At 63.6% G+C, this 54346-nt stretch carries 58 protein-coding genes, 6 tRNA genes and 3 pseudogenes (1 of these 67 only partly in view); 48 read left to right on the plus strand and 19 right to left on the minus strand.

Features of this window, described 5'->3' with window-relative positions:
• Positions 1–661: 661 nt before the first annotated feature.
• The 28 genes and pseudogenes from uvrC to AC3A4T_RS14415 all read left to right on the plus strand — a co-directional run.
• A pseudogene (gene uvrC / locus AC3A4T_RS14280) lies at positions 662–2491 on the plus strand (excinuclease ABC subunit UvrC); the annotation flags it as partial.
• A gap of 119 nt (positions 2492–2610) precedes the next feature.
• Positions 2611–3186 (plus strand): CDP-diacylglycerol--glycerol-3-phosphate 3-phosphatidyltransferase, encoded by a 576-nt coding sequence (pgsA, locus tag AC3A4T_RS14285; RefSeq protein ID WP_487675990.1) that lies wholly within the window; start codon positions 2611–2613, stop codon positions 3184–3186.
• Between the two features lie 170 nt (positions 3187–3356).
• Positions 3357–3432 (plus strand) — tRNA-Gly (locus AC3A4T_RS14290).
• A 144-nt stretch (positions 3433–3576) separates the two neighbouring features.
• Positions 3577–3650: transfer RNA gene (locus AC3A4T_RS14295), tRNA-Cys, on the plus strand.
• A gap of 79 nt (positions 3651–3729) precedes the next feature.
• A tRNA-Gly gene (locus AC3A4T_RS14300) sits at positions 3730–3805 on the plus strand.
• Positions 3806–3950: 145 nt separating this feature from the next.
• A tRNA-Cys gene (locus tag AC3A4T_RS14305) sits at positions 3951–4024 on the plus strand.
• Positions 4025–4158: 134 nt separating this feature from the next.
• Entirely contained in the window at positions 4159–4497 is a 339-nt protein-coding gene (locus AC3A4T_RS14310) for a DUF5713 family protein (protein WP_487675991.1), read from the plus strand.
• Between the two features lie 114 nt (positions 4498–4611).
• A tRNA-Leu gene (locus AC3A4T_RS14315) sits at positions 4612–4698 on the plus strand.
• A gap of 183 nt (positions 4699–4881) precedes the next feature.
• Complete coding sequence (locus AC3A4T_RS14320) at positions 4882–6117, plus strand: tyrosine-type recombinase/integrase (RefSeq protein ID WP_487675992.1); 1236 nt, start codon at positions 4882–4884, stop codon at positions 6115–6117.
• Between the two features lies 1 nt (position 6118).
• Positions 6119–6433 carry a hypothetical protein gene (locus AC3A4T_RS14325; protein ID WP_487675993.1) on the plus strand — a complete coding sequence of 105 codons (315 nt, stop codon included), beginning with the start codon at positions 6119–6121 and terminating at the stop codon, positions 6431–6433.
• A gap of 84 nt (positions 6434–6517) precedes the next feature.
• Positions 6518–6961 carry a hypothetical protein gene (locus AC3A4T_RS14330; RefSeq protein WP_487675994.1) on the plus strand — a complete coding sequence of 148 codons (444 nt, stop codon included), beginning with the start codon at positions 6518–6520 and terminating at the stop codon, positions 6959–6961.
• A 2-nt stretch (positions 6962–6963) separates the two neighbouring features.
• The gene (locus tag AC3A4T_RS14335) at positions 6964–7425 is read left to right on the plus strand and encodes a hypothetical protein (RefSeq protein ID WP_487675995.1); all 462 of its coding nucleotides are present in this window, start codon (positions 6964–6966) and stop codon (positions 7423–7425) included.
• A 2-nt stretch (positions 7426–7427) separates the two neighbouring features.
• The gene (locus AC3A4T_RS14340) at positions 7428–8129 is read left to right on the plus strand and encodes a hypothetical protein (protein WP_487675996.1); all 702 of its coding nucleotides are present in this window, start codon (positions 7428–7430) and stop codon (positions 8127–8129) included.
• A 231-nt stretch (positions 8130–8360) separates the two neighbouring features.
• Positions 8361–9080 (plus strand): hypothetical protein, encoded by a 720-nt coding sequence (locus AC3A4T_RS14345; protein WP_487675997.1) that lies wholly within the window; start codon positions 8361–8363, stop codon positions 9078–9080.
• An 893-nt stretch (positions 9081–9973) separates the two neighbouring features.
• On the plus strand, positions 9974–10393 hold the full coding sequence (locus tag AC3A4T_RS14350; RefSeq protein ID WP_487676268.1) for an HNH endonuclease signature motif containing protein: 420 nt from the start codon (positions 9974–9976) through the stop codon (positions 10391–10393).
• Positions 10394–10534: 141 nt separating this feature from the next.
• Positions 10535–10999 carry a hypothetical protein gene (locus AC3A4T_RS14355; protein ID WP_487675998.1) on the plus strand — a complete coding sequence of 155 codons (465 nt, stop codon included), beginning with the start codon at positions 10535–10537 and terminating at the stop codon, positions 10997–10999.
• Positions 11000–11491: 492 nt separating this feature from the next.
• A complete protein-coding gene (locus AC3A4T_RS14360) occupies positions 11492–12034 on the plus strand; it encodes a hypothetical protein (protein WP_487675999.1) in 543 nt (180 codons plus the stop codon).
• Positions 12035–12683: 649 nt separating this feature from the next.
• Positions 12684–13220 (plus strand): hypothetical protein, encoded by a 537-nt coding sequence (locus AC3A4T_RS14365; RefSeq protein WP_487676000.1) that lies wholly within the window; start codon positions 12684–12686, stop codon positions 13218–13220.
• A gap of 468 nt (positions 13221–13688) precedes the next feature.
• On the plus strand, positions 13689–14117 hold the full coding sequence (locus AC3A4T_RS14370; protein WP_487676001.1) for a hypothetical protein: 429 nt from the start codon (positions 13689–13691) through the stop codon (positions 14115–14117).
• 215 nt (positions 14118–14332) lie between these two features.
• Entirely contained in the window at positions 14333–14932 is a 600-nt protein-coding gene (locus AC3A4T_RS14375; RefSeq protein ID WP_487676002.1) for a hypothetical protein, read from the plus strand.
• A 261-nt stretch (positions 14933–15193) separates the two neighbouring features.
• Positions 15194–16264 (plus strand): hypothetical protein, encoded by a 1071-nt coding sequence (locus AC3A4T_RS14380; RefSeq protein WP_487676003.1) that lies wholly within the window; start codon positions 15194–15196, stop codon positions 16262–16264.
• Positions 16265–16539: 275 nt separating this feature from the next.
• The gene (locus tag AC3A4T_RS14385; protein ID WP_487676004.1) at positions 16540–17019 is read left to right on the plus strand and encodes a hypothetical protein; all 480 of its coding nucleotides are present in this window, start codon (positions 16540–16542) and stop codon (positions 17017–17019) included.
• A gap of 30 nt (positions 17020–17049) precedes the next feature.
• Complete coding sequence (locus AC3A4T_RS14390) at positions 17050–17550, plus strand: hypothetical protein (protein ID WP_487676005.1); 501 nt, start codon at positions 17050–17052, stop codon at positions 17548–17550.
• A complete protein-coding gene (locus AC3A4T_RS14395; RefSeq protein WP_487676006.1) occupies positions 17550–17858 on the plus strand; it encodes a hypothetical protein in 309 nt (102 codons plus the stop codon). The genes AC3A4T_RS14390 and AC3A4T_RS14395 overlap by 1 nt, the downstream gene beginning before the upstream one ends.
• A 358-nt stretch (positions 17859–18216) precedes the next feature.
• A complete protein-coding gene (locus tag AC3A4T_RS14400; protein ID WP_487676007.1) occupies positions 18217–18495 on the plus strand; it encodes a hypothetical protein in 279 nt (92 codons plus the stop codon).
• A gap of 571 nt (positions 18496–19066) precedes the next feature.
• Positions 19067–19408 (plus strand): type II toxin-antitoxin system MqsR family toxin, encoded by a 342-nt coding sequence (locus tag AC3A4T_RS14405; RefSeq protein WP_487676008.1) that lies wholly within the window; start codon positions 19067–19069, stop codon positions 19406–19408.
• On the plus strand, positions 19405–20076 hold the full coding sequence (locus tag AC3A4T_RS14410) for a type II toxin-antitoxin system MqsA family antitoxin (RefSeq protein ID WP_487676009.1): 672 nt from the start codon (positions 19405–19407) through the stop codon (positions 20074–20076). Before AC3A4T_RS14405 ends, AC3A4T_RS14410 begins: the two co-directional genes overlap by 4 nt.
• A complete protein-coding gene (locus AC3A4T_RS14415) occupies positions 20063–20587 on the plus strand; it encodes a hypothetical protein (RefSeq protein ID WP_487676010.1) in 525 nt (174 codons plus the stop codon). Before AC3A4T_RS14410 ends, AC3A4T_RS14415 begins: the two co-directional genes overlap by 14 nt.
• Before the next feature lie 63 nt (positions 20588–20650).
• On the opposite strand, the gene AC3A4T_RS14420 is transcribed toward AC3A4T_RS14415, so the two are convergent.
• Together AC3A4T_RS14420 and AC3A4T_RS14425 are read right to left on the minus strand one after the other, a co-directional pair.
• Positions 20651–20956, minus strand: coding sequence for a hypothetical protein (locus AC3A4T_RS14420; protein ID WP_487676011.1), 306 nt, complete (start codon positions 20954–20956; stop codon positions 20651–20653).
• Positions 20953–21597, minus strand: a complete 645-nt coding sequence (locus AC3A4T_RS14425) for an HNH endonuclease signature motif containing protein (RefSeq protein ID WP_487676012.1) — start codon at positions 21595–21597, stop codon at positions 20953–20955. The genes AC3A4T_RS14420 and AC3A4T_RS14425 overlap by 4 nt, the downstream gene beginning before the upstream one ends.
• 301 nt (positions 21598–21898) lie before the next feature.
• On the opposite strand from AC3A4T_RS14425, the gene AC3A4T_RS14430 reads away from it, so the two are divergent.
• The 3 genes from AC3A4T_RS14430 to AC3A4T_RS14440 all read left to right on the plus strand — a co-directional run bounded on the left by AC3A4T_RS14430 (position 21899) and on the right by AC3A4T_RS14440 (position 24754).
• Positions 21899–22243 carry a hypothetical protein gene (locus AC3A4T_RS14430; protein WP_487676013.1) on the plus strand — a complete coding sequence of 115 codons (345 nt, stop codon included), beginning with the start codon at positions 21899–21901 and terminating at the stop codon, positions 22241–22243.
• A gap of 1286 nt (positions 22244–23529) precedes the next feature.
• On the plus strand, positions 23530–24333 hold the full coding sequence (locus tag AC3A4T_RS14435; protein WP_487676014.1) for a hypothetical protein: 804 nt from the start codon (positions 23530–23532) through the stop codon (positions 24331–24333).
• Positions 24323–24754, plus strand: coding sequence for a hypothetical protein (locus AC3A4T_RS14440; RefSeq protein ID WP_487676015.1), 432 nt, complete (start codon positions 24323–24325; stop codon positions 24752–24754). The genes AC3A4T_RS14435 and AC3A4T_RS14440 overlap by 11 nt, the downstream gene beginning before the upstream one ends.
• Positions 24755–25671: 917 nt before the next feature.
• Here AC3A4T_RS14440 and AC3A4T_RS14445 read toward each other — a convergent pair.
• A complete protein-coding gene (locus tag AC3A4T_RS14445; protein WP_487676016.1) occupies positions 25672–26820 on the minus strand; it encodes a sensor histidine kinase in 1149 nt (382 codons plus the stop codon).
• A gap of 415 nt (positions 26821–27235) precedes the next feature.
• Here AC3A4T_RS14445 and AC3A4T_RS14450 point away from each other — a divergent pair, with 415 nt between their 5' ends.
• The 3 genes from AC3A4T_RS14450 (at position 27236) to AC3A4T_RS14460 (ending at position 30162) form a co-directional block, all read left to right on the plus strand.
• On the plus strand, positions 27236–28786 hold the full coding sequence (locus AC3A4T_RS14450; RefSeq protein ID WP_487676017.1) for a Tle-like phospholipase domain-containing protein: 1551 nt from the start codon (positions 27236–27238) through the stop codon (positions 28784–28786).
• Between the two features lie 140 nt (positions 28787–28926).
• Positions 28927–29589 (plus strand): ankyrin repeat domain-containing protein, encoded by a 663-nt coding sequence (locus AC3A4T_RS14455; protein ID WP_487676018.1) that lies wholly within the window; start codon positions 28927–28929, stop codon positions 29587–29589.
• Between the two features lie 369 nt (positions 29590–29958).
• Positions 29959–30162: a hypothetical protein gene (locus tag AC3A4T_RS14460; protein WP_487676019.1), complete on the plus strand. Its 204-nt coding sequence runs from the start codon at positions 29959–29961 to the stop codon at positions 30160–30162.
• Positions 30163–30257: 95 nt separating this feature from the next.
• Here the strand turns inward: AC3A4T_RS14460 and AC3A4T_RS14465 are convergent, their stop codons facing one another.
• Positions 30258–31295 carry a hypothetical protein gene (locus AC3A4T_RS14465; RefSeq protein WP_487676020.1) on the minus strand — a complete coding sequence of 346 codons (1038 nt, stop codon included), beginning with the start codon at positions 31293–31295 and terminating at the stop codon, positions 30258–30260.
• Between the two features lie 314 nt (positions 31296–31609).
• The gene (locus AC3A4T_RS14470) at positions 31610–31831 is read right to left on the minus strand and encodes a hypothetical protein (protein ID WP_487676021.1); all 222 of its coding nucleotides are present in this window, start codon (positions 31829–31831) and stop codon (positions 31610–31612) included.
• A gap of 328 nt (positions 31832–32159) precedes the next feature.
• Here AC3A4T_RS14470 and AC3A4T_RS14475 point away from each other — a divergent pair.
• Positions 32160–32246, plus strand: a pseudogene (locus AC3A4T_RS14475) (ATP-binding cassette domain-containing protein); the annotation flags it as partial.
• Positions 32247–32498: 252 nt separating this feature from the next.
• Here the strand turns inward: AC3A4T_RS14475 and AC3A4T_RS14480 are convergent.
• Positions 32499–32909: a VOC family protein gene (locus tag AC3A4T_RS14480; RefSeq protein ID WP_487676022.1), complete on the minus strand. Its 411-nt coding sequence runs from the start codon at positions 32907–32909 to the stop codon at positions 32499–32501.
• A gap of 37 nt (positions 32910–32946) precedes the next feature.
• Positions 32947–33390 carry a helix-turn-helix transcriptional regulator gene (locus AC3A4T_RS14485; protein WP_487676023.1) on the minus strand — a complete coding sequence of 148 codons (444 nt, stop codon included), beginning with the start codon at positions 33388–33390 and terminating at the stop codon, positions 32947–32949.
• Between the two features lie 240 nt (positions 33391–33630).
• Between AC3A4T_RS14485 and AC3A4T_RS14490 the strand changes: the two genes are divergently transcribed.
• Entirely contained in the window at positions 33631–34443 is an 813-nt protein-coding gene (locus AC3A4T_RS14490) for a hypothetical protein (protein WP_487676024.1), read from the plus strand.
• Positions 34444–34655: 212 nt separating this feature from the next.
• Here the strand turns inward: AC3A4T_RS14490 and AC3A4T_RS14495 are convergent, their stop codons facing one another.
• The 3 genes from AC3A4T_RS14495 to AC3A4T_RS14505 form a co-directional block, all read right to left on the minus strand.
• Positions 34656–35090, minus strand: coding sequence for a hypothetical protein (locus AC3A4T_RS14495; RefSeq protein ID WP_487676025.1), 435 nt, complete (start codon positions 35088–35090; stop codon positions 34656–34658).
• Positions 35091–35263: 173 nt separating this feature from the next.
• Positions 35264–35506, minus strand: a complete 243-nt coding sequence (locus AC3A4T_RS14500) for a hypothetical protein (protein WP_056108135.1) — start codon at positions 35504–35506, stop codon at positions 35264–35266.
• A gap of 36 nt (positions 35507–35542) precedes the next feature.
• A complete protein-coding gene (locus AC3A4T_RS14505; protein ID WP_487676026.1) occupies positions 35543–35821 on the minus strand; it encodes a hypothetical protein in 279 nt (92 codons plus the stop codon).
• A 381-nt stretch (positions 35822–36202) separates the two neighbouring features.
• Here AC3A4T_RS14505 and AC3A4T_RS14510 point away from each other — a divergent pair, with 381 nt between their 5' ends.
• Together AC3A4T_RS14510 and AC3A4T_RS14515 are read left to right on the plus strand one after the other, a co-directional pair.
• Complete coding sequence (locus AC3A4T_RS14510; RefSeq protein WP_487676027.1) at positions 36203–37495, plus strand: cation:proton antiporter; 1293 nt, start codon at positions 36203–36205, stop codon at positions 37493–37495.
• 118 nt (positions 37496–37613) lie between these two features.
• The gene (locus AC3A4T_RS14515; RefSeq protein ID WP_487676028.1) at positions 37614–38069 is read left to right on the plus strand and encodes a hemerythrin domain-containing protein; all 456 of its coding nucleotides are present in this window, start codon (positions 37614–37616) and stop codon (positions 38067–38069) included.
• A gap of 75 nt (positions 38070–38144) precedes the next feature.
• Here the strand turns inward: AC3A4T_RS14515 and AC3A4T_RS14520 are convergent, their stop codons facing one another.
• The 4 genes from AC3A4T_RS14520 to AC3A4T_RS14535 form a co-directional block, all read right to left on the minus strand.
• Complete coding sequence (locus tag AC3A4T_RS14520) at positions 38145–38630, minus strand: pyridoxamine 5'-phosphate oxidase family protein (RefSeq protein ID WP_057921408.1); 486 nt, start codon at positions 38628–38630, stop codon at positions 38145–38147.
• A gap of 56 nt (positions 38631–38686) precedes the next feature.
• Positions 38687–38959: a GlsB/YeaQ/YmgE family stress response membrane protein gene (locus AC3A4T_RS14525; RefSeq protein WP_036109670.1), complete on the minus strand. Its 273-nt coding sequence runs from the start codon at positions 38957–38959 to the stop codon at positions 38687–38689.
• Between the two features lie 286 nt (positions 38960–39245).
• Positions 39246–39785, minus strand: coding sequence for a GNAT family N-acetyltransferase (locus AC3A4T_RS14530; RefSeq protein WP_487676029.1), 540 nt, complete (start codon positions 39783–39785; stop codon positions 39246–39248).
• 3 nt (positions 39786–39788) lie between these two features.
• On the minus strand, positions 39789–40358 hold the full coding sequence (locus AC3A4T_RS14535; RefSeq protein ID WP_487676030.1) for a helix-turn-helix domain-containing protein: 570 nt from the start codon (positions 40356–40358) through the stop codon (positions 39789–39791).
• A 447-nt stretch (positions 40359–40805) separates the two neighbouring features.
• On the opposite strand from AC3A4T_RS14535, the gene AC3A4T_RS14540 reads away from it, so the two are divergent.
• The 5 genes from AC3A4T_RS14540 to AC3A4T_RS14560 all read left to right on the plus strand — a co-directional run bounded on the left by AC3A4T_RS14540 (position 40806) and on the right by AC3A4T_RS14560 (position 44271).
• Positions 40806–41789: an NAD-dependent epimerase/dehydratase family protein gene (locus AC3A4T_RS14540; RefSeq protein WP_487676031.1), complete on the plus strand. Its 984-nt coding sequence runs from the start codon at positions 40806–40808 to the stop codon at positions 41787–41789.
• Positions 41790–41849: 60 nt separating this feature from the next.
• Positions 41850–42317 (plus strand): DUF6194 family protein, encoded by a 468-nt coding sequence (locus AC3A4T_RS14545; RefSeq protein WP_487676032.1) that lies wholly within the window; start codon positions 41850–41852, stop codon positions 42315–42317.
• Between the two features lie 187 nt (positions 42318–42504).
• The gene (locus AC3A4T_RS14550) at positions 42505–43062 is read left to right on the plus strand and encodes a 2-amino-4-hydroxy-6-hydroxymethyldihydropteridine diphosphokinase (protein ID WP_487676033.1); all 558 of its coding nucleotides are present in this window, start codon (positions 42505–42507) and stop codon (positions 43060–43062) included.
• Positions 43059–43760 (plus strand): SDR family oxidoreductase, encoded by a 702-nt coding sequence (locus AC3A4T_RS14555; protein WP_487676034.1) that lies wholly within the window; start codon positions 43059–43061, stop codon positions 43758–43760. Before AC3A4T_RS14550 ends, AC3A4T_RS14555 begins: the two co-directional genes overlap by 4 nt.
• Before the next feature lie 55 nt (positions 43761–43815).
• Positions 43816–44271, plus strand: a complete 456-nt coding sequence (locus AC3A4T_RS14560; RefSeq protein ID WP_487676035.1) for a macro domain-containing protein — start codon at positions 43816–43818, stop codon at positions 44269–44271.
• A gap of 111 nt (positions 44272–44382) precedes the next feature.
• Here AC3A4T_RS14560 and AC3A4T_RS14565 read toward each other — a convergent pair whose 3' ends face one another.
• On the minus strand, positions 44383–44730 hold the full coding sequence (locus tag AC3A4T_RS14565) for a hypothetical protein (protein WP_487676036.1): 348 nt from the start codon (positions 44728–44730) through the stop codon (positions 44383–44385).
• Between the two features lie 269 nt (positions 44731–44999).
• On the opposite strand from AC3A4T_RS14565, the gene AC3A4T_RS14570 reads away from it, so the two are divergent.
• The 5 genes and pseudogenes from AC3A4T_RS14570 to AC3A4T_RS14590 all read left to right on the plus strand — a co-directional run.
• Positions 45000–46067, plus strand: coding sequence for a diguanylate cyclase (locus AC3A4T_RS14570; RefSeq protein ID WP_487676037.1), 1068 nt, complete (start codon positions 45000–45002; stop codon positions 46065–46067).
• Positions 46067–46414 (plus strand): hypothetical protein, encoded by a 348-nt coding sequence (locus AC3A4T_RS14575; protein ID WP_487676038.1) that lies wholly within the window; start codon positions 46067–46069, stop codon positions 46412–46414. The genes AC3A4T_RS14570 and AC3A4T_RS14575 overlap by 1 nt, the downstream gene beginning before the upstream one ends.
• Positions 46415–46551: 137 nt before the next feature.
• Entirely contained in the window at positions 46552–47856 is a 1305-nt protein-coding gene (locus AC3A4T_RS14580) for a nucleotide sugar dehydrogenase (protein ID WP_487676039.1), read from the plus strand.
• Positions 47857–48222: 366 nt separating this feature from the next.
• Positions 48223–49845 carry an FMN-binding glutamate synthase family protein gene (locus tag AC3A4T_RS14585; protein WP_487676040.1) on the plus strand — a complete coding sequence of 541 codons (1623 nt, stop codon included), beginning with the start codon at positions 48223–48225 and terminating at the stop codon, positions 49843–49845.
• Positions 49846–49939: 94 nt separating this feature from the next.
• Positions 49940–50056 (plus strand): annotated as a pseudogene (locus AC3A4T_RS14590) (DUF6053 domain-containing protein); the annotation flags it as partial.
• Between the two features lie 77 nt (positions 50057–50133).
• On the opposite strand, the gene arsC reads toward AC3A4T_RS14590, so the two are convergent.
• The 4 genes from arsC to AC3A4T_RS14610 all read right to left on the minus strand — a co-directional run.
• A complete protein-coding gene (arsC, locus tag AC3A4T_RS14595; RefSeq protein WP_487676041.1) occupies positions 50134–50499 on the minus strand; it encodes an arsenate reductase (glutaredoxin) in 366 nt (121 codons plus the stop codon).
• A gap of 239 nt (positions 50500–50738) precedes the next feature.
• Positions 50739–50813: transfer RNA gene (locus AC3A4T_RS14600), tRNA-Val, on the minus strand.
• A 129-nt stretch (positions 50814–50942) separates the two neighbouring features.
• Positions 50943–53408 (minus strand): hypothetical protein, encoded by a 2466-nt coding sequence (locus AC3A4T_RS14605; RefSeq protein WP_487676042.1) that lies wholly within the window; start codon positions 53406–53408, stop codon positions 50943–50945.
• A 274-nt stretch (positions 53409–53682) separates the two neighbouring features.
• Positions 53683–54346, minus strand: partial view of a hypothetical protein gene (locus AC3A4T_RS14610; protein ID WP_487676043.1) — the 3' portion only. 191 nt of this gene lie beyond the right edge of the window; only the last 664 of its 855 coding nucleotides appear in the window; its start codon lies off the right edge, out of view — the gene reads right to left on this strand; the stop codon is at positions 53683–53685.

Genomic DNA, 54346 nt, shown 5'->3' on the forward strand with positions numbered 1-54346 from the left:
CGGCCCCGACTGTAGGAGCTGCGTAAGCTGCGACCGCGACATCACAGCTACGACGCAAGTTTCGGCGCGATCGGACACGGCGCGGTCGCGGCTCACGCCGCTCCTACAGGGGGCTGCCATGCAACGCCGCCCCCTGATCGCCGCGCAAACCGGCCCCGACTGTAGGAGCTGCGTAAGCTGCGACCGCGACATCACAGCTACGACGCAAGTTTCGGCGCGATCGGACACAGCGCGGTCGCGGCTCACTCCGCTCCTACAAGGGGCGCCATGCAACGCCGTATCGGATCGCCGCGCAAATCGGCACCCGACTGTAGGAGCTGCGTAAGCTGCGACCGCGACATCACGACTGTGGCGCAAGTTTCGGCGCGATCGGACACGGCGCGGTCGCGGCTCACGCCGCTCCTACAGAGGGCCGCCGCGGCGACGCGGGAGCGGGCGGGTCTCAGATTCACCCCGCATCCGGCCCCCGATCCCAGCCGCAAGCCTTGCGCTCGCGCATAATCGGCCCAATTCAAACTTGGCCCCCATCTTGCCGGCCTCCGGGCCGGGAGCCGCCCCGCCGACCGATGCCCGTGACCGCGACGCCCGCCCTTTTGCCAGCCCGCCAGCCTGATTCCGTCGTCGCTTCGGTGCATCCGCGGCGCATGGGAGGCGCGCGCGCATGACCGCCACCGCGCCCGCGCCGTTCGACGGCAAGGCCTTCGTCAAGAAGCTCAGCACCGCGCCGGGCGTCTACCGCATGATCGGCGCCGACGACAACGCGCTCTACGTCGGCAAGGCCGGCGCGCTGCGCAACCGGGTGTCGAGCTATTTCAACGCCACGCCCAAGTCGGCGCGGATCATGTCGATGCTGTCGCAGACCGTGCGCATGGAAGTCACGGTCACCCGCACCGAGGCCGAAGCGCTGATCCTGGAAAACCAGCTGATCAAGTCGCTCAAGCCGCGCTACAACGTGCTGCTGCGCGACGACAAGAGCTACCCCTACGTGCTGATGACCAACGAGGCCTGGCCGCGCATCGCCATGCACCGCGGTCCGCGCGCGGTGCCGGGGCGCTACTTCGGCCCCTACGCCAGCGTCGGCGCGGTGCGCGACACGCTCAACCTCATGCACAAGCTGTTCCGCCTGCGCAGTTGCGAGGACAGCGTGTTCCGCAATCGCTCGCGGCCGTGCCTGCAGCACCAGATCGGCCGCTGCAGCGCGCCCTGCGTGGGCCTGGTGCCGGCGCGCGATTACGCCGAGAGCGTGCGCCGCGCCGGCCTGCTGCTCGACGGCCGCAGCGACGAACTCACCGACGAACTCGGCCGCGACATGGAAGCGGCCAGCGTGCGTCTGGATTTCGAAGACGCCGCGCGCCTGCGCGACCTGATCACCGGCATCCGCACCTTGCAGGCGCGCCAGTACGTCGACGGCCGCGCCGCCGATCTGGACGTGCTCGCGGTGGCGATGCAGGGCGTGTCGGCCTGCGTGCTGCTGCTGGCGTTCCGCGACGGCCGCAACCTGGGCACCCGCGCGTTCTTCCCGAAGACCAACGGCAGCGACAATCCCGAGGAAGTGCTGACCGCCTTCATCTCGCAGTACTACGGCGAACAGACGCCGCCGCGCGAGATCGTGCTCGACCGCGACCTGCCCGATCGCGAATTGTTCGAACAGGCGTTCTCGGCCTCCGGCGACCGCCGCGTGCAGATCAAGAGCAACGTGCGCGGCGAACGCGCCGGCTATGTCGACATGGCCCGGCGCAACGCCGAACTCTCGCTCGGCACCGAACTGACCAGCCACGCCGCGCAGCTGGCGCGCGCCGAATCGCTGCGCGACCTGCTGCGCATGCCGGCGCTGCCGCAGCGGATCGAGTGCTTCGACATCAGCCACACCATGGGCGAGGCCACCGTGGCCTCGTGCGTGGTGTTCGACGCCGAAGGCCCGGTGCGCGGCCAGTACCGCCGCTACAACATCACCGGGATCACCGAGGGCGACGACTACGCCGCGATGAACCAGGCGATCGCGCGGCGCTTCCGCCGCGCGGTCGAGGAGAACGGGGTCATGCCCGACATCCTGCTGATCGACGGCGGCGCGGGGCAGGTGGCGCAGGCGCGCGCGGCGCTGGCCGAGCTCGGGGTCGAAGGGCTGCTCCTGGTCGGCGTCGCCAAGGGCCCGGCCCGGCGCCCCGGCGATGAGGAACTGCTGCTGCCCGACGGCCGGGTCGAACGCCCCGGCGCGCAGTCGCCGGCGCTGCAATTGGTCCAGCAGGTTCGCGACGAGGCGCACCGTTTCGCCATTACCGGCCATCGGGGGCGTCGTCAGAAGACGCGCAACAGCAGTAGGCTGGAAGATATTCCGGGCATCGGCCCGCGTCGACGCGCTAGTCTGTTGAAGCATTTCGGCGGTCTGGGCGGTCTCAAGGCCGCCGGGATCGAGGAAATCTCCCGGGTCGAAGGCGTCAACGCGGCCCTGGCGGAGCGCATCTACGCCGCCCTGCACGGGCTGGATGCGCCCGCCGAGCCGTCCGTCGCACCGAGTACCCTTCCCAAGGCCCAGGCCGCGGGCAGCAAGAAAGCCGGCAACGGCCCAGCCGGCGCCGCCGAAACGGCGCCAGATCGCAAGCGGAGTGAAGGATGAAGTTGACCGTACCCACCATGCTGACCCTGGCGCGGATCGTCCTGATCCCGGTGCTGGTGGTGGTGTTCTTCCTCGATTACCCCTGGACCAATTTCGCCGCCGCGTTCATCTTCGCCTTCGCCTCGGTCACCGACTGGCTCGACGGCTGGATCGCCCGCCGCTACAACCAGTATTCGGCGTTCGGCGCCTTCCTCGACCCGGTCGCCGACAAGCTGATGGTTGCCGTCGCCCTGCTGCTGATCGTGCAGAAACACCCGACCGTGTGGATGACCCTGTGGGCCGCGGTCATCGTCGGCCGCGAGATCGCCGTGTCCGCCTTGCGCGAATGGATGGCCGAACTGGGCCAGCGCGCGGCGGTGAAGGTCGCCTCGATCGGCAAGATCAAGACCATCGTGCAGATGGTCGCGCTGGTCTGCCTGCTGTATCAGGAGCCCGTGTTCGGCTTGCCGATCTTCACCATCGGCGAATGGCTGCTCGCCGCCGCGGCGCTGCTGACCCTGTGGTCGGGGCTGGCCTATCTGCGCGCCGCCTGGCCTATAATGCGCGCCGACGCGGACAAGCCTTCGACCTGATCGGCAACGAAACGGTCCACGCGAACCGAGCCTTCAACGGCGAGGAACGCGAGCGGGAATGTCGCGCAAGGGCCTGTTTCCGGCGCATTCACGGCCGGTTTTGCGAGGGCCGGGGCGTGAAGAAAAGAGTTGACACTTTTCTTTCGATGCCTAAAATATCGCTTCCCTCAGCGGGAATAGCTCAGTTGGTAGAGCACTACCTTGCCAAGGTAGATGTCGCGAGTTCGAGTCTCGTTTCCCGCTCCAGATTCCAGGCGCTTCGGTAACGAAGCCGCTTTCGGACAAAGCCCCCTTCGCGGGGTTTTGTTTTTTAAGACGAAGGCATGCGTTGTATCCGCACGTCGACGTTGCAGTAGATGGGCAGTACCAAGTAAGGTTGTAGCAGTCATCGGCCGGGTGGCAGAGTGGTTATGCAGCGGACTGCAAATCCGCGTACGCCGGTTCAATTCCGACCTCGGCCTCCAATCTCGATCGCGATGCAACAGGTCGCCATCGGTAGTTTCAAGAAAGTTTTTTCAAAAAAAGTTTCAAGCAGCAGTTTCAGCGGGAATAGCTCAGTTGGTAGAGCACTACCTTGCCAAGGTAGATGTCGCGAGTTCGAGTCTCGTTTCCCGCTCCAATTCCGCATGCGGCGCCACGCGCGGCATGATCGACGAACCCCGCGCAAGCGGGGTTTCGTTTTTCCGGCGTGGCGTGTGGCTGGGCACCATGGTTGTGCAGCGCGTTGCAAGCGGGCGGTGCTGCGGTAAAGTGAGCGCGTCACCGGTCTGGCGGCAGATTGGTTATGCACCGGACTGCAAATCCGTAGAGATGGGTTCGATTCCCGTCCAGGCCTCCATCGACATCGCATCATTGACACCGCATGACGGTCGGCGCAAGCCGGCCGTTTTTGTTTGCGCGCGGGCGCTTCAGCGGACGATCGATCGACGATGAGCGCGCTACCATTTGTGCATCCCACCAAGGAAGGCGCTCATGCCCATCGCGAACGAACAACTGCAAGTCCACCGTTTCCTGAGCGAAATGCAGCATGACAGCTACTTCCCGGCGCATCTGGTGCAAAAGGGTCAGCAGATCCTGATCCGCCTGTGCGAAACCATCGAAGCGCAGCGTCCCGCCAGCCTGGACGCGCTGTACGCGCTGACCCACGCCGCGACCGACGAATTCAATGCGCTCGCCGGCGAATTCGAAGCCAACGACAGTGAAATCGAGACCGTCGCGCGCGAAACCATCGGCGCGGATTTCCGCGTCATCGCCGCCGCCTACGGCTTCCAGGCCGACAGCGAGGAACTGATCGCCACGCGCGATTGGTGATCGTCGCCGGCTGCGGCCGGCGCCCGGCCCCGCGGCCTCGCAACGTCGGCTGGGAAAGCCCCTGAGGCGCCAGCGAAACCCGGATGCGGTAAGCTGACGCGGTCACCGCATCCTGCCCGGATGGCGAAATCGGTAGACGCAGCGGACTTAAAATCCGCCGGGGGCAACTCCTTGCCGGTTCGAGTCCGGCTCCGGGCACCACGGCACAGTTCACGAGAGTCCGCAACAGTCCGCAGATGATCACAAAAGCCCCTGAATACGGGGCTTTTTTGTTGCCTGCCGTCCATCAGAGTTCACAACGTACCGCTTGCAGCCGGGGGCATATGGGGGCAGTATTGGGGGCACAAGGGCGGATCGTCCGCCTCGAAATGACCTGATGCCCCCATGGCGGCGAACACCGGAAAACTCACTGCAGTAGCCATCAAAAACGCGAAAGCGGGAGACAAACCGCTGCGTCTTTTTGATGGTGGTGGGCTCTACTTGGAAGTGATGCCGACCGGCTCGCGCTACTGGCGAATGAAGTACCGGCACGACGGCAAAGAGAAGCGCCTGGCGTTCGGTGTGTTCCCCGAAGTGGCGCTAGCCGTGGCCCGCCAGAAGCGAGACGAGGCGCGCGCCGTCCTGAGGGATGGCATCGACCCATCCACCAAGCGCCAGACAGAGCGCCGCCTGTCCAAGCTCTCCAGCGCCACAGTGTTCGAGGCGATCGCCCAGGAATGGCTGCAGAAGCAGCGCCAGAAGCTGGCCCCGGTGACCTACGGCAAGGCGGAGTGGCTGCTGGGGATGGCCTCAAGCGAAGTAGGGCGCCGCCCGATCAGCGAGATCAGCGCCCCCGAAATGCTGGCGGTGCTGCGGAAGATCGAGGCGACTGGTCGGCATGAGACCGCCTACCGGGTGAAGCAGAAGGCCAGCCAGGTCTTCCGCTACGCCATCGCCACAGGCCGGGCGGAGCGCGACCCCACTGTCGACCTGCGTGGAGCCCTCTCGCCCGTTGTGAGCAAGCCGCGGGCCGCCCTGACGAACCCCAACGACGTAGCGGGGCTCCTGCGCGCGCTGTACGGCTACGAGGGCCAGCCGACGACTGCTGCAGCCCTCAAGCTCGGCCCGCTGCTATTCGCGCGCCCTGGCAACCTCAGGGCCATGGAATGGGCTGAGCTGGACCTGGACGCCGCGGAATGGCGCATCCCCGCGGGCAAGATGAAGATGCGGGAAGAGCACGTTGTGCCGCTGGCCCCGCAGGCGATCAGCATCCTGCAGGAGCTGCACCAGCTGACCGGCCGCAATCGGTACGTCTTCCCCAGCATCCGCACTCCCGATCGGTCGATGAGCGAAAACACGGTTAACGCCGCGCTGCGCCGCCTGGGATACGACAAGGACATGATGACCGGCCACGGCTTCCGAGCCTTGGCCAGCACGCGCCTCAACGAAATGGGCTGGGCGCCGGACGTGATTGAGCGCCAGCTGGCGCATGCCGAGCGGAACAAGGTCAGGGCGGTCTACAACCGAGCCCAATACATGGCCGAGCGCAAGAAGATGATGACGGCCTGGGCCGATTACCTCGACCAACTGCGTACTACTACCGGTAAGGTCGTCGCGTTCAAGCGACAGGCGGGGGCGTGATATGGCGGGTATCGGCCAGCAGCAGGTATCGGGGGTTGTTATTGGTCTAGTAGTTGCAGCTGTGGCGACCACAGCTGGGCTTCGAATCGGTGGCTATTTCGATAAGTGGTCGGGCTTCGTCTATCCAGATTCGCGCGTGATGTCGGTCAGCTTCCGGGTCGGGGATTACTCCAGCCTTGAGGATTGCCGAGGTGCGGCGCACGAAGCGCTTGCGGCTATTGACCGCAGGGACATGGGGACTTTTGAGTGCGGATTGAACTGCGACGATGGCGCCAAAACTGGCGAAGTCACGGTTTGCAAGGAGACTAAGCAGTAAGGGACTGGATGCCCCAAAAGCGGCGGGGCCAGGGGCGGCAACCCCTAACCCCGCCTTCCATAAACGTTCGTACGAGGAACGATCATGGCAACTAAAGATAGTAACAGCGGTAGTCCCGAGGTTTTGGGCGGTCCCGATCATCACGTTAAGCCTTCGTTGCTCGATCATCGAGTCGCGTGGGAAGAGTGCAGCCGGGAAGGTCTTTCAAACGCAGCCCAACGGCATTTGCTCAACTTGCGCGAGACTATTTCGGGTCTAGGGGCAATCCACCGCATCCTCTATTTGCAGTGGGATGCGACCCTCAATGATCGCGACGAGGATGAGCCAACCGACAGCAGCATTGTCCCGCCGTCCATCCACGGAAGTCTCTGGCACGCACAGAACGCGCTGCTAAGGTGCGTGGCCAGCATGGTCGAAGGTCTGCCGGAACTGATCGCTAACGGCACGATCTCCGCCAGTGCCGTCAGCCGTGTCCAATCCAGTGAGATGCCATCAGGGCACGCTCCTTGCAACCGCGAGGGGGGCTAGGCATGTCGAACATTGTCCGTTTCCCGGGTTGTGACTCCGCCAAAGCTGGCGATGCTAAGGACGGCCCCGCTGTTGAGGCCCTTGTAAGGGTCATGTCGGCCAGCTATCACTTCGGGTTGCTTATTGATTGTCGCGGGAAGCCTAGGCCGTCCCACTTTGACAGCAGAAAAACGCTTGCCGAGCTACTGGATGCGATATGGCGCGATTTCCCTCAAGGTCCGGAGCTTACAACCGAAGCGATCGACGCCGCGCTAGAGTCCCGCTACGGATCCTCGGACCTTCTGGCGCTTTCGGCGGCCGATTTAAAAGACGCCATTGCGTGGGCAAGGACATGGGGTGCCGTTGCCAAGAGCTTTGGCGGCTACTGCAAACAGTTGGATAAGGATGTCCTGTGCGAGGGTTTCCGTCAGAAGCAGCCCCGCAGAAATCGTTCCGCACCTCGCCGCGCCGCCGAGGAGAACTAGTCATGTCATCCAATGTCATTGAATTTCGTCGACGCCGCAGCGTGGAGCTGGAAGAGTTCTCGCAGGACTACATGAAAGCCTTGTTCAGTACGACGGAGGTGGGAATCGATCTACCTCGAGACACATCGTCCGCTGAGCATCTTGAGTTGATAAGGCGGCTATGGCGGCTTGGGGCCAAAGCTGGATTGCGCCACGATATGCCGCCCTACATCCGCTCTTATCTTTGCGCGCGATTCAATGTAGAGCGCATTGCAGATCTTCCGCATCATGAGCTTGAGAAGGCGGCCATGGCAGCGGAAAGACTCTATGAAAAAACCGTTGCACATCTTGCCGAGGGTTCGTTCGATCATCTTCCGGCGATTCGGCTCGGCCTGCGGGAAGTGGGCGAACTGATGGGAGCGGCAGGCCAGAAACTGGTCGATGCGCGGCTATGTGCGGAAGAGGGAGTAGCGTCTAAGGACGATATGAGCGCCGATGCTGCGCGACGAGCGTCCGAAAGGCTCGGGCTGATGATTGGCGAGATTAGGGAGTATCGGAGCGCTCGCGACGGCCTGCTCGGCGCAATCAATGCCGCGCTGGCCAGTGGCGAGAGTGCCGGCGCGTGGCAAACGGAGCTGAGGCCCAGCGTGCGACCGGGACGTAAGCCAGGTTGGCGAAAGCAGGTTCAGCGCGCCCATGGAGTGATTGCTGAATTCAAGAGTTGAAGAGCCTGTAGGTATCTAGCGCGAGGTCATATGAGCAAGCCAAAGAAGTTAAGGTCTTATCGCCCTAGGCACGATGGAATTTGGCTGAGGGGCTCTGTCGGCCGTGAATTTCTAGTGCAGGCTGAAATGGCCAAAAACATTGTTGCGCGAATCAGTTTGGACCGTGTGCGAATGCATCTTGGCTTGTCGTTAGATGCTAAGGCCCCCGAGCACCAGAGAGACGAGACTGAGATGCAACGGTTGCTGGACTTTTGCGTGCCTGTTAAGCGCGAAATAAAAGCATTGAAACATTCGTCGAAATACGCAGATTTTTGGGCGGAATTAAAGGCTAATACGCCGTTCGGTCCAAATGTGTATCGTGGTCGATTCTTAGATGCGTTTGTGCTGCACCTATATTTCTCGCAGACCGGAGAGAAAGGTTTGATGGTGCAGGGCGAATTTATACCCGCCGGACTTTGCTTTGACGCATTGGCGTTGACTTTCAGATTCCTGCCAAGGCGAGCAGTACGCGCTCGTCCGAGTGTTCACTCGGCAAAGCAGCTATCGGTCTTGGCAACGACTTTTGGCATTGAATGGAATGCGCGTTTAAATGGTGGTAACGCCTCTGTGGTGATGGATGCTTCGTACGTCGCAAAGCAAATGCAACACGCGGCCAAGGAGGTTAGAAAAGCTAATCGATCATCTCGAGACAGAGAGGTCTCGGACTACCTTTTAGAACGCGCCGAATGTTCGATCAGCACGTCAGTGGATGCTCAAAGGGCGAGAACACCAAAGTTGGTCCTGAAGCACCTGACCGCCTCTGACTTGGAGGCGGCACAACGACAGTGGCCAATCAAGCTTTCACTCAGTAGCGCGGAGGGCAAGGGCTACGACAAGCTAGTCAAGTTGCTTCGGGCACGGCTGGGGCGTAAGGCTCGCAAGTGCCTATTCCCAGTTAGCGCTATTTGGTGATTTCGGTTGTTGCCAACTAGCGCCAACTGGGAATCGAAACTGACCATCTTGCGTTGACCGGAATTGAGGTGAGTGCAATGCTCACTTCGCGCCTAGTCACTACATTCTTTTGTTTTGTAGGTCGTGGCGCTCGGTGTGGCGATCTTTGCCCCGCGGGCCTTCCAAAAATAGGAAGCCCCGCACAGTTGGCGCTGTACGGGGCTTTGAAAACCACTTGGCTAGAAGTGGGTCGGGCCGGGGCTCGACACGTGCAGCCTAACCCTATCGGCTCTCGCGTTCCAGTCCTGCCGTCCCTTAACGGGATGAGCTTTCAATGGTTAAAGTTCAAATGCTGCCCTCGGGGGCAGTACGGGACTCTTTTGGCGGAATTTCGCCAATCACGCTAACGCGTTGGGTAGGTCGTGGATTGCTGCCCGAACCCACGAAGATCAACGGGCGCAACTACTGGCCGGCTGAGGCAATACAGAGGCTGAAAGATGGCCAACCCGATGCGGACGGTGCCGAATGACGGCCGTCGAGAGCTTCGGCTACGCGCCCACTTATGCGCCCCTAGTGCCAGCCTGTAAGGCACACGGTATCGGGCGATCGCAAGCTTTTGAACTAGCTGCCTCTGGGCTCCTCTCGACCTTCCTGATCGGCAACCGCCGATTCGTCTACCTAGCGAGCTTGGAGAGCCTGCCTCAGCGCCTAGCGGCGCCACAGGACGCTCAGGACGGTGCCAAATGATCGGCGCTCTCAATGCGGTGGCAATCCGCGGTGTCATGCTAAACGTCCAGCACTACCGCCTTGTAGATCCAGTGCGCGGTATTGTCTTCGGCTCGTGTGGCCAGCCTTACAAGGCGAGCGGTAACGGCTACGTCCGCGTAAAGCATCGGCGTCGTCGTAATGGCTGCATGTACGCTCACCGGCTTATATGGGAGACCGCCAAAGGCCCCATACCAGCAGGGCACCACATCGATCACAAGAACGGGCGAAAGAGCGACAACCGGCTAAGCAACCTTGAGCCTGTTCTGCCGCGTGAGAATAGTCGACGAGCAATCCGGACAGGCCTGATGTCCACTGGCGAGCAGCGGTCGAACTCGAAGCTGACCGCTGTCCAGGTTTGCGAGATCAGGCGGACAAAGCGGACGGTTACAGGTGCCGAGTGGGCGCGTCGTCTCGGTGTGGATCGCTCTACGGTGAACGCAGTTCGTCGGCGCAGATCGTGGCGGCACATAGTTTGCCATCGTGATGGCGGGGCATCTGCTCGTGTGGACTGCAATGTGCCCATCACTCGTCGGCGTCGTAGGCGCAAGCCCCGATCGCCCGAATAACCCATAGCCAGATAGCGCCGGTATCGCGCTACATGCGCTCCAAATGAAAAGCCCCAAGCGTGCGAACACCTGGGGCTTTAGTAGACAGGCAATCGGTTAGGACTGCGGAGCCAGCATAGCGCTGGCTTCAGGAGAATTCAAATGGCTGCGGACGGGGCAGCGGGGGAGCTTTTGCACTCAAAAGAAGAAGGGACGATTGACGGCGCACCACCGTTTATCCCCCCGGGCGAGTATCGTCTCAAGTTTGAGACGTGGGCGACTGTAATGATGTTCGGCCGCTCGCCGAAGCTCGTTCTAACTTTCAAAGTCATCGATTTCGGCGCGCACTTCGAAACAAAGCTGAAGCGCTGGTACAACGTCCGCCGGCTAAAGGGAAAGGCGGGTAAGCGCGGTCAATTCTCAGCTGGCTGGTCTTCTGACGTGGTCCGTGAGTACGGGCGCTTAATCGGCCTTCCACAACGAACCGACCGAATTGCGATATCCGCCTACGGTGGAAGGGTGATCGTGGGCAAAGTCGGTACGGTCAACAAGGATCGAACCCAGCAAGCACTACCCACAGGACTCGAGTACAGCGTTATCCAAGCCCTTTTGAGGACAGAGCAATGACTCTTTCCTTAGACCTATACCTGGACCTGTACCTACACCTGTACCTACACCTACTAAAGAACCCCTGGGACGTAGGCCCAGCAAAGCTTTTCGAAGAACCCCATGGCAATGAAGAAAAGGTTCAAAAGGTCATTTGGGGCGATTTCAACCCAGTTCGGCGTTGCCAAGTAGATCGCCGTTCGTTCTGTCTACCTGTCTATCTACACCCGGCCGTGCACACCTCAAAGGTGCGTACGGCCGGGGGCAAAGAACTCGGCGCGGCGTCATATCTCGTTCGTATTGGGTGTGGCCATGAAGGTTAAGCCAGAGCCTACGAATGAATGGATGGTTCGTGTCTTTGGATCAGTGCGAGCGTGGGAGAAGAGCCGAACAAGATATCGCTTTGTCGCACGGTGCCGCCCTCGGAAAGAAGTGATCCACATAAGGCTGATTCCGGACAACTGCATGCGGCGTGGCGCCGGGGTAGCGGATGTTAGACACCGGCCGCGGGTGGTGTATCACTTCAACGGCGTGACCCGGGTGGCAGTGGGTAGGCGCGGCGAACATGCGCGATCGCTTGCAACGGAAATAGCCCTGAAATATCCGGGCTGCGAGTTGGCTACTGCGCCGTTTGACGGGCCTGACTTCCGAGAAGTGGGCGAGTACGTGGCAGGCTGGCGAAAGTCTGAGCACGCGGCGAAAGCGATGGGCATACGGAAATGTACATTTCTCGGCCTTGCGAAAGATCCTGCTGCAGTCGAGTACGCAGTCGCCATGGATGACGACTTCAGTCGCCGTTTGTGGGCTCAGGAGTCGGAGTTGCTACCGGATCCTCCACCAGCGCGAACCGCCATATGGAAAACACGGCGATCGGGGGAGTTGACCACGCGCGGCAAGCCAAAGCTGGAGAAGATCGGCGAGGAGTGCTGGTACGGGGGCGCGCAGTTGCATCGTTCGCCGCCTGTCGCGGGCCGCATCCAGCGGTGGCAGGAAAGCGATTTGATTGGCTTGCCTGTGCCGGGCGATTGGGGCACTAAGCTTTACGTCGACGATTGAATGAACATACGACAACAAATGCGGCGCAATCGGAACTGGAAGGCATGATTGCAGGCCCATAGGTTGAGAGCTTAGAAAATGGACAGCCAGCCCTCCCTGGCTGCTACACCCGCGCGTCCCGGGTGAAAAGGGCGCATCTATCACTGAATGCCTCATGCGGTCGCAATGCGTTCGCATGAGGTAGTGCTCCAATCCGCCCACATCGCGCGCGTGCCAACGCGTGGGCGACGCTGCTAGCAACATGCTAGCAACGGTTAAACCAATCGCCGCAACGGTTCCGAAACCGTTGAGCCCAATTGGTCGCGATGCGGCAGTCCGCAGAAGACCGCAAGAGTACGGGACGCATTTACCCCCGCAGAAACCCCTATAGCGTAGGCCCGGATCTAGCTCCCACAGCATGTCTAGCCTTCCGCGCTGCGCCGGAGCTTTATCGCGCAGCAATCCAAATTCCAAGCCGCCCCGTTGTGGGGTGCAACACCGCAAACCTGAGGACCCATCAATGCCTTTCTCCTGGCCACTTGCTTCGTAGCTAGCCCCCTCTCTGCTGCAGCCTGAAAACGAGCGCTCGTTCGCGGAGCGTCTTTACGATCGGCTCGCGCCCGATCAATCTGGCCTGCTCAACGACGCGCTCAAGCAGCTGCAGCCCGGCATGCCCAGTATTGGCCTACTCAATGAAGACGCCGAAGGCGCGAAAAAGCGCAAGCGCGCGGCGATCGGTCAGGCACTGATGCAGGCCGGTGCCGCTTCGTTCCAAGCGCCTGGCGGCATCGGTAACGCGATTGGGCAGAGCATCCAGACCGGTCTGGGAAGCCTGCGGCAAAGCAGCGCGGATAGTTTCAACCAGCAGTTGGCCGCGGCGCGCCTTGCGCAGAACTTTGCGCCTACATCCGACATGCGGAACTTTTCCGAGCTTACCCGCGGTCTAGATCCCGCCGATAAGCAGCGGGCGGCTCGAATCCGCCTCGGGCTTGATGGACGGGCGTCGAGTGCCGGCTACGGCTTCGATGAAATCGTGGGGCCTGACGGCGTGCGTCGCCAAGTTCGCAACAGTCCGCGCGACGGCTCGATGGAAATTCTGGTTCAAGGACAATGGGCGCCTTTAGGCGGGCCTGCGGGGATTGCGCCCGGTGCCGGTAATCCAGGCGCCCAGCCGCAGCAACAGCCGGGCGTTGGGGGCAACCCATAGATTGATGCCATTTTGTCGAAGGCGAACCAGATGGCCCAAGGCGGAATTGACCCATCTCAGATTGATAAGTGGCTCCAAGGCGAGCTAGAGCGCGCAGGGGTTTCTTCCGGCTGGCAAGGCGACCCACAACAGGGTCAGATGCAACAGGCCGCAGAGCAACCGCAATCGCCATTTGGCTTGACGGCCTCGGCGCCGTAGGGGCAGTCGCCGCCCTCGATCGGCCTGATGAATATGCCCGCTGGGCCTTCCAACCCCGCCGCGATGGCAGAGGGGCGATCGGTGGAGCAAGAGGCGTACCTCAAGCAGATGGCAGAGGAGCAAGCCAAGCTTGACGCGTACCGCGCGGGGACCGCGGATGTAGTCGACCGCGAGACACGAACCGTCAGTGCAGTGGACCGCGCTAAGCGCCAGGTCGAAGCCTATGCGAGCTTGCCCTAGACGTTGGCGACTGCAGATCAAACCCTGTCGGTGATCGACCAAGCCTTAAACCATCCCGGGCTCGCGACCCTTACCGGCTTGAGTGGCCGAATCGATCCGCGGGCGATGATCCCGGGCACCGATGCAGCAGACGCTCGCGCGTTGCTTGAGCAGATCCAGGGCGCGACCTTCCTGCAGGCATTCAACACGCTGCGTGGCGGTGGTCAGATCACTGAGGTGGAAGGCAAGAAGGCCGAGAACGCAATCGCTCGACTCTCCACCGCCCAAAGCGATAGCGCAATTCGGAAATCTTTGGGAGAGCTTCGGACCATCATCGAGAACGCAAAGGCGCAAGCGGTCAGCAAGGTGTCAGGTGGGGGCGGTGGCGCTGTCGGCGCTGGTGGCCCTGAGATGCGCGCACGTAATCCTCAGACGGGCGAGGTTCGGGTGCTCCGCAACGGCATGTGGGTGAAAGAATGAGTAAGATCCCGCCGCCCCCACCGGGCTTCGTTATCGATGACGAGGCCGCAAATCATCAGCCCAACCTGCCGGCATTGCCACCCGGGTTTGAGCTAGTTAAAGCCGACTCGGAAAGTCCTTGGCAGGATGTAGCCGTAACGGCATCGACTACGGCTGGATAGCCAAAGCCGCGGACAACTGCCCAAAATCTGGCGCGCAGTGTCGGTGGCCTTGGCTTGCGCAATGTGGTCGAAGGCGCCGCCGATCTGGCAGGCATCTTTTACGACCCTATCGCTGACGCAGTGAACTGGGCGGGTGAGAAAGGTCCGACGCTGAGTGGCTTGGTCACTGGGCAGCGCGAGCGCTACTTCCCGCGCCAGGCACGCGCCCGCGAGATCTCCGACATGGCCCTCAACGCCATGGGCGTGCCCAAGCCCGAAACCGCTGAAGAACGCGTTGCAGGCGACATGGGACGTGCGTTGACCGGCACCGCGTTGACGATGGGTGTCGGTGGGTTGTTGAGCGCGGGTCGTGCAGCTACGGCTGCGCCTGGGCTCAAGTCGGGCATGGCCAGCTTCCTGCTAGGCAATCCAGCGCTGCAGGTGGCCAGTACGGTCACAGGCTCAGGTGCAGCCGGTGTGGCGAGGGAAATGGGGGCGTCCCCTGGCATGCAGGCAGGTATTGGTTTCGCCGGGGCACTGCTGCCGGGTGTGGCTAGTGCTGGCTCCGCCATGACCCTGCGCGGCGCAGCACGTGGCGGCGAGCAAGGAAGGCAGCGCATGGTCAACAATATCGAGGCGTTTGACGCCGCGGGCACGGTCCCGACGCTCAGCTAGGCGACGCAATCGCCTGCAACTCGTCGGATTGAGACGGGGCTATCCAAATTCCCCGGTGGCGCGAGTGTGATCGCGGATAGGGTGGCCGAGCAGAACGCTCAGATTGGCAACGCAGTGGATTCGATCGCTTCACGGCTAGCGCCTCGCAGCGATGCCACGTCAGCCGGGCGCGCGATCACGAAAGGGGTTTAGGGGCCAGGCGGCTTCGTTGAGAAGGCCAAGGCGACATAGAGCCAGCTTTACAAAGCTCTGGATGAAGTGATGCCGAAGGGCCGGCGTGTTGCGGTGGACAATACGCAGCGCGCGCTGACGGCGTTGACCGAGCCGGTGCAGGGAGCACCCAGCCTCACGCCTCTTTTCCAGAACCCGCGGATACAGGCGATCGCGAAAGCTTTCACGCAGGACGCGAGCAGCCCAAGCGCGATTCCCGGCCGCCCTGCATCAACGTCGTTGTCTTATGAGGCCCTGAGCAAGCTGCGGACGACAGTGGGCCGAGAGCTGGAAGACGCAACGCTGGTTTCAGACGTCCCGCGCAGTCGTTGGAAAACTCTGTACGGCGCGCTGTCGGAAGACATGCGAGAAGCGGCTAAGGCGACGGGGCCGGAAGCTCAGAGGGCGTGGTCCAGGGCAAATACGTACACGCGCGCCATGATGGACCGGCTGGATTCGATTGAGCACGTTGTGCAGAAAGCCGGCGGTCCGGAAAAGGTGTTCGAGGCGGCGATATCGGGAACGAAAGAGGGCGCAACTACGCTCCGGGCGGTTGTTCGATCGGTTCCAGAAGATGCGCGCAAGCAGTTGTCGGCCGCGATGCTTAAAAGGATGGCTCGATCGGTCGCCAGTCAGCAGAACGACACGAGCGATGCCTTCAGCGTTCAGACGTTCCTGACCAACTGGAACAAGCTTAGCCCCGAGGCGAAGTCGACCCTGTTCAATAGCTACAGCGGCTCGTTCCGCATGGACATGGACAAGATCGCCAAAGTCGCGGCGAACTTACGAGAAGGTGCGCAGGTTTACGCGAACCCGTCAGGTACTGCCAGAGCCGGCGCGCAAACGGGCGGGTGGATTTCGCTTGGTGGCGGCGCTGTTACGGCGTTAGCGACTGGCAACATGGGGCCACTAGCAACTGTCTTGGGATTGATGGGTGGTGCGCGAGGGATGTCCAGCTTCATGACGAACCCCGCCGCGGTCAGGTGGCTTGCCAAGAGTACTGCTCTGCCTAAGAGCGCACTTGCGGCTCAAATCCCGGTGCTGCGATCAATCGGCGAGAAGGAAGACGACGAGGACATCGTGCAAATGGCAGATGAGCTTGAGGCCAGGCTGGCGCGGTGAGGGAGGGCGGGTTGCCGAACTGGTGGCCCGCCTTGCCCGGATGAGTCACACCAATTAACGCCGCTAAGGCGGCAACATACAGAGCGAGACAAGCAATGAGCAGCGGCGGCGGCAAGAATACGACTACGACCCAATAGACGAGCGCACCACCGTGGTCGATCCCTTATTTCCAGACGGCACTACAGCGCGGTAGTGATATCTCAAATCAGCCATACCAGCCCTACGGCGGCCCGCGGATCGCTGATTTCTCGGATGACCAGTACGCCGGCTTCGACATGGTGCGCAACCAGGCCAATAACGACGGCCTGACGGGTATTGGCATCGATCACGCCTATTCAGCCCTCAACGGCCAGCAGAAGTTCGATCCGCAACGGAATAAGTACGCGGGCCAGAACCCGTACCTTGAGCAGATGATCGGCGATGCACAGGGCGACGTAACGAAGTCGTACCAGAACAGCACGCTCCCGAACATGCTTGGCCAGTTCAATGCGGGCGGTGCATTTGGTGGCACCGCGATGCAGCAGGCCCTGTCCCAGTCCAATCAGGACCTGGCCGGGCAGCTGGGGCGCGTCTCGACGAACCTGCGGAACACGGACTATGACCGCCAGGCCAGCCTTGAAGACTCCTACCTTGCGCGGCAGCAGTCGGCGTGGGGCCAGGACATGCAGAACCGTAATACGGCGCTGGGTGCGATTCCGGGACTGAATGAGCAGGTGTACGGCAATGCTCGCGCCCTGATGAACGTCGGGCAGTAGCGGCAGGGCCTGCTGCAGAACGCGCTGGACATGGGCTATGACGAGTACCGCGATGCTCGAGACTGGGACGTTAACCGCCTCAGTGCGCTGACGAATGCCTTGGGATCCATCAACGGCGGCACTGTGCAGCAGTCTGGTGCTAACCCTAACTACCGCAGCGCAGGGCAGAACGCCTACTCGACGGCGCTGTCCCTAGCCGGTGCATGGATGAGTTCATCCCGCGAGCTGAAGGACACCCACGGCCCCGCTGATCCCGACGCCATGCTCAAGGCCGTCCGCGGCTGGAACCTCGACCACTGGAGCTACAAGGGCGAGGACACGCCGCACATCGGCACCTATGCCGAGGACTTCAACAAGTCGCTGGGCTTGCCTGATAAGCCGGTGATCGAGTTCCCCGATATGTTCGGTGCGCTCACGGGCGCGATCCAGTCTTTGGACAAGAAGGTCCAGGCGATCGGCGGCAAGGAGAAGGGGCAGGGCAGCGGGCAGAACTGGTTTGGCGAGACGGGCAAGCCCAGGAAGGTGGCCTAATGGGCTGGTTTAGCAGGTTGCTTGGCCGCGCCCAATTGCATGCGCCGCCGGCCAGCGAGGAGCGCGAGGACGTGCCGCAATGGGCCGTGCAGTGGCTGGTAAGCCTTTCGGAGATACAGGCCCACCAAAGCGATGTTTCCGCGCATGACGCCGCCTGTCACGACGAATTCCGCCGATCGGCCGAGATCGACATAGGTGAGATCGCTAAGGCAATCGTGAACCTGCAGAACCGGGTTGGGGTGCTTGAGGCTTCGCTGAATGAGCCGGCCCAAGCGCTTGAAGCTGCGAAGAAGCACACGCTTCACTGACTCGATCTGTGGGGTACTTCCAAGACTGGACTAATAAAGGCGAACAGAAATGGCAGAGGGCACAGAAGGCAACCCCCGCGGCAGGGTTGCAAACTTCTTCTTCAAGGGCGTCGACCGCGTGTTCCCCGGACAGAACTACAACCCGTAGACGGGCTAGGTCTCGCTCAACGGCCGTCAGATCGCTGGGGGCATCGCGTCGATCGGTGCGGGTCTTCTAGGCGGTCCGCTGGCCGGTCAGATCGTCAAGCTAGCGACGAACAAGTACGAGGACCGCCTGCTTCGACAGCAGCAGGGGCAAGCGCTTCCCCTGCAGGCGATGATCGGGCAGGGCCAAGTCTAGGGACAGCCGTACCAGGGCATGCCGGCGCCCACCTCGGGGCCGCAGCAGGGGTGGTTTCAGCAGATGCAGCAGGCCGCCCAGGCGGCCCAGCGCCAGGCCGTGCCGCAGCTTCAGCCGATGCCCCAAGCTCTGCCCAACCTCGGCACGCCCAACCTGTTCGCAGGCGGCAGCCTCGGCGGCTGGGCAAGCGGCCCTGGCGCTCAATCGGGCCGCCAAAGCGCGATGCCAGGCATTCAAGGCGGCCGCATCGCCAACACCAGCATCTTCGACATTCATCGTCGCTGGTCGGGCAGGTAAGGGGCGACTGAGAACAGGGCGGATCAGTACCGGTTGCCTTGTACACCTTTTTCTGAGGGGGGGGGGGCGTCACCTTGCGCTGCAGCTCGTGCTCGTTCACCGCGACCTTTCAACTTGCTTGGCGAACTCGGCGTCCCCTGTGGGAATCTGTCGTGCGGTCCAGTCCTCGATCGCCTCACCGATCTTAGCCTTCGCGGTATCGCCCGGCCTGCGGAACTTGGCGCGGGAAGCCGTTGGCATCTTCCGGACCCACTCGTCTCCTATTTGCTTCCAGTGCTCGCGGACGTAAGCGGGGACAGTCAGGATCGCCGCGAATTCTTGCGATACTGAGGGGGACCATCCCGGAATTGCACTTCTTCGGACCTTCCTGATCGTCGTCATGGGGCTATTTGACAGCACGGGCTAGCTATTGGAGCCTTTGACGAACGCCCCATTGCCAGGATGTCCGGTATGCCGCTGCTTCAGCGTTTTTACGTTAAAGCCAGGTCCAAACGTCCGTAAACGTCCACTGACTGTTGTTGTGAAGTGCTCGCCAAAGTTGCGATATCCAACTAACCAGGATGGTTGATTAGTGGCTCCTCCCGCCTCACTATACGAACTCAGGGAAGTAGAGGCGATTGTCAAGAGCGGCGAAGTCGTCTTCACATCTAAGGCGACTAAAGAGTACCTGCTCCTTCAGTTCGACCGAAAGAAAGCTCTGGACTGTATTCGCACGTTGGATGAAAGCGAATTTCACGAAACAGTTGTGTACGAGACGAAGCCCGACGTTCTAACGGAGTGGGACGTGTATCTGGCGAAGCGAAGATGCCCAAAATCGGGACTGAGGGAGCTTTATATAAAGCTCCGTATCAGCATTTCGGACGGCTCCCTTATCGTCCATTCCTTCCATGTCTCCGACATCATCAAACGATGAATATTTGCCCGATATGTAGCGTGGGCGTGCTCGAAGAGCGCTCAAAGCAACTTAAATTCCCATTTGGCAGCCAAGAGCTGTCGATAGAGGAGTTCGAGTACTCAGTGTGCGCTGAGTGCGGAGAGGAGCTTGTACTTGTCCCGCAAGCGAAACGAAATGAAGTTAGATTCGCTGACGCGAAAAAGCGCTCAACTGGCCTTGGGTTGTTGTCATGTGCTGAGATAAAAGACTTCCGAGATCGCTGGCAACTCACTCAACATGATGCTGCGAAAGCGTTCGGTGGCGGAAAAAATGCCTTCTCCAAATACGAACGCGGAGAGGTCATTCAGACTCAAGCGATGGACGAGTTGATTCGAATGGCGGATGAGATCCAAGAGGTCCGTGAGCGACTTACGAGACGGTCTGGCGTGGTTTTCACTGCAAAAGCTCCAGCCAGCCCGCAGAACGCTATGACTGAGTGGGTGACAGGAAGGTTGAAAAAAGATTCCGAGATAGTTCGGTCAAACATTTGCCGTCATGTTTATCCGTTGTCTCATCTCCTCGCGATTGGAGCGATTTTTCAGCCGGGCCCGTCTGCTACAGAGAAGCCTTCTGAGGAGGGCCGCGATCAGACTGAGGGCCCGCTCTGGAAGACGTCTGAGAAGGGGTTCGCCCGTGTCCTCCACTGAGAAGTATGAGGGGGCGAGTTCTGACCTTCAGGGCCTCGCAAAGAGTTTGTCGATTGGCGACATCTGTTTATGGGAGTCAACGTTTACGCGAGAGGCTGATTATCTGCCCGGTTTGCACCAAGGCAGGATGACACCTCAGTCATTTCGAAAGATCGCACTTCAAGAGCTTCTCTTGAAGGCTGAAGGCGAAGATCCGTTACGAGTCTTACGGGCATTAGTCACATACGGCATTAGGTCGACTGTTCCGTCTGACGATGATTCTGACGAGCCGTTGGTTTTGCATGGCCTTGTAGCCACGTTCGCTGTAGATTTCGTCATAGAGTCGCCGAAACTGCCTGACCTTAGTCAGCTTCCAGATGAGTTTATGGAAAAGAGCCTGCCTCTCATTTCATGGCCCTTCTGGCGTCAGCACGTGTACGACACCTTCAAAAAGGCGTCTCTTCCCCCGCCGATTATTCCTTTGCTTGGAGTATTTGAGGACGATGCTGATGAGGGTGATGCTGATGAATGATTATTTTTTGCAGTGACGTTTCAATTTGATGGCCTGACATGCTATGGGCGCCCCGCCGAACTTTTATTCATTTCTAGAATCAGATGCGGGATAATCAGCTACTGGAACAGTCGTTGCTTGAGAAAGATGACTGCGCTCAATTGCTGCTCGGCCTGTGACGATAGTCGCGTCTGAAGGAATGAAGCCCGAGCCGCGCACGCTGTCAGTGACACGCATGAACTCGACTTCGACCTTGGCAGAGTTGATGAGCACTTGTGCGACGTTCGCTATCGCGATTGCCCGATCGATCTCCATCGGATTGTCTGGATCAGCTAGAGCCTCGATCACCGCGAACAAGTGATTGCGTAGGTCCTCGATCTTGTTCTTCATCGCTGCTCCGTGATCTTCTTTTTAAGCCTCGACAGACCTCGTATAGCCTGCCTCAGCTCTTTCGGGTAAGACTGGTAAATCGCACCGGCAATACGATTCCGCTCTGCCTGGGTTACCAGTGCAAGATTTGCGAGAGCTAGGTTCGTTTTGTTTCCGTCCCTAAAGATGATGCAATGTCCTTTTGGGATCGGCCCGTTTGCTTGCTCCCAAACAATGCGGTGTACATATCTCCAATCGACCCAGCGATCCCCGGTGCTGCTAACTTTTCGCAACAGGCAATTTTTTCTCATAACTTCAGTGCCTACTGCGAGCGGTGGATTAGGGTTTTTTTCCTTTGGTGTCTTTTGCCCTGCCCGGAATCTACCTGATAAAGCGCTTGCGAAGTAGGCGGGCGTCTTTCGGATATCCAGTTGCCTCGCCTTCTGACGTGTGGCGTGGAATGGACGTCCGATCCGTCTGCACACCTCTCGGGTGTCTACGTGCGGATACAACTCGTGCAACAGCGCGATCTCTGATGCAGTCCAAGATGATGTCTGATTAGTCATGGTCAGGCTCTGCGCGTTCCGGTGAGCGTGACAGCTCATGTCATCAACTTCTTGGAGCGCGGTCACCCAATCTTCCAGTTTTGATCTTCGCTGCATAGGGCGTTATGACCGTATGCGTGGCACGCCGAAGGCGCGAAAAAAGCGTCACAGCACAATCAGCTGCTGCGGTCAGCGGAGTCGTCAGGCGCAACTTGCTTCATTGCGTTCAAATTCGGACGCGTCTGATTCCGTTCCCTGCGCGGAGCGGCATGCTGTGCCAGCTGGCGGCGCGGACCCGCAAGGGTAGTCCCACCGTGCGATAGGGATGCCCGGGACGGCACCCCGCCAGCACTGAACGATTCACCGGTCGCGACGGCCGGTCGCAGCCTGTGAGAATTCCGGGCCTACCATGCCGCGCATGGATCCCGCGCTGCACAACCCGCTGCCCGATCGCTTCGAATGGGCCAACTCGGCCCATACCGACTTCAAGGACGCACACATCATCGTGCTCGAGCGCGAGGTCTGGGTGGCGGTAGCGCTTCCGCGCAAGCGCGCCGAGGGCTGGGAAGTCTGCACCGGCGTCTACCGGCGCCATTTCGGCGTTGGCCGGTGGGTGAACATGCGCGACGAGACAGAGGCGGTTCGGTGGATGGCTGGGTGGGTGACAAAGTATTCCGGCCGGATTGTGTCCGAAGCGCCCAAGGCCAGGCGACGTCCGGTCGCACCGCACTCCATGCTCGATCGATTCAAGCACGGTCGTTAGAACTCGGCTAAGGCCGCGGTTAGTGCGACACAGTAGATACGCCTTGATGAGCGCTTTTTCACCTGGGCTCTACGACGATCTTCCAAAGCTAATGGCATGGACGATCACTGGCTGCCGCGACTGCCAGCGGGGTACAAATGGGCAGCAATGAAGCTAGCTGATGGCCGAACCGTCATAGAGGTCAGGTTTGAAGACCGCGAGCTCGTCGCCTATGCCTTCCAACCCAAGCGGCGTCGCTGCTGGTATTTAGGCGGTGATCGCCTTGGCCACACGCCATTCGGCGAGGGCCTGCGCCCGCAGTGCGCGACCATGGCTGAAGCATGCGACCGGCTCGCGGAATCGGCGAAAGAACACCTTCGGTTCGTTAGACTGCCATGACGGGTGCTCCCCGAGCTATCAATCGGTCGGGTGGGTGTCGAGCACCCGCTGCAGCACATTGCCGAAGTCCATACTTGAGCCACGCACGGGCGCCGACCAGAGCGACGGCCTCGGCAACGTAATTTGCGATCTGCGACGATGAGATGTACTCGCCGAGAGGAACCGACTGTGGCAACTGGAAAGGACGCAGCCAAGCTGGCTGAATTGATTCTGGCGCTGCGAGAGAAGCACGGGGCAGATGTCGTAGATCTTGCCCTGTGGGCGACCCCCAGAGTGCCCGATGCGATCATGCTGGGCAGGCATGAGGTGGTGATCTCAGGCGTCCATCCGCGACAGGTCGATCGCCTAATTGCCTGCCTCAACGACCTGAATTTTGCTGCGGAAGAAGCTCCGACAGAACCCAGCGGAATGTCAGGCGGGCCTGGGAAAGGTTTGACGAGAGTTGTCGTTCGGTGGTGACCATCTAAAGCGGTGAGAGGCGGCCTAAACGCTATTGATGAGTGCTGAGTCGATCCGGTTCCCCGGGCGGCACCATCGGGCTTGCATCCCGGCTTCGACTCCCAAAATATACGCGGTCGCCCACCGACGGTTCAGGCTCCATGTGCCTAGTTCTTGAAGCTTAAGTGGGCAAAGTCATCGAGTTCTCGGTAGGGTCGACCGACCTTCCAAGCCGGTGTTCCCAGATGCGATTCCTGCCCGGAAGTCACATTAAAATCAATAGCTTAGCCGTGCGCCGGCTCGCACTAACTGTATTTTCCTGAACATTGTCCTAAAAAACCAAGCGTTCGCGTTTCACGTTGTGTGACTTGAGGCGGATAGTATCGATCAGGTCAAACGCGGTATGGTCAGCGCCGCGGATACAGTTCATCAGCGTGGCTATGTAGCCCTCATTCCAGGAACGGTGCAACTTGGCTTTAAAGCCGGTGCCAGCCACAAATTTCAAAGACCTCGCCAACGCAGCGTTTGATGCGATTTTGGCGCGGCCAAACGATTTGGACCTTAGCCGGTTACGCCGACAGGCTAGGGATTTGGCGAATGCGGATAAGGGCGAATCCCTTCAGGTTTGTGCGATCTTGGAGGCTGCAGTAGGCAAATATGCTGAAGCCGACGCTCTATTCGAGCGCGCAATTGCATCATCTGAGAACAAACTCGACACGCTTGGACTCCATCTGGCGGTGCTCGATGCAACAGACCAAGGCTTCAAGATCAAGTCTTTGTTTGATGCCAATTATCCGAACCTTCGGAATAATCCCAGTATGCTGAAGCGTGTGCAAAACGTGCTTTCGGCATCGGGCTGGATAACTTCCGCGCGTGAACTCGATGAAGACTTGAACCGCCTTGGGCATCCAACACAGACTCCACTTACTTCGTTTTTCGAGTCTTTGCGGTGGAAGGACTTCAACGAGAGTCAAGTTGCTGAGCCAGTTGTGTTCGCTCGGCAGTACCTAAGAGATCGTGGTTCGGCGGCCCTTGTAGTGGGTGTGGAGGAAATCCCCGAGTCCGATTTCAGCATGAGCTTGCTCTACTCTCTTGAATGCCCGAACTCGGTTGAAAGCGCGTCAGATCTGGAGTGGGATCTGTATATGGCTATGGCTGAAAAATCTTTTGATGGGTTAGCCAATGGATTGTTGTCGATCATCGTAGTTGGCGAGGCGAAGGTCGTGACAAACGGGAAAATCGTCTTCGGCGAAGAGGCACCGGATGCCCATTGAACCAAGGGAGCTTTGTGAGTTCGCTACACAATGGTCAGAGAGTAAATGCGATGAGGCGCATTTGCGAGCATCAATCAGTCGGGCTTATTACGCGATTTTTCATGCGTATTTGCCCATAGCTGAGTATTTGCCTGGTACAGCCAGGGAGCGTAAGGATGCGTCTCATATCACGCATGAAGAACTGATCGGGCGGCTTTTTGAATGGCAGGTTACAGGGCTCCATGCCCGGCTCAATTCGCTAAAGCGTCGGGTATATGCCGTTGCGGTCGCTGCCGAAGCTAGTCGCAAGGCGAGAGTTAAAGCGGACTATAAGTTGGAGATGGAAATTGAGCCGATGGAGGCCCGATCGCAAGCAGGACGCGCACGAAATTTGCTTAGAGAAGCAATTGTAATAAAGAACGAAATGGAGCGAGTTGCTTAGTGTAGTCTGATTTCCTGTGCCCGCTGTTGGCTCAACATTGGGCATTTGGTGATCCTACTGCTTAAGCATGCTTTCACTTAGACCAGACTGGCTTGCTTGTCGCCCTTTTTGAGTCGGTGATGCCCTGTTGCTTGAGTCCACTCCATGCGAACCGCTGAGGGCCGGCTTGGTAGTGCATAGGAGCGGCCGGTGCGAACATCGACCAGCGGTGCAGCGGCATTACGTGGCGCCAGACTGGAAGCGCTGGCTGAAACGGTCGGGGCGCACCAAGTGCGCAGATTGATCGATGCCGTTTGCTTGCAATGCGCGCGGCGCAGCCACCTGAACCTGCGTTTGGTTAGATGCTTATAAGCAGGGCGAGAAGAAATGCTATGTTTCTAGCTGCTGCTAGTGCCTTGCATCGGAGCGCACTTGGGGGCATTTATGGGGGCATGTTGACCGATTGTTCTTGATTAATATCAAAATAATCAAGTAGATAGGTGGTTTATGCGGAGCCGGCTCCGGCACCACGCATTCGTTCTCGATGCAGCTACAGTTCGCGTGACCCACAAAAGCCCCTGGCCGGGGCTTTTTTGTTGCCCGCGTTCGTTGACGTTCGTACCTGACCGCTTATTGCCAAATGGGCGTGCGGAGCCAAAGTTCTGGGCGTGAGGGCGCGACGCATCGCTCTGAATCGACCTGACGCCCCATGGGCTGCGAATACCGGAAAACTCGCCGCGAGAGTTGGCAAGAACGCGAAAGCGGGAGACATGCCGCTTGGTTTTTCGATGGTGGCGGCAGTCTTCGAAGCGATGTCGATTGGCTCGCGCTAACGGCAATGAAGCACCCGCGGCGGCGAAGAGACGGGCTTGGCCTTCGGAGCGTTCCAGATACTGAGGCCGTCTCCTCTATGCGGATCACACAGACGCCGTTGCGTCTCAGGCAGCGATGTGTTTCTCGGGCAGCGAGTGCCGCGGCAAATCGATGGTGAAAATGCAGCCCGAGCCCGGCTTGTTGCGGGCGCTGAGCGTTCCGCTGTTGGCTTCGACGCTGCGCCGTGCGATGGACAGCCCCAATCCCAGTCCGCTGCGATTGTCGGAGCCTTGGGTAAACGGAACGAACATTTCCTCGGCCAATCCGGGCGGCAGTCCGCCGCAGTGATCCTGCACGTCGATCAAGATGCGGTCCGCCAACGCATAAGCGTTGAGGATCACTTCGCTGCGCGGATGAGTGAACTTGAAGGCGTTCTGCAGCAGGTTGCCCGCGGCGGACAACAGCAAATCGCGATCCACGTCCACCGCCAGCAGCGGATCCACGTCCGATACCGTCAGCGTGCATCCGGAAACCTGCGCTTCCAACGATGCGGACAGCTTGAGTTCGGCGATGAAGTCGGCCAGTGAGAACAGACGGTGCTGAATCGGCATGCCGGCCTGCATGCGTACCTCGGCCAATGAACGGTCGATCAGGTTGCCCAGGCCCAGCAGCGCGCGATCGAGTACCCCGCCGGTCGCGCCGGACAGACCGACGTTGCCTTCCTTGATGATCGAAAGCGCGAGCGTCGCGGTGCAAAGTTGATTGCGCAGCTCATGGGCGAAAAATCCCAGCCGCTCGTTCAAGTGCATCGCCTGCTTGTCGGCGACGACGAAATCGCGCTGGTAGCCGAACTCGGTGACCGCGCTGGCAATGGCGTTGTCCAGGCAACGATTGAGGGTTCTGAATTCATCCACCTCGATGGCCTGGCCGCGCTCGACCGCCAGATCCGAAATGGCCTGGCACAGATCGCCGTAGTCATGCACCACCTGCTCAGCGGTGAAGCCGTGCAACTGCAGTTCGCGACCGTGCTGGGTGGCGGATTCGCCGATCTCGGAAAGATTGGGCTTGCCGCCGCCCGAGGGCCCGGAGACCTGTCGGCTCTGCATCGGCGTCGCGCTCGTCTCCACGATCAAGGTCTTGATCAATTGATCGAGAAACTTGCTGATCCCGTGCGCGAGTTCGTCCTCGTTGGCGCCCGGCGCGCCGCGCTGGGCCACCTTCTCGCGACAGCGAGCGATCAGCTCGGCTCGGTTCGCCGTGAGAAATTGATGCATCATCAACGCACCATACGCTATTGACGGCGGCACCCGGTGTGGCCGGCACTTGTGCCTGGCCCGGTGGAAGGTTCGGTACAGGCCGGATGGGCCGCCTTCGGCTGGCACAGCGTGTTTCTATCCGGGGAGTGCGTGAGCAGTTGTGCAGATGCAGGGATTTATAGCGATATAAATCAATGGCATGGATGTTGGGTGCAGGGCGGTCGTCACGGAGAGGCGCATCGCTCAGCCCGCGTCTGAGGTCGCGTGAGCCCGACAGGGGCGGCGAGACTCGGGTGACGATCCGCGTCTCATACCCTGCGGACCGGCGCGACATTCGGCGCCGAGCGCCCACGCCCTAGGGCACCCCCCAGTTGTTTCGGCGTGGCACGGGGTTAGAGTCCAAACGATCTTGCATGCTGCGGAGTCTGGGGCCATGGGCATCTCTCCCGTCAACGACGCCGGTGCGGCCCGCTATTGGCAGCCACCGCCGCCGCCGACCACCGCCACGCCGGCGCAACCGCCGACCGGGCCGCTGCCGGGGCCGTATCGGCTCGAGCCGTCCTATCACCCGCAGTTCCCGGCCCCGAGCGCGCCGCCGCAGAGCCAGGGTGGTCCGTATGCCTTGCCGCCCGGCAGCACGCTGGCGCAAACCGTCGGCGGGACCCAGGCGCAGCCCTTCGACGTGACCATGTCGCAGCTGGCGACCGCGGTGTACGGCACGCGCGGCGATCCGCCGCCGGGCTGGAACGCGGTGAGCGATCAGGACCTCACTGCGCGCGGCATCCAGGACCCGCAGGCCTGGCGCTTGCAGTTCCTCGGCGCCAACGACGCGGTCGCGACCAATTCGCAGGAATACCGCGCCGAAATCTATCAAGACGGCGCCGGCAACTTCGTTCTGTCCTATCGCGGCACCGCCGAGGGCGCGGACGACTGGATGAACAACTTCGAGCAGGGCACCGGTTTCAAGACCGACCCCGCGGACAAGTTCAGCGAGACCGCGGTCAACACCGCGACCGAATTCGCGGCGGTGTTCGGCGAGCCCGGCGCCGATGGCGCGTCGAGCAATCTGGCGATCACCGGGCATTCGCAGGGCGGCGGCCTGGCCACCGTCGGCTCGCTGGCCACCGGCATTCCGGCGGTGACGTTCGATGCCTCGGGCATCCATCCCAATACGCTGGAGCGCATGGGTTTCGCCGATCCGCAAACGGCGCGCGACATCGCCGAGGGCGGGCAAATCCGCGCTTATTCGCTCGATTCCGATCTGCTGACCCAGACCCAGGAGGGCGGCCCGCTCGGCCTGCTCGCGCCCGATGCGCTGGGCACCAGCATCGTGGTCGAGCCCGGTCCGATCAGCGAGCACACCTTGTTGGCGCGCGCCAGCGCGGTCGAGTTTCCGAATCTGCCGCCGGCCGCGCTGGCGGCCTTGAACGCCGTCGGCGAAGCCGCCCGCCACAGCCCGGTGCCGTTTATCAACGGCGTCGGCGATCTGGCCTACAGCGCCTTGAGCCACAACCCCAACGTGCTGACCTCGGCGATGATCGAGCAACAGCCGTGGCAGGCGGGTTACGAAAATCCGTCCGACTTCGGCAAGGACCTGCAGAACCTGGTGCCCGATCCGCTCAAGGACGATTTCGCGATCAACACCCACGATCTGATTGCCGACGTCGGCGACGTGATCGATACCGACTTCAAGAACGGCGACTACCTGCAAGGCGGCTTCAGCATCGTCGGCGACCTGGGCGAGGGCGCGTGGAATTCGTTCGGCGATACCGCCAACCGCACCACCGAGGTGTTGGCGCAGACGGTCGACGACAACGTCGGCGGTCCGCTCGGCGATCTGCTGTCCGGCGCTATTTCCGGCAGCGGCGATCTCGCTCAGGCCGGTTCCGATATCGCCGGACAGGGCGTGGAAATCCTGGCCGACGGCGCCGGTGCCGTCGTGCAGACCGGCTCTGACGTCGTCGGCTGGCTGACCGGGCGTTGATCCCGGCGTTCGCGCGCATCGCAACGCTTCGTCGCGATCCCGGCGCCGCGGCGATGCTGCGGCGCGCGGGTATGCGCTATCGTGCGGCTGTTCTTATCGGCCTTTGGGTCATCGGTCTTCCAGCATGCACACGGTCCGCCATGAGCAATGAACCGTTCGCCAGTCCGACGCTTGCGCCCTTGGCCGATGCCGTGCGCAGCGGCGACGCCGCCGAGATTCGCCGCCAGTTGCAGAGCGTCGCGCCGGACACGCCGGGCGCCGACGGCACGACCCTGCTGATGCTGGCGATCGCGCAGGGGCATGCGGACAGCGCGCGCGCCTTGCTCGAAGGCGGCGCGGACCCGAATCGCGCCGGCCCCGACGGCAAGACCCCGGTGCATCTGGCCGCGTTCGCCGACGATCCCGAGTTGCTGCGTATCGTGCTGGCCCACGGCGGCAAGCCGGACGTGCGCAACGCCCAGACCGATGCCACGCCGCTGGAATCGGCCTTGCTGGGCGGCAACCCGACCCAGTTGCGGATATTGCTCGATGCCGGCGCCGATCCTAATCAGGTCGATCGCAACGGCGACACCGCGCTGCATGTGGCGGCGCGCACCAATGCCGGCGCCGCGCTGTTGCTGCTGCTCGAACGTGGCGCGAATCCGTTGGCGAACAATTCGCGCGGCGCGTCGTTCCAGTCGTATTACTTCAAGTTTCCGCGCAACGCGCTCAACGAACGCGCGCTAGCCGAACGGCGCGCCATCGTGGCCTGGCTGAAGTCGCATGACGTGCCGTTGGAAGCGTCGGTTCAGGCCGATTACTGATCGGCGGACTTGGTGACGACGGCGTTTGCGCAGTCATCGGCGATTGCCGGTGGCAATGAGGAGCGGCGATAAGCCGACGGTGATTCCTGTCCCCGCGCCGCACGGGTGAGCGGCGTCGTGGGCTTTGTCGGGCATCGGCCGATGCGCGCTTTTAGAGACAGTCCCACGTCGCCGTTGCGCGGCTTGTTAAGCCCGTCTTCGCATGGCGACGACGTCGCGTACATGGCGCGAAGCGCAACTGTGTGCGTGGATACGACGGTTTGTTCCGTTACGCCGGAGCGGGCATTGGCGCGAGCTTTACGACGCAGCCGCGTTTGCCTGGTCCGAACACGACCGATCGCTTTCGACCACGACCAAGGGGACATCAGCATGGAAACCACCATCACTCACTACCGATGCGGCGATTGCGGCAGCGAACAACTCATCCAGCCGCAGGATCCACATCCGGACGACATCATCGCCTGTGCCCACTGCGGAGCGACCTGGACGGTGCGCGAGGTCCAGGAGGCCAGCCTGGAAGCCGGAACCTTGGCCGCCATCGACAAGATCGACGAAACGTTCGGAAAGGACTGATTGCCGGCAATGCGGCGAGGATCGCGGCTGGTCGTATCGGTCTGATTGAAGATGAGCGGGGCTCGCGCCAACGCGATCCCGCGCCGCCGGAACGCTCACGCGATCGGCGCGCGCCTGATCCGCCGGGGCGTCACTTCCAGCAATTCCTGACGGTGCCGGTGGTGGTGCGTGGCCTGAAACCCCGCCAGCACCCGCGTGCAATCGCCGCTATCCACCGACCAGACCGAAGTGTCTGGCGCATGCGCGGCGAAAATCGATCGGCCATCGGAGAACAGCGCTTGCGGCGCGGCGCTCATCGGCAGTTTTCGGTCGGACGTAGCGCCCGGCTGGCTCAGGTCGATGATGCATACACCGGGTGGTGCCGGGTCGCTGGCGAATTCCTCGTCGTTCCACTTGCTCATGTGGCCCAGCACGACGCGGTCGTCGTCGATCCAGCAGGCCGGAAAATTCCAGTCGTCCGAGTAGGTGAGCGCCAGCACCGACGGCCCGTCTTCGGACTCCCAGACATTGTCGGTCAACCAGGCCGCGGCATCGAACACGCGCGGGATGCCGACCGGTTGCCAGGCCCAGCCGTCGTCGAACAGGAGCGATCCGGAGGGATTGGGCTGCAGCCGCCCGTGGAAATAATCGAGGTAATGCGGCGGCGCCTTGCCGTCGACGTAGGTGGTCGGCCCGCGTTGCGTCAGCAGGGCGCCGGTGCGCGGGTCCGATGCGTCGAGGCGATTCCAGGCGGTGCGGTGGACCACGACAGCGGCGCCGCGCAGCGACAGGAAGCACAGCGAGAACGCAACCGTGTCCGGGTAATAGCTGCCGCCGTCGAGCTCCAGCGTGATCCTGAAATCGTCGAGATCGATCACCAAGCCGTCGCTTCCGCCATCGAAGACGATCGCCGCGAACGTGCCGTCGGCGGACGCGTGCAGCCGCCATCGCGAGGCGACGCCGTATCGGCCGTCATCGTCGCTGGCCTGCTCGCGCAAACTCACCGTGCCCAGCAAGGCGATCGCGCCGGAGTCCAGGTCGATGCATGAAAGGCCGCCGGCGGCGTCGAGGACCAACAGATCGCCGTCCACGCGCCGGACCTCGGTGGCATCCAGCAGATCGGGCCCGGTCCAATCGAGCGTCGTTTCAGTCATGGTCGTCGTGTCCATTCGAATTATTCGACTGTCGGTAAGCCTATACGGAAGGCGATTGTCTGCCGGGCCCGAACGCAAGCGATCACGGCGAGATCACCGCTTGGATCGCCCTTGCGCGCACGCGTTGGTGGTTTGCAATCAGGGCATGCAAGCCGGGCAGGTGGTCCCATCAAGGCGGACGATACGAATACGCAACGAGTTCGCACGGTCGCCAGCGCGATCGCGTCGAAGCTTCGGCACCGAAAACGCAAAAGGCCGGCTTTCGCCGGCCTTGGTTGCACGTCCCCTCAACGGGACGCTGTACCGCGTTCGGCTTACGGCGGTTGGCAGCCGTTGGCGATCAGGCAATTGCTCCATTCGTCGACGCAATGCTGGCGCTCGGGGTAGGTCACCACGCCGTCGGCGTTCGCGTTGGTCAGGCAGGCGTAGTAATTGGTCGTGCACCAGCGGTCCCGGCATGCGGCGGCCACCGTGGCCGAAAACCCGAACAGGGCCACGGCTGTGAACAACAACGTGCGGCGGGTCAATGTGTTCATCACTCGTACTCTCCTTGTCGATTGATAGGAACGGCTGCGATCGGGCGTGGTTCGGGGACTGACAGTTCCTTGTGTGGGGCGCCCGATGGCTGTGCGAGCATTCGCCGGGCGCGTCGGCATGTCAATGGATCGGCGCGGCGGCGGCGCCGTTGTGGAGGCGACGTCATGGACAGGCCGCGCGCGAAACGCGGCGAGTCGAAGGCCGCCATCGAGGCCGCCGCCAGCGTTGGCCACCGGTTCGACCGCCGGTTCGGACCGGGCCTCGACTCGTGCAGGAATGCGCGCTTTTTCGGCTTCGGCGGAACCCGGCATCGGATAGCAACCAGAGCTCGGCCATTCGGGCGCCGGCAAATCCACTCTGATCCGGATGATCAACGGCCTGGAGCGTCCCAGCGGCGGCCGCCTGCTGGTTGACGCCGTTCATCAGCAAGAAGTACCGCGGCGCGGTATTGCCGGCGTTTTGAGTCCCGGTGCTGCTGGTGCCGCCGATGGCAGCGCCGATGCCTGCACCGACGGTGGCGCGAAGCCTCGAGGCTTTTTGTGGGAGGGGCTTCAGCCCCGACGCTTTCCGATCAGACCAGGTTGTTTTGCATTGGGCCTGAAACCGGCCGCATCGCGATCTTGGACAAAAGCGTCGGGGCTGAAGCCCCACCCACATAAGCAAACTTCAGCGCAGCTGGTTGATACGAATCAAGTTGCCCGAGGGATCGCGCACCGCGCAGTCGCGCACGCCGTAGGGCTGATCGATCGGCTCCTGGACGATCTCGGCGCCGCCGGCCTGCAAGCGGGCGAACGCGCCGTCGAGGTCGGGCGTGGCGAGCGTGATGATCGCGTAGGTGCCCTTGGCCATCATCTCGGCGATGGTGCGGCGCTCCTCGTCGGTGATGCCGGGGCTGGCCGCCGGCGGGTGCAGCACGATCGAGGTGGCCGGCTGGTTGACCGGTCCGACCGTGATCCAGCGCATGCCGCCGAAGGCGACGTCCTTGCGGACCTCGAAACCGAGGGTGTCGCGGTAGAACGCCAGCGCGGCGTCGGCGTCGTTGTGGGGGAGAAAACTCGCGTGAATGCTGATGTCCATGGCAATCGTCCTGGGAGTGGTGGGGCGAGACGTCATGCTAGGTCGAGCCGCCGCCGGGCGCTTCTCGATTCCTGATCGGTCGCGCCACCTGCTTCGCCACGCACGGCGGCAGCCCCTCGCTCGCGCGTTCCGCCCGCTGTTTGTAGACGCTGGGCGGCACCCCGACCAGTTCGGTGAAGCGGGTGCTGAAAGTGCCCAGCGATGAGCAACCGACTTCGAAGCAGACCTCGGTGACGCTGAGATCGCCGCGATCGAGCAGCGCCATCGCGCGTTCGATGCGCCGGGTCATCAGATAGGAATAGGGCGACTCGCCGTAGGCGATGCGGAACTGGCGGCTCAGATGCCCGGCCGACATGCCCACGCCGCTGGCGAGCGCTTCGACGTCCAGCGGCTGCGCGTAGTCGCGGTCGATCCGGTCGCGGACGCGACGCAGCCGCGTGAGATCGCGCAGGTGGACGGCTTCGGTGGACGGGCGGGTCATCGGCGCGATCGTGCCATGTCGCGCTGGAGGTGCCTAGCGCCGTTGCGCTGATCGTTCGCGTTCGGCGCGGCGCTCCGATTCGCGCTTCACAAGCCCATCGGTCCGCGCGTTATCCCGGGCAAGCCGTTGCGCGATCGCGGATTCGCATCCGTCGTCGAAGTGTCGATACGCACGGCGTCTGCGGTCGTCGATTCCACGACCGGACCCACCCACCGCGCCACGACCCGGCAGGCAATCCGCATGAGCAGAATCATCTACACCGGCGCGCCCGGCAATCCGCACTGGAGCACCAACCAGCCGATCTTCACCACCACGCTGTATCAGGCCGGCGCGCTGGCGGTCCGGCAGATCGCCAACTTCGCCGGAACCTGCGCGTCGGCGTTGCTCGGACCGGATCTGATCATGCCGGGACAGCAGGGCAGCAATGTCCCGACCGCGACGGGCGCGCCGTGGGATCGCCTGCTTGTTGGCGGGCCGCCGATCGCGTTCGTGCAGGACGGCACTTACGCATGGATTCGCGGCCATCTGGTCAACGGACGCTGGGGCGGTCCGGGCGGTTCGTGGAACAACCTGGTGCCGCTCACCGGCGTGGCCAACTCCAACCATGCGACGGTCGAAAGCTATATCGACGCCTATCTCGCGGCGAGTTATCAATACGAGACCAGCGGCCAGCGCGACGCGTGGTACGGCGTCTACTACAGCGTGCAAGCTTCGGCGAGTCCGTTCTCGCACCCGGCGACGACCAACAATCAGAATCTGTATTCGTACGCGCCGGAGTTCATCCGCATCCAGTGGCGCGCGGTGCGGATCGCCAAGCCGGTCAATGTGTCGACTCAGGTCGCCGCGGCGAATATCGGCAATTACCCGCGTCTGGCGGTGCCGGCCTTCCCGCCGGGTTTCGTGCGGCCGGCGTTGCCGCCGGCCATGAACGGCCGCCAGGCCTTGCCCGTCGGCAACGTCGCCGGCGGCGCGGTGCTCGGCGCGGCGCCGGTCACCTTCCCGGGCGCGCAGGGCAATGGCTTCGACGGCGGGATCGAGATCCACCAGAGTTGAGTGCGCGCGCGGCGTGGATGTCCGGGGCGAAGCGGCGATGAAAGGCGCGGGCGCGAATGCCCGCGTTCTTGCCGGCCTAGCGCAAATACCGATATTTCAGCGGATGAACCGTTATTTCGTCGACAGCGCCATGGACGATGAAGCATCGATCCAGATGGATCGAAACGAGGGATGGGCGTGGCGCCGTTGCCCTGACGATGGCCGCGAATCGCTTATGCATTGTCTTGTCGAGGATGCCGCGGGCGCGCAGGCAGCGTCGTTCGATCTTTCAGTTGCAGCGCCCACTTCATTCCAAGCCAGCCTTGCAGCGGCAGGCTCAACAGCAGGCCAACGCAGAACCATGGCGGAAAGTCGTCGCCCAGTTGCGCCACCGCGTAGACGGCGGCGATCAGCAAGGCCGCGAAACAGACCAGCGCATGGCGTCGCGGCGCCGCCGGCGCGCAGCAGGTCGCGGTCGCGATCGCGCTGATTCCGCCGGCGATCGCCCAGGCCAGATCCCAGCCCAGTCGGCCGGTGCCGCCCGGCGGAAAACCCAGCCACGATGCCAGCGTGCCGCCGATGAGGTTGACCGATACCAGCGCGAACACCGCCGCGCTCATGGCCAGCAACGAGCGCAGGATCAGCCACGCGGAGCGTTTGAACGACATGCCACCTCGAGCGGAGTTCGGTTGCCGCGAGCGAAGGCGCATGCGGCCGCGCGCGGCTCAGCAGCGGTCGGCGCGCGGTGAACTCTAGCGCAACGCAAGCGCGGCGGAACCGGCCGTCCGGCCTGGCTCAACCCATCTGGCGATCGCGGCGTCGGCCTTGCGGATCGACGCAGCTAGGGCGCATGCACATCCATCGACCAGTAGGTCACCGCTTCGAAATCGTTGACGTACACGCCGGCCGATTTGGGCCGCAGCACCACGCCGCGGGTATCGCGAATCTGCAGCGACAGCTGCCTGATCTGTTCGCTGCCGTCGGGCAGGGTGGTGACGTCGACCTGACGGATGCAGGTGAGCTGGCAAGGCCAGCCGTTCGAGTTCACCGCCGAGATGGTCCAGCCTGAGTTCCTGATGGCCATGGGCCTCCGGGATGCAGCTGTGTGGGTATTGGGACGCTAGGCGCGAGCTTCGCCCAGCCGCAGGAACGCCGAAAAACCGACATACGACCAGAACACGACGACCACGCCGAGCCAGGCGAAACCCCAGGCGAAGCAATCGCCGGCGAACGCGAGGAAGGGAAACGAATTGCCGGGGTAAGGTTCTTTAAGCAGGGTCGGCCAGACTTCCTTGGTCCAGAACGACAGGCAGGTCGAGACCCCCAGCCACATCGGAAACAGCCATCCCGCCGAGAGCAACGCGACCCCGGCGCTGACGATCGTGTTTCGCGTCTTCATGGCGAATCCCCTTATGGCGATGCAGCGTGTCCGGCAGGTGCGATGCGTCTCGCCCCCGGCCCCTTCGGCGGCGCCCGGTCGTCGGCCAGACGGCCGGCGACCATTCGCTCGGGCAGAGCGTAAACCTCAGGCGCGCGGCTTGGAAGGTCGTCAACGATCCACCGCTGTGACCGGCGTCGCTGTCGCCGTCAGCGCCGGCGCGGCGGTGGCATCGCCGCAGGTTTTGCGGCCCGTGCCTGCGCGTCCGGCAGGGTGCGGAGCGGGCGCGTTCGCGACCGTGCTCGGGTCGAGCACGAGGCGCGGCGCACGCACGACGCGGCGGCGATTGTCGAATCCGGCGCATGACTGCCACCCGCGGCCAACGCCGATATCATGCCGCGCATGCAGCCCATCCTCGCCGCCTTGGCCGATGCCCTGATCTTCATTCTGCTGTCGTGGGGGATCTGGCGCGCGCTCGGGCGCTCGATACCGCTGGCGGTGGTGCCGATCGTGATCGGTCTGGTGCTGGCCGCGACCGGCTGGCTGCCCGCGGGCCTGGGCGTGCCGTCGAAGATCGGCGATCAGATCGGCTGGGTCGGCGTGCTGCTGCTCGCGTTCACCGCCGGCCTGGAGACGCGCCACAGCCCGGCCGCGCCGACGCCCGAATCCGGTTCACGATTCGATTCCCGATCCGACACTGAGCCTGGCCGCGAATCGGGACCGCGACGCAGCACGCTGTCGCTGTCGCGTTTCACCCTCAGCGCCGCGCTCGCGCTGGTGCTGCCGTTCCTGGTCGGCACCGTCGCCGCGTACTGGCATTTCATCGGCCTGCCGGGCTGGGCCGCGCCGCGCGCGCCGGGTTGGCTCGGCGCGGTCGCGATCGGTCTGTGCGTGGCGGTCAGTGCCTTGCCGGTGTTGATCGGGATCGTGCGCGAGCTCGGTGCGCTGCATCGCCCCTTGACCCAGACCGCGGTCGCCATCGCCGTGGTCGACGATGCGGTGCTGTGGATCGGTCTGGCCGCCCTGTTGCTGCTCGCCGACGGCGGCGACGGTCTGGCCGGCTGGTCGGGCCTGGACGGCGTGGCGATCGCGCTGCCGCTGGTGCTCGCCGGGTTCGGCGTGATGGCCGAGCGTCGCGGCGCCACGCCGCCGATCGCGCTGGTGTGGCTGGCCCTGCCGGTCGCGCTGGCGGCCTGCGCCTGGTCGAGTTCGCAACTGGGGCTGCATGCCTTACTCGGCGCGTATTTCGCCGGCGCGATCATTCCGCCGAGTTGGACGCGGCGGCTGCCGTTGCACGGCATGGGCCAGTTCGCGCTGATCGGTCTGGCGCCGCTGTTCTTCGGTCACAGCGGCCTGCGCATCGACGGCGATGCGCTGGGCTGGGCTTCGCTGCAGGCGGCGTTCGCGCTGTTGGCCTTGTCGGTGCTGGCGAAGCTGGCCGCGCTGGTGCTGTGCCCGCCGTCGCCGCGTTTCAGCCGCAGGCAGGCGCTGGCGATCGGCGCGCTGCTGCAATGCAAGGGGCTGATGGAAATCGTCGCGGCCACCATTCTTCGCGACAAGGGTTTGTTGTCGGAGTACGCGTTCGCCGCGCTGGTCACCCTGGCGGTGTTGTCGACCGTGCTGACCGGACCGTTGTTCCGCCTGATCCTGCGCGGCCGCGCGGCGGAGCGGCGAATGGGTTACGAATACAGCTGACGCCGGTCGCGTTCGCGGGGCGCGGCGATTGCGCGAGGCATGCGGTCTCGCCGCGTGGGCTCACGGTGTCGCCACGTTCGGCAGGCGATGCTCGCCTCAGCCAGCCCAGGAGCCCGCCATGCCCGACACCATTTACGATGCGCTGCGTGAAAGCCACGAAGTGCAACGCTCGCTGTGCAGGAAACTGCTGCGTTCCAAGCCCGGCGAGGGACGACAGGAACTGTTCACCGCGTTGCGCGTCGAACTCGCCGCGCACGAGGCCGCCGAAGAACGCTATCTGTACGTGCCGATGCTGATGAACGACGCCGGCTTGGACTCGTCGCGGCATGCCTTGCACGAGCATCACGAACTGGACGAGCTGGTCGAGGATTTGCGCGAGCGTCCGCCCGGCGATCGCGGCTGGATGAACACCATGCGCAAGCTGTCGAAGAAGGTCCACCACCATCTCAAGGAAGAAGAGACCAAGTTCTTCCAGGTGTCGGGCAAGCTGATCGGCGCGGGCGACAAGCTCAAGTTGGGCAAGCAGTACCGGCGCGATTACCAGCGCATGGTCGACAAGCTGCGGGCAGAGTAGGTCGGATACGCGACACCCGCCATTCGGCGGGTGTCGGTGACTGCGGGGTCGGTGACTGCGGGTAAGCCTGCGAACTCAGCGAAGATCGACGTTCGCGACCTTGTCCTCGTAGCTTTTCTTCGGGTCGATGCCGAGCAGCATCTTGACCCCGGCCAGCAGATTGTTCTCGTTGAGCCAGATTTCCGCATGCTCCGCGTCCAGGCGCAGCAGCGCGAGTTTCGGATCGGTCTTGCCGCCCTCGTACCAGGCGGCGATGAAGGGATTCCACAGACGCTCGATCACTGCACGGTCGGTATCCACGGTCAGGCGTCCGGACAGGCTGGCGAACAGGTCGTGGCCCTTGGACGCAAACGCGGCGATCGCGCGGCTGCCGGGCTTCACCGCCTGCACCAGGGCGTTATCGGTCGAGGTGAAGAACCAGATGATGCGGCTGCCGTCTTCGACGTTGGCGGTCATCGGCCGGGTGTGGCCTTCGTCGACACCGTGCAGGCCCAGCATCAGGGTGCGGTCGGACTGCAGCGACTTCCACAGCTTGGTTTCGAGCTCTTGCGGTGTATGCATTACTTTCTCCAGAAAGCGGATACGGGCTGGCTCGGTGCGGTGTGAGCGTCAACGCATCAGCGCACGCGTCCGCGGCGGAACAGGTTGACGATGCCGAGCAGCACGATGGCGCCGAGCAGCGACACGATCAGGCCGCCGAGGCTGAAATTGCCGTCGTTGATGTCCGAACCGCCCATGCCGAGCAGCGAGCCGAGCCAGCCGCCGATAAAGGCGCCGACGATGCCGACGACGATATTGAGGAAGATGCCTTGCTGTCCGTCGGTGCGCATCAACAAGCTGGCGATCCAGCCGATGATGCCGCCGACGACCAGCCAGATGATGATGCCCATCATGAGCGGGTCTCCGCGATGCGCCGCGTCGTTGCGGCAGGGCCGACGTTGCGGTGCGCGGCGTGACGGCGACGTCTGATCGGCGCCGATCGCCGCGATCGCGCGATGCGCCGTTGTGCTTTGTGTGCACTTCGTAACAAGCGCGTTGTCGCGGCGTGTAGAGCAACGACGGATTTGGTCGAAGCGCGGCGTTCGCAGTGTCAGCGAGTGGAGTGGATCTCGCGCGTTGCGCTTGCGCAATCGTCTGGACGACGGCGGGTGCCAGACCGGTACGCGGTACCTTGCATCAGGGGACCGCGATCCGCTTCCACAACAGCACCGTGCCGGTGAGCCCGCCGTGCGGCTTGAAGGCGTAGTCGGGGATTTCCCCGGCGCGGGTGTAACCGAGTTTTTCGTAGAAGCCGGCCGCGCCTTGTTCCGATGCGGTGTCGAGCACGAGCAGGCTGCGTCGATGCTGCGCGGCCCGACGCTCGGCCTCGGCGACCAACGCGGCGGCGATGCCGCGGCCGCGATGGCTTGGGCGGGTCATCATCTTGGCCAGTTCGGCGCGGTGCGGCTGATTGGGCGGGCAGTCCAGCAACAGGCTCAGGGTGGCGACCAGGGTTTCGCCCTCGTACGCGGCCAGCACGATGCGCGCGCCGCGCTCGGCCGCGGCCAGCGCGTCGTGCCAGAACCGTTGCGCGCTGTCATAGGCGAGCGGATGCATGAAGCCGACCGAGCCGCCGTCGGCGACGACGTCGATCAGCAGACCGGCGAGATCGGCGCTGTGCCGCGGCGACGAGGACAACGCGACGATGGCGATCGAAGGCGGAGCGAAGGACGTCATGACTCAGCTCCGCGCCAGTACGACGAGGTAGGTACAGGCGCTATCGCCCGGGTTGGCCAGGACCACATCGCTCGGCGGCCCGAAACCGAGGCAATCGCCCGCGGTCAGGACATGGCGTTCGCCGCCTTCGTCCACCACCAGTTCGCCCGCCAGCACGCGGATCGCCTGGCGGATGCGCGCGTACGACGCGGCGGGCAAGGCGACGCGCTGCCCGGGCGGCATCTCGACCTCGACGATCTCGACCGGGTGATCGGCGCGCAGAAACACTTGGCGGCGTAGATAGCCGCTGTCGGGATCGCGCCATAGCGGTTGCTCGGCGGCGCGCGAGACGCGGCGGTCGTCTGCGGCTTCGGCGCGCATCAGCAGGCCGGCGAGGGTCAGGTCGAAGGCCGCCGCCAGGCGCACCAGCAGCGCCGCGGTCGGGCTGGTTTCACCGCGCTCGATCTTGCTGATCGCGGCCTTGGACACCTGCGAGCGGTCGGCCAGCTGGGCCAGCGACCAGCCGCGCGATTCGCGCTCGTGGTGGATGCGGCGGGCCAGGCGGAGGCTGGTTTCGTCCGGTAATGTGTTCATTTCGTCTTTTATACGAGACGGTAGGGGGGCGGTCAACGGGCTGGGGTAGGCGATTTGCAGGTTCGGTCGCCGCCAGCGACCGCTGTGCGGGCGAGTGAGTGGCGCAGTCGAGCTTCGTGTACCGACGCATGGCCCATTGCCGCCATCGCATGTGGACGTGCTCGCATCGGATCGATGTGTCGCTGGTTCGAGTTGCACAAAAAAACAGATCGATGGATCGGACGCGGCTATATTCGATCAAGGCACGACGTCGACGACACGATCCGGCATGAGCTGCACGTGCGCCGCGACCGCATATGCCGCGGCATCACGCAACCAATGCGACAACGAGCATTGCGGCGCGAGGATGACGCCACACCCGCGCGCTTGCTAATCTGCGCGCCATCCACACACGCATCCGCCGACGTCCACCGACCTCGGCGCGACATTCTTTGCGGAGCCGCTCGAATGACCGTCCTCGTTACCGGCAGCGCCGGCCACCTTGGCGAAGGGCTGATGCGCCGCCTGCGCGCGCAGTCGCGCGCGGCGCGCGGCGTCGACATCAAGCCGTCCGCATTCACCGACCGGGTCGGTTCGATCGCCGATCGCGGCTTCGTCGACGAGGCGATGCAAGGCGTGCGCTGCGTGATCCACTCGGCGACCCTGCACAAGCCGCATGTGGCGACCCACAGCTATCAGGATTTCGTCGACACCAACATCTCGGGCACCTTGAACCTGCTCGACGCGGCGCTGAAGGCCGGGGTCGAAGCGTTCGTGTTCACCAGCACCACCAGCACCTTCGGCGGCGCGCTGAAGCCGCCGCCGGACGGCCCGGCGACCTGGATCACCGAACAGGTCGCGCCCATCCCGAAGAACATCTACGGCACCACCAAGATCGCCGCCGAAGGCCTGTGCGAACTGTTCCATCGCAAGCACCGACTGCCGGTGCTGGTGCTGCGGACCTCGCGTTTCTTCCCCGAGGACGACGACGATGCAGCGGTGCGCAACGTGTACGCGCCGGCCAATGTCCAGGCCAACGAACTGCTGTACCGTCGCGCCGACATCGACGACGTGGTCCAGGCGCATCTGTGCGCGATCGAGCGCGCGCCCGTGCTCGGCTTCGGCCGCTACATCGTCTCGGCGACCACGCCGTTCGCGCAGGCCGATCTGCAGGCGCTGCACGACGATGCCGCCGGCGTGGTCGAGCGCCTGTTCCCGCACTGCCGCGAGCTGTACGCGGCCAAGGGCTGGACCTTGTTTCCGCAACTGGACCGGGTCTACGTCAACGACGCGGCCCGCCGCGACCTGCACTGGGAGCCGCGCTACGGTTTCGGCTACGTGCTCGACTGCCTGCGCGCGGGGCTGGATTTCCGCAGCCCGCTCGCGCACGAGGTCGGGATCAAGGGCTATCACGCCACCGCGTTCGAAGGCATTCCCTATCCGGTGGACTAGGCGCCCGCGCCGCGGCCTTGCGCTAAGGTATCGGCCCCGTTTGCAGCCGCAGGACATGCCATGCACCCGATCGATCCCGGCGCCGAAGCGATGACCCAGCAGCAGGTGATCGACGGGATCGTCGCGGCCTTCGATTCGGTCGAAGCGGTTCAAGCGGCGCAGAGCGAGGGCAACGGCGACTGGTTCTTTTTCTTCGGCGCGCAACGTCATTTCTCGTTCGCCACCGTGGTCACCCGCGACAACGAATTCGATCACCTGTCGCGGCTCGACCGCGACGGCGTGTTCCGCCTGAACATCGGCCTGAGCAAGCCCGGCTTCGCGGCCGTGTTCGAGACCGCGCAGGACGAGGCCTGGGACTACACCGCGCTGGACCGGCTGATGCCGCACCCGATGTATGCGCGCATGCATTGGGTCAGCGTGCTCAATCCGAGCCGGCTCACCTTCGAACGCCTGCAGCCGCTGCTGGCCGAAGCCTACGAGTTGGCGCAGCGGCAGGCGGCGCGACGGCCATTGTCGCAGCGGCACTGACGCCGGCCGCGTCGCGGGCGAGCGCCGGTTTGCCGGCTAGAATGCGGCCATCCCCGGGGCGTCCGTGGCCGCGACGGCACGGCAGGCGATTCATCACAGGCGTAGCGTTGACGATCAGGACCGACACCAGCATGCACGACGGTATCCAAGTCGCACCCGGCCGCACGGTCCACGCGGCGGGCGGCGCATGAACTGGATCGCGCTGATCTGCCTGGGCGCCAGCGACGGCGCGCGGGTGGAGAATCTGCTGCAGTCGGCGACACATTTGCTCGCGTTGCCACAGGCGCGCGCGCTGCGCGCTTGTTCGGAGTTGTTCGGCGATCGCCATCGTATGCATCGCGGCGGCGCGACGGTCAATCTGATGCTGGCGCTGGAAGTCGAGGCGGGGCTGACGGTCGAAGCGCTGGAACGCGAGTTCAAGCGCATCGAAGCCGCATTCGGCCGGCAGCGCGATCCGCGCCGGGCGATGCCGGTGCCGCTGGATATCGATCTGCTCGGCCGCATCGCCGACGGCGTGCAATGGCAGCCGCGTTACGATCCCGGCCGCGCCTACCTGTTCCACGGCCTGCATCAGTTACCGCTGCCGGCCTTGCAGCGCGAACTCGATCGCGTCGCCGCGCAACGCGGGTTCGTGGCGGAACAAAACGCGAACGGGTTCTATGCGTTGGCGAGCGCGGCGTTCGTCGAACGCTATCTGGCCGCGTCGGCGACGCGGCGGTCCATGCAAACGGAGATGCAGCGATGACCCAACGCACGACCCTGGTGACCGGCGCCTCGCGCCGCATCGGCCGCGCGATCGCCGAAGCCTGCCTGGCGCGCGGCGAAACCGTGGTGGCGCATCGGCGCGACGCGACGAGCGAATGCGCGCCGTACTCAGCGCCGGTGATCGACTGGTGCTGGGACATGACCCAGCCCTTGCCGGACTTGCCGTCGGCGCCGGTCACCGACGTGGTGCTCAACGCCTCGCTGTTCGAGCGCGGCTATGCCTGGGGCGCGCTCGGCGCGGCCGAGGTCTTTGATGAGCGCGAGCGCCTGGAGCGTCATCTGCGGGTCAATCTGCTCGCGCCCTGGGAACTGGTGGTGAGCCTGCATGCGCGTTCGCCGCTGCGCTCGGTGGTGATGCTGCTCGATACCTATCTCGACCGTTCCTTCTCCGGGCATGCGGCCTATCAGGTCAGTCGCGCCGCCGGTGCCGGCATGGTCCGCGCGCTCGCCGCCGAACTGGCGCCGGCCTGCGTCAACGCGGTCGCGCCCGGCACGGTGTTGCCGTCGGTGCGCGATCCCGCCGAGCGCGCCGAGCAGGAGGAAGCGATCGCCGCGCGCACCGTGCTCGGTCGCATGGGCTCGGTCGACGATGTGGTGCAGGCGGTGTTGTACCTGCGCGACGCGAGCTACATCACCGGCGAGATCCTGCGGGTCGACGGCGGGCGGTTCAAACTCTGAGCGGCGTGCGCCGGCATGCCGGCGGCGCGCATCGCATTCAACGACAAGGACGCACATGAAGATCGTCAAGGGCGACTTGCTGCAATTGGCGGCCGACGGCCATTTCGACGTGATCGTGCATGGCTGCAATTGCCAGTGCCAGATGGGCAAGGGCATTGCCTTGAGCATCAAGCGTCGGTTCCCCGCGGCGTATCAGGCCGATCTGCGGACTGAAAAAGCGTCGCGCGAGAAACTCGGCAGCTACAGCCAGGCCCGGGTGAGCGAGAACGGGCACGAGTTCGTCGTCGTCAACGCATACACCCAGTTTCACTGGCGCGGCGCCGGCGTGCGCGCCGACTACGACGCGATCGAGCGGGCGATGGCAGCGATCGCGCAAGAATTCCATGGACAGCGAATCGGCTATCCCCTGATCGGCGCGGGCCTCGCCGGCGGCGACTGGGTGCGGATTTCGGCGATCATCGATACGGCGCTGGCCGGCGAGGATCACACCCTGGTCGAGTTCAGCGCTTGAGTCGGCAGGTCAGGCGCGATGCCTGGCGCTGTGTCGATCCACTGTCGTAACGAACGCAACCCGCGTCCGATAACGGATCGCGCCACGGGCGTCGGTTGTCGCGGCTCGCGCTCAGGGCTGCGCGGCCAATTCAGCCATGTGCCGCTGGATCCGCACATGCGCGGCTTCGGCGTTTTCGCGCGCGCGCAGCCAGGCCGAGCGGGCCGCGTGTTCGGCGTGTTCCCAGTCCAGCGCCGAGCCCAGGCGGATGCGCTGGTAGCGGTCGCGCAGGTCCAGGCGCGGGTCGTCGAAATCGCGGTCGGGGTGTTCCAGTTGCGCGGAGATGCCGACGTAGAACGCCGGCGCGTAATCGCTGAAGCGCAGTCCGTCGCGGTAGAACTCGGCATCGCGGAAATGACTGGCCCAGTAGCTCAATCCGGGCGTGGTCGGGGCGGGGCGGCCTTGCAGGCGGGTCGTCATCACACAGGCTCCACTCGGGAACCCCCTGTGCCCAAATGGTGCCAAATTTTGGCGTTAGTAATTTGTGTAGGGAATGTTCACGTCCCGCTACGCGCACCGGGCCGGCGCGTGCCGACTCGGGCGGTTGAAGCGGCGGTCCGAAAACTGCGATGCAGGTCGTATGCGAGCGGCCCGGCCGACCCCATCCGGCCGGGCGGAGGCGGGTATGCTGTGCTTGCCGCCGGTCTTTGCGGCACCTTCATTGTTGATCCAGCCCGTGGGGAGTGAGCGTGACGGGAATCGCCGACGGCCCGCTGGGACCGGACTCGTCCGGCGAGCATCTGCGCTTCGTGCGCCGCATTTACCAGATGCGCACTCTGGGGCTGGGGGTCGGATTCTTCGCCGTGGCCGGCGTGCTGCACGAGCAGGGCGCCTCGCCGTGGCTGTGGGCGGCGCTGGCCTTCAACGGCTTCCTGTGGCCGCCGCTCGCGTTCCTGCTGGCCCGGCGCAGCCGCGATCCCGAATACGCCGAGTACCGCAACCTGCTGATCGACTCGGCTGTCGGCGGGGTCTGGATCGCGGTCATGCAATTCAACGCGGTGCCCAGCGCGCTGCTCGCGGTGATGCTGTCGGCCGACAAGATCGGCGTCGGCGGCTGGCGTTTCTTCACCCGCACCGCGATCGCCCAGGTCGTGACCTGCCTGCTGACCTGGGCGGTGCTGGGTTTCGGCTTCCAGCCGCACAGCTCGATGCCGGTGATCCTGGCCAGCCTGCCTTTCATGTTCGTCTATCCGATGGCGATCAGCAGCGCCGCCTACGGTCTTGCGCGCAAAGTCGTGCGCCAGAACAAACAGCTCGCCCTTATCAGCCGCACCGACCCGTTGACGGGTTTGCAGAATCGCCTGCACTGGGACGATTCGGCGACCGCGACCATGACCTATTGCGCGCGTTCGTCCAAGCACGCGGCGCTGATCGTGATCGACGTGGACCGGTTCAAGGAGATCAACGATTTCCACGGCCATCTGGTCGGCGATGCGGTGTTGCGCCGGGTCGCCGGCACCTTGCGCACCGCGACCCGGATGACCGACACCGCCAGCCGCCTCGGCGGCGACGAATTCGTGCTGATCCTGATGGACCTGGATCTCGACGGCGCGCTGGCGATCGCCGAACGTGTGCGCCGCGCGGTCGAGGACGCGCGTTTCGAGGAGGCGCCGGCCTTGCGTTGCACGGTCAGTATCGGCGTGGCGAGAATGGGGCCGAAGACCATCAGCGCGGCGATGTGGATGCGTCACGCCGACGCGGCGCTGTATCGGGCCAAGCAGCTCGGGCGCAACCAGGTCGCGGTGGCGGAGGATTGATGAGCGAAGCCGCTCGACCGCCGACTCGGTGGACCGAGTGGACGCCGCCGCGGCCCTGGGCCGATTTCGACGCGCATCAGGCGTTGTCGGATGCGATCTGGGACAGCCTGTCCGAGCCCGAATGGCATTACCTCAATCCGGCCGGCGGCCTGTCGATATGGGAAGCGCGCACCGACGGCAGCGCGATCCTGATCGAGTACCAAGACGATCGCATCGTCGCGCTGCAGACCAGCGGCGGCGACGCGCGGCGGCATTTGCTCACGGTGACCGCGCCGTTCCGATTGATTGCCCAGGCGCATGCCGATGCGTCGCCGCGGACTGCGACGACGGACACCCGGCCGACTTGAGACTGCGTTCGCACGTACAGGCGTGAGTCTGGTCGAACCACGCCGCCGGTATTTGCCAGTGCGCGACGCGGCTGCCTAGAATCCCCGCACCGGGGGTCCGGCCGCCCCGGCGCCCGATCCCGACATCAGGGCAGGGCATGACACAGCACGGCGGCACCACCTCGCAAGCGGGCATCGCGCAAGCGCGCATCGGCGTGATCGGCCTGGGCTATGTCGGCCTGCCGCTGGCGCTGGAGTTCGGCAAGCAGTACGACACGGTCGGTTACGACATCAATGCCGTGCGCGTGGCCCAGCTCAGCGTCGGCGAGGATCATCATCGCGAGAACGATCCCGAGGAGATCGCCGCCGCGACCCGGCTGCGTTTCAGCGCGAGCATCGAAGACCTGACCGATCGCGACGTGTACGTGATCACCGTGCCGACCCCGATCGACGAACACAAACGGCCCGATTTCACCCCGCTGATCGAGGCCAGCCGCGCGCTGGCGGTGTTGCTCGAACCCGGCGACACGGTGATCTACGAATCGACCGTGTACCCCGGCGCGACCGAGGAAATCTGCATTCCCGAACTCGAGCGCGTCTCGGGTCTGCGTTGCAACGAGGATTTCTTCGTCGGCTACAGCCCCGAGCGGATCAACCCGGGCGATCGCAAGCGTCGTCTGGTCGATATCCCGAAGGTGACTTCCGGCTCGAATCCCGCGACCGCCGACCGTGTCGACGCCTTGTACCGCAGCATCATTCCGGCCGGCACCCACAAAGCCTCCAGCCTGCGCGTGGCCGAGGCGGCCAAGGTCATCGAGAACACCCAGCGCGACGCCAATATCGCCTTAATCAACGAATTCGCGCTGATCTTCCAGCGGCTCGGCATCGACACCACCGAAGTGCTGGAAGCGGCCGGCAGCAAGTGGAACTTTCTGCCGTTCCGGCCGGGCCTGGTCGGTGGGCACTGCATCGGCGTGGATCCGTATTACCTGATACAGAAAGCGCAGAGCGCCGGCTATTACCCCGACATTCTGCTCGCGTGTCGGCGCATCAACGATTCGATGGGCAGTCACGTCGCCGGCGAAGTGGTCAAGCGCATGATCCAGCGCGGCACCGCGGTGGCCGGCGCGCGGATCCTGATTCTGGGCATCACCTTCAAGGAAAACTGCGCCGACCTGCGCAACACCCGCGTGGTCGATCTGGCGCGCGAATTCGGCGAGTACCGCGCGCAGGTCGACATCCACGACCCCTGGGCCCACCACGAGGAAGCGCGGCGCGAATACGGCGTGAGCATGGTCGAACACCCGCAGGCCGGCGCCTACGACGCGATCGTGCTGGCGGTGGCGCACGAACAGTTCCGCGCCCTCGGTGCGGCCGGCGCGCGCGCTTACGGCAAGCCGGGGGCGTTGTTGTACGACATCAAGAGTCTGTATCCGCGTGATGAGGTGGATGCGCGGCTTTAGTGGCGTTTTCCAGAACCTCATTCCCGCGGATGCGGGAGCCCAGTGACTTCAGCGTCATCTTCAAGCTCGTCATTCCCGCGAAGGCGGGCTCCGCTTTACTTCGGCGAAGCCGAATATCCAGAGACTTCAGCGAGTTCTCTCCAGGTCGTCATTCCCGCGAACGCGGGAATCCAGTGACTTCACGCGTTATCGCACGAAACGCACTGGATATTAGGCTTCGCCGAAGTAAAGCAGAGCCCGCGTTCGCGGGAATGACGGTAGGAAAGGACGCGGGCACTTGTTGTTACAAGCCAGCCACCCCTGTACAGCCAATCCACCCCCGCAAGGGTATGCTCGGCCTCAGCTCGTGAACCCATTCCGATCGCCATGCGCTATGCCGCTTACCTCGCCAGTCTGATCCTGACCCTGATTTCCATCGTGCTGGTGGTCATCCATCACATCGATTGGTGGTGGGGCGTGGCCGTATTCGGCGCCATCGCCGCGCTGGGCACGGTCGACTTGCTGCAGACCCGCAGCACCCTGCGCCGCAATTACCCGGTGCTCGCGCATTTCCGCTACGGCCTGGAATCGATCGGCCCGGAGATGCGTCAGTACTTCATCGAGGCCGATACCGCCGAGGTGCCGTTCTCGCGCCAGCAGCGCGCGCTGGTGTATCAGCGCTCCAAGTCGGTCAACGACGTGCGTCCGTTCGGCAGCCAGGCCGATGTCTACAGCCTGGACTACGAATGGATCAACCATTCGCTGGCGCCGACCGCGCACATCTCGCACGATTTCCGCGTGGTGATCGGCGAGAACAGCGCGCAGCCGTATTCGGCCAGCGTGTTCAACATCTCGGCGATGAGCTTCGGTTCGCTTTCGGCCAACGCGATCCGCGCCTTGAACAAAGGCGCCAAGCTCGGCAATTTCTATCACGACACCGGCGAAGGCTCGATTTCGCCTTATCACCGCGAAAACGGCGGCGATCTGGTCTGGGAAATCGGCTCGGGCTACTTCGGTTGCCGCGACGAAAAAGGCAGCTTCAGCGAAGAGCGCTTCATCGCCAACGCGCGCGATGCCCAGGTCAAGATGATCGAGATCAAGCTGTCGCAAGGCGCCAAGCCCGGCCACGGCGGGGTGTTGCCGGCGGCCAAGGTCAGCGCCGAGATCTCGGTCACCCGCGGCGTGCCGATGGGCCAGGACTGCGTGTCGCCGGCCGCGCATACCGCGTTCAATTCGCCGCAGGGGCTGCTGCAGTTCGTCGCCAAGTTGCGCGAGTTGTCCGGCGGCAAGCCGACCGGGTTCAAGCTCGCGATCGGCCATCCCTGGGAATGGTTCGGCATCGCCAAGGCGATGCAGGAAACCGGGGTGCTGCCGGACTTCATCGTCGTCGACGGCGCCGAAGGCGGCACCGGCGCGGCGCCGGCGGAGTTTATCGATCACGTCGGCGTGCCGATGCACGAGGCGCTGATGCTGGTCCACAACACCCTGGTAGGGCTGGAGCTGCGCGACAAGATTCGCATCGGCGCGGCCGGCCGGGTGACCAGCGCGTTCGACATCGCCCGCACCCTGGCGATGGGCGCGGACTGGTGCAACGCCGGACGCGGTTACATGTTCGCGCTCGGCTGCATCCAGGCGCAGAGCTGCCACACCGACCGTTGCCCGACCGGCATCGCGACCCAGGACCCGAGCCGCTGGCGCAAGCTCGACGTGCCGGACAAGTCGACCCGCGTGTTCCATTTCCACGACAACACGCTCAAGGCCCTGCGCGATCTGCTGTGCGCCGCCGGCCTGAGCCATCCGGGCGAAATCGGCCCCGAGCACATCCTGCGCCGGGTGTCGCCGACCGAAGTGCGCTCGCTCGGCGCGCTGTACAACTTCCTCGCGCCGGGCGACCTGCTCGGCAAGGTGCCCGACCACGCGGTGTTCAAGTCGTTCTGGGCCAGCGCGCGCAGCGATTCGTTCTCCGCGCCGGATCGGTTGCTGGCGATGCGGGCGAGCAAGTCGTTCTGATCGCCAGCGATCGCGGCCTGGCGTGAAGCGTGGGTTATGGCCTGGGTTGAGGTTCGACTTCCCGCAAGCTTTCGTGAGGGCCCCGAGGCCTTTTGTGGGAGGGGCTTCAGCCCCGACGCTCTCCGCTCAGATCGCGGCAGCTCTTCCAAGCAAGTCGCTTCGTCGTCCGATAATTCAGGCGACCGGATCGAAAAGCGTCGGGGCTGAAGCTCCCCCCACAAACGACTTCGGGCGGGATCGCGATCTGTCGTTGTCGCCGTTGTCGCGAGCGAACGCCATTTGCCGCCTTCAGAGCAGTTCGAGCACCCGTTCCGGCGGCCGGCCAATCACCGCGCGGCCGCCGTGTACGAAGATCGGCCGTTCGATCAGGCGTGGATGTTCGGCCATCGCGGCGATCAGCGCCTCGTCGTCGAGCGAGGCGTCGTCGAGGCCCAAATCGCGGTACTCGTCCTCGCCACTGCGCAGCAGCTCACGCGCGGGCAGGCCCAGCAGTGCGAGCAGGTCGCGCAATTGCGCGGCGTCGGGCGGTGTGTCCAGGTAGGCGACGATCGCCGGCTGTACGCCGCGTTCGTGCAGCAGTTCCAGCGCGTCGCGCGATTTGGAGCAGCGCGGGTTGTGGTACAGCCGGGTCGGGGCGAGGTGGGCGTCGTTCATCGAGCGATCTCCTGTGCGGTTTCGGCGGTGCAGGGCGGCTGATGAGGCGTTCGCGGACCGGTTCCCATCGACTTTGCGGGGCTGGCGTATTCGGTCGGTCCGGGCTTGCAGCGATCCAATCCTGACGGCGCAACCGCCGGCAATCCGCCCGCGGCCTGCGTGCCGACGGCCGCGCGGCCGTCTCGAACGCCACCGCCTGAAACGAAAAAAGCCGGCTTTCGCCGGCCTTTCCGTGAAACTGGTGGGCGGTGCAGGGTTCGAACCTGCGACCCTCGCCGTGTGAAGGCGATGCTCTACCGCTGAGCTAACCGCCCGATGTTGAATCGGGCCGCAGATTCTAATGGGCCTTTGCGGAACAGGCAAGCCTCGGTTGGGAATCGGGAATCGGGAATCGGGAATCGGGAATCGGGAATCGGGAATCGGGAATCGCCCCGGACCTCGCCTTACAGATCCAGCACCCAATCGTTGTGCCCGGCGAAATGGGTAGGGTGCGCGTCGCGATAGGCCTTGACCTCGTCCATCTGGTCCTTTTCGCGTTTGAAGTCGGCTTCGCGCTTGCTCTTGTCGAGGAACGGGGCGTAGCTTTCGGCGCCGCGGTCTTTTTCCCACTTCTCGCGGAAGTCGGCGAACTCCTCGCGATGGAAATCGAAGATGCTGCGGTCGCCCGGCGCCTGCCGCCCGCCCCAGTCGTCGTCGCGCAGCGAGGCGATCGCGTCGCTCTCGCTGCCCGCGTGGCGGAACTCGGCCAGCGTGGTCACCGCGTAGTCGTACTTGAGGTTCCAGTCCGGGCGCGCGACGCCGTCCTCGGCCAGGGTCTTGAACCACTCGTACTGGTCCTTGATGAAGCTCTTGTCCTTCGCGCCCTGCACCCAGGTGCCGATCAGCAGGCCGACCACGCCCGCGGCCACGCCGACCGCCGACAGGCCGCGCGACAGCGTCGACAACACCCGCGAGGCGGTGCTGGCCTGGCCGCCCTGGGCGGCGCTGGCGAAGGCGCTGAGCGCGTTGGCGCCGGCCGAGGCGAGTTCGCTGGAGCCCGAGATCAGGCTCAGCACCGCCTCGGCGCGGTCGCCGGGGCTGCCGTCCTCGCCGAAGGCTTCCTTCACCGCCATGCCGCCGGTGACCACGTCGAGCACGCCGCCGGCCACGCCGGTGAATTTCGACACCACATCGACCGCCGCGGTGGCCGAACGGCTCAGGCGCGAGGCGTCGGCGCCCGTGTCGCCGCCGGAGATCAGGCCGCGGAAGCCGTCGGTGATCGTATCGGCATCGCTCACGCCGGTCGGCGCGGGCACGTCGGTGGCGGCGACGCGCTCGCCGACTTTGCTGACGATGCTGTTCGGTTCGGCCGAACCCACGCCCAGTGCGCTTTGGGTCTTGCCGTCGACGCCGAGCAGATTCAGCGCCGAAGCGTCGATGCCGACCAGGTTCGGCAACACCTTCGCCGCGTCGGGCAGCGAGCCGACGAAGCCGATCAGGCCGCCGGCCACGGCGAGATTTTCCTCGGCGGTGCCGAACTCGCCGGTGCTCAGCGAATGCACCGCGCCGGCCAGGCCGAACGCGCCGGACACGGCCGGCAGCAACCCTTGCGAGTCGAGTTGATCGAACAGCTTGCGGATCGAATCCTTGTCGCCGCTGCTGAAATCGATCTTGGAAAACGCCTTGTCGATGTCTTCGGATTTGTAGCCATTCGCGCGCAATTCGGCGGCGACGTTGGCGACGTCCACGCGCGCATCGGCGCCGTCCTTGCCGAGCAACGCGTCGATCTGCTCGCCGATGTCGCCGGGCAGGCCGGTGACGGTATCCAGCGTGCCCTTGACGGTTTCCAGCACGTCGGCCACGCCGCCGCCCTTGGCTTCGTCGCTGACCTTGGTCGGATCGGCGAAGGCACTGTCGAAATCGCGGGCCAGCGCGTTCGCGGTGAAGGTCTGGCCGGCGCTGCGGGCGCGGTCGGGATCGAGCAGCGACAACTGGCCGATCGCGTCCTCGACGTCGGCGCGCGCGCGCGGCGCGTCCCAGGCCGGCAGTTTCGAAATCTGGTCGACGTAATCGGCGCTCTCGACCACGCCGGCGAGCTTGTCGACCATGGCCTTGCGATCGGCCTCGGGCACGGCCTTGACCGCTTCGTCGAGCTTGGCGGCGAAGTCGGTCGCGATCGGTTCCTGCCGCATCAGGTATTCGATCTCGCGATTGATCGCGGCGCTGTCGAAGATGTCCTTCATGTCGGCCGGTTCGAGCTGGGTCAGGCTTTCGACCTCGGTCTTGGTGCCGGTCCAGGGCTTGGGCGCTTCGTAGGTCGGTTTGATGAACTTGCCGTTGCTGACCGCGTCGCGCGCTTCCAGCAGGCGCACCAGTTTGGCTTGATTGCTGTCGGGTTCCAGGTCGGCGTCTTTGTACTGATCGACCAGTTCCTTGTACGCGGCCTGGCCGATGGTGAGTTTTTCGTCGCCGCTTTCGATGTCGGTCTTGAGCGAGAACGCGTCGGTCTCGCCCTTCGGCGGCAGGCCGGCCTTGTCGCGGGCGAGATCGACGGTGGGCGCGCCGATATCGAGGTATTTCTGCTCGGCCGCGGCGAAGATCGACGGATTGCCGATCTGCGCGACCACGTGCTTGGCGCCGTCGTGAGTGGTGAAGCGGATGTAGCCGGGTTGGACCTCGCCGGGAATGTCGACCGCGCGGATATCGTCGTAAGTGATCTGCGCATCGCGCGCGACCATCTCGTAACCACCTTCGGTCACGCGTTCGCGGATTTCCTTGCCCTGGGTCAGCGGATTCGGCGGGCCCTGGTAGGGCTCATGGCCGGGGCCGCTGGTCGGGCCGTTCGATTTGACAACCGGTGGCGTTTCTTCCTTGCGCTGCAGTTCCGCCAAGATCGGCAGGGCGGCGCGGGAGGTGGCTTCGATCGCCATGATGAGCGACTCCTGTGTGGGCACAGTCGGTGTAATGACGGTGCCCGTAAGCAGTAGTCGAGTGCATCTGGGGAAAACCCGAGAAACACGCGCATGCGCGTGATGCGCATCACGACGGCGATGACAGCGCTGTCGTCGGCGCGGTTCGGGCGAGGGCGTGGAGCTGATTCAGTCGCATCGCCGGCGAACCGCGTCGCGCGCGGTCCGCCGGTTTTGAGTGAGCACGTCGTATACGAACGCGTACTTATTCGCGCATGCGTTCAATGCAACGCGATTATTCCAGTTGTTCCTTCGCGTACGCCGCATCGAGCGCTTCCATCGCATCGAGCGGCTTGAGCTTGGCGGCTTTTTCGTACGCCGCCGCCGCGGCCGCTTCCTGCTTGTCGCCGTGCAACAGCATCAGCACGTTGCCGTGTTCGATGTGGGCGATCGGCGAATCGGGGGTCAGCTTGACCGCGTTCTTGATGTGCTTTTCGGCTTCCGCGGCTTTCGCGCCGTAGGTCAGTCCGCCGATCATGCCGCCGATCTTGTTGATGATCTCGGCGTGGTACAGCGCCATCGCGGTATGCGCTTCGGCGTGCTTGGGTTCGAGGTCCAGGGTGGTGTCGAGCGCGGCGCGCACCTTGCCGGCGATGCCGGCCTTGAGCGCCTTGGCGATGCTGATGCCCTGGCTGTAGCGGCCCAATGCGAACGCATGACGGTAGTGGCTGTTGGCTTCGTCCGGCAGCGCCGCGACCGCGGCTTCGGCGAGTTTGGCGGCTTGTTCGTAGCGCTTGAGTTGTTCGGCTTCGTCGTCGACCAGATAGGTCGCGTGAATGCCCAGCGCCTTGACCGCGACCGATGCGCCGGCCGGGCCGAGCGCCTGGCCGGCGTCGAACGCGGCCTTGAAATCGCCGCGGTGGAACGCGCGCCAGGCGTCCTGCAGCGCGGCGGCGAGC

Source organism: Lysobacter sp. Soil_N_51 (assembly GCF_057655755.1).

Bases quoted from the DNA above. Each gene is read 5' to 3' on its own strand.
- AC3A4T_RS14320 (WP_487675992.1), top strand. From the start codon at position 4,882: ATGGCGGCGAACACCGGAAAACTCACTGCAGTAGCCATCAAAAACGCG.
- AC3A4T_RS14355 (WP_487675998.1), top strand. From the start codon at position 10,535: ATGGCTGCGGACGGGGCAGCGGGGGAGCTTTTGCACTCAAAAGAAGAA.
- AC3A4T_RS14460 (WP_487676019.1), top strand. From the start codon at position 29,959: ATGGAAACCACCATCACTCACTACCGATGCGGCGATTGCGGCAGCGAA.
- AC3A4T_RS14505 (WP_487676026.1), bottom strand. From the start codon at position 35,821: ATGAAGACGCGAAACACGATCGTCAGCGCCGGGGTCGCGTTGCTCTCG.
- AC3A4T_RS14525 (WP_036109670.1), bottom strand. From the start codon at position 38,959: ATGGGCATCATCATCTGGCTGGTCGTCGGCGGCATCATCGGCTGGATC.
- AC3A4T_RS14490 (WP_487676024.1), top strand. From the start codon at position 33,631: ATGAGCAGAATCATCTACACCGGCGCGCCCGGCAATCCGCACTGGAGC.
- AC3A4T_RS14575 (WP_487676038.1), top strand. From the start codon at position 46,067: ATGAGCGAAGCCGCTCGACCGCCGACTCGGTGGACCGAGTGGACGCCG.
- AC3A4T_RS14500 (WP_056108135.1), bottom strand. From the start codon at position 35,506: ATGGCCATCAGGAACTCAGGCTGGACCATCTCGGCGGTGAACTCGAAC.
- AC3A4T_RS14555 (WP_487676034.1), top strand. From the start codon at position 43,059: ATGACCCAACGCACGACCCTGGTGACCGGCGCCTCGCGCCGCATCGGC.
- AC3A4T_RS14585 (WP_487676040.1), top strand. From the start codon at position 48,223: ATGCGCTATGCCGCTTACCTCGCCAGTCTGATCCTGACCCTGATTTCC.
- AC3A4T_RS14550 (WP_487676033.1), top strand. From the start codon at position 42,505: ATGAACTGGATCGCGCTGATCTGCCTGGGCGCCAGCGACGGCGCGCGG.
- AC3A4T_RS14455 (WP_487676018.1), top strand. From the start codon at position 28,927: ATGAGCAATGAACCGTTCGCCAGTCCGACGCTTGCGCCCTTGGCCGAT.
- AC3A4T_RS14445 (WP_487676016.1), bottom strand. From the start codon at position 26,820: ATGCATCAATTTCTCACGGCGAACCGAGCCGAGCTGATCGCTCGCTGT.
- AC3A4T_RS14540 (WP_487676031.1), top strand. From the start codon at position 40,806: ATGACCGTCCTCGTTACCGGCAGCGCCGGCCACCTTGGCGAAGGGCTG.
- AC3A4T_RS14440 (WP_487676015.1), top strand. From the start codon at position 24,323: ATGCCCATTGAACCAAGGGAGCTTTGTGAGTTCGCTACACAATGGTCA.
- AC3A4T_RS14380 (WP_487676003.1), top strand. From the start codon at position 15,194: ATGCCGAAGGGCCGGCGTGTTGCGGTGGACAATACGCAGCGCGCGCTG.
- AC3A4T_RS14485 (WP_487676023.1), bottom strand. From the start codon at position 33,390: ATGACCCGCCCGTCCACCGAAGCCGTCCACCTGCGCGATCTCACGCGG.
- AC3A4T_RS14545 (WP_487676032.1), top strand. From the start codon at position 41,850: ATGCACCCGATCGATCCCGGCGCCGAAGCGATGACCCAGCAGCAGGTG.
- arsC (WP_487676041.1), bottom strand. From the start codon at position 50,499: ATGAACGACGCCCACCTCGCCCCGACCCGGCTGTACCACAACCCGCGC.
- AC3A4T_RS14340 (WP_487675996.1), top strand. From the start codon at position 7,428: ATGTCATCCAATGTCATTGAATTTCGTCGACGCCGCAGCGTGGAGCTG.
- AC3A4T_RS14400 (WP_487676007.1), top strand. From the start codon at position 18,217: ATGCCGGCGCCCACCTCGGGGCCGCAGCAGGGGTGGTTTCAGCAGATG.
- AC3A4T_RS14310 (WP_487675991.1), top strand. From the start codon at position 4,159: ATGCCCATCGCGAACGAACAACTGCAAGTCCACCGTTTCCTGAGCGAA.
- AC3A4T_RS14470 (WP_487676021.1), bottom strand. From the start codon at position 31,831: ATGAACACATTGACCCGCCGCACGTTGTTGTTCACAGCCGTGGCCCTG.
- AC3A4T_RS14390 (WP_487676005.1), top strand. From the start codon at position 17,050: ATGGGCTATGACGAGTACCGCGATGCTCGAGACTGGGACGTTAACCGC.
- AC3A4T_RS14450 (WP_487676017.1), top strand. From the start codon at position 27,236: ATGGGCATCTCTCCCGTCAACGACGCCGGTGCGGCCCGCTATTGGCAG.
- AC3A4T_RS14425 (WP_487676012.1), bottom strand. From the start codon at position 21,597: ATGCAGCGAAGATCAAAACTGGAAGATTGGGTGACCGCGCTCCAAGAA.
- pgsA (WP_487675990.1), top strand. From the start codon at position 2,611: ATGAAGTTGACCGTACCCACCATGCTGACCCTGGCGCGGATCGTCCTG.
- AC3A4T_RS14480 (WP_487676022.1), bottom strand. From the start codon at position 32,909: ATGGACATCAGCATTCACGCGAGTTTTCTCCCCCACAACGACGCCGAC.
- AC3A4T_RS14335 (WP_487675995.1), top strand. From the start codon at position 6,964: ATGTCGAACATTGTCCGTTTCCCGGGTTGTGACTCCGCCAAAGCTGGC.
- AC3A4T_RS14560 (WP_487676035.1), top strand. From the start codon at position 43,816: ATGAAGATCGTCAAGGGCGACTTGCTGCAATTGGCGGCCGACGGCCAT.
- AC3A4T_RS14580 (WP_487676039.1), top strand. From the start codon at position 46,552: ATGACACAGCACGGCGGCACCACCTCGCAAGCGGGCATCGCGCAAGCG.
- AC3A4T_RS14565 (WP_487676036.1), bottom strand. From the start codon at position 44,730: ATGACGACCCGCCTGCAAGGCCGCCCCGCCCCGACCACGCCCGGATTG.
- AC3A4T_RS14325 (WP_487675993.1), top strand. From the start codon at position 6,119: ATGGCGGGTATCGGCCAGCAGCAGGTATCGGGGGTTGTTATTGGTCTA.
- AC3A4T_RS14350 (WP_487676268.1), top strand. From the start codon at position 9,974: ATGTACGCTCACCGGCTTATATGGGAGACCGCCAAAGGCCCCATACCA.
- AC3A4T_RS14410 (WP_487676009.1), top strand. From the start codon at position 19,405: ATGAATATTTGCCCGATATGTAGCGTGGGCGTGCTCGAAGAGCGCTCA.
- AC3A4T_RS14515 (WP_487676028.1), top strand. From the start codon at position 37,614: ATGCCCGACACCATTTACGATGCGCTGCGTGAAAGCCACGAAGTGCAA.
- AC3A4T_RS14605 (WP_487676042.1), bottom strand. From the start codon at position 53,408: ATGGCGATCGAAGCCACCTCCCGCGCCGCCCTGCCGATCTTGGCGGAA.
- AC3A4T_RS14420 (WP_487676011.1), bottom strand. From the start codon at position 20,956: ATGAAGAACAAGATCGAGGACCTACGCAATCACTTGTTCGCGGTGATC.
- AC3A4T_RS14510 (WP_487676027.1), top strand. From the start codon at position 36,203: ATGCAGCCCATCCTCGCCGCCTTGGCCGATGCCCTGATCTTCATTCTG.
- AC3A4T_RS14495 (WP_487676025.1), bottom strand. From the start codon at position 35,090: ATGTCGTTCAAACGCTCCGCGTGGCTGATCCTGCGCTCGTTGCTGGCC.
- AC3A4T_RS14430 (WP_487676013.1), top strand. From the start codon at position 21,899: ATGGATCCCGCGCTGCACAACCCGCTGCCCGATCGCTTCGAATGGGCC.
- AC3A4T_RS14530 (WP_487676029.1), bottom strand. From the start codon at position 39,785: ATGACGTCCTTCGCTCCGCCTTCGATCGCCATCGTCGCGTTGTCCTCG.
- AC3A4T_RS14345 (WP_487675997.1), top strand. From the start codon at position 8,361: ATGCAACGGTTGCTGGACTTTTGCGTGCCTGTTAAGCGCGAAATAAAA.
- AC3A4T_RS14535 (WP_487676030.1), bottom strand. From the start codon at position 40,358: ATGAACACATTACCGGACGAAACCAGCCTCCGCCTGGCCCGCCGCATC.
- AC3A4T_RS14465 (WP_487676020.1), bottom strand. From the start codon at position 31,295: ATGACTGAAACGACGCTCGATTGGACCGGGCCCGATCTGCTGGATGCC.
- AC3A4T_RS14365 (WP_487676000.1), top strand. From the start codon at position 12,684: ATGCCCAGTATTGGCCTACTCAATGAAGACGCCGAAGGCGCGAAAAAG.
- AC3A4T_RS14330 (WP_487675994.1), top strand. From the start codon at position 6,518: ATGGCAACTAAAGATAGTAACAGCGGTAGTCCCGAGGTTTTGGGCGGT.
- AC3A4T_RS14385 (WP_487676004.1), top strand. From the start codon at position 16,540: ATGGTGCGCAACCAGGCCAATAACGACGGCCTGACGGGTATTGGCATC.
- AC3A4T_RS14395 (WP_487676006.1), top strand. From the start codon at position 17,550: ATGGGCTGGTTTAGCAGGTTGCTTGGCCGCGCCCAATTGCATGCGCCG.
- AC3A4T_RS14520 (WP_057921408.1), bottom strand. From the start codon at position 38,630: ATGCATACACCGCAAGAGCTCGAAACCAAGCTGTGGAAGTCGCTGCAG.